The 55,976-nt window shown below is 62.0% G+C and carries 54 protein-coding genes (2 of these 54 cut by a window edge); 29 read left to right on the forward strand and 25 right to left on the reverse strand.

Annotated elements, in window-relative coordinates:
* From AB5Y93_RS03855 to hdfR, 5 genes are all read left to right on the forward strand, one after another.
* Positions 1-916, forward strand: partial view of a DUF1566 domain-containing protein gene (locus AB5Y93_RS03855; RefSeq protein ID WP_368228838.1) — the 3' portion only. It extends 452 nt beyond the left edge of the window; the window shows 916 of its 1,368 coding nt (coding positions 453-1,368); its start codon lies off the left edge, out of view; it ends in the stop codon at positions 914-916.
* A complete protein-coding gene (locus tag AB5Y93_RS03860; protein ID WP_010674241.1) occupies positions 913-1,470 on the forward strand; it encodes a DUF1566 domain-containing protein in 558 nt (185 codons plus the stop codon). Before AB5Y93_RS03855 ends, AB5Y93_RS03860 begins: the two co-directional genes overlap by 4 nt.
* Before the next feature lie 194 nt (positions 1,471-1,664).
* Complete coding sequence (gene eco, locus AB5Y93_RS03865; RefSeq protein WP_010674240.1) at positions 1,665-2,147, forward strand: serine protease inhibitor ecotin; 483 nt, start codon at positions 1,665-1,667, stop codon at positions 2,145-2,147.
* A gap of 291 nt (positions 2,148-2,438) precedes the next feature.
* Entirely contained in the window at positions 2,439-2,795 is a 357-nt protein-coding gene (locus AB5Y93_RS03870) for a DUF413 domain-containing protein (protein WP_319891742.1), read from the forward strand.
* Entirely contained in the window at positions 2,795-3,670 is an 876-nt protein-coding gene (gene hdfR, locus AB5Y93_RS03875; protein WP_039038620.1) for an HTH-type transcriptional regulator HdfR, read from the forward strand. The genes AB5Y93_RS03870 and hdfR overlap by 1 nt, the downstream gene beginning before the upstream one ends.
* A 114-nt stretch (positions 3,671-3,784) precedes the next feature.
* Here hdfR and tyrA read toward each other — a convergent pair whose 3' ends face one another.
* From tyrA to glpT, 6 genes are all read right to left on the reverse strand, one after another.
* Complete coding sequence (tyrA, locus tag AB5Y93_RS03880; RefSeq protein WP_368228839.1) at positions 3,785-4,924, reverse strand: bifunctional chorismate mutase/prephenate dehydrogenase; 1,140 nt, start codon at positions 4,922-4,924, stop codon at positions 3,785-3,787.
* Positions 4,925-5,042: 118 nt separating this feature from the next.
* The gene (locus AB5Y93_RS03885) at positions 5,043-6,116 is read right to left on the reverse strand and encodes a 3-deoxy-7-phosphoheptulonate synthase (RefSeq protein ID WP_010674236.1); all 1,074 of its coding nucleotides are present in this window, start codon (positions 6,114-6,116) and stop codon (positions 5,043-5,045) included.
* 373 nt (positions 6,117-6,489) lie between these two features.
* Complete coding sequence (gene glpQ / locus AB5Y93_RS03890; RefSeq protein WP_103243388.1) at positions 6,490-7,569, reverse strand: glycerophosphodiester phosphodiesterase; 1,080 nt, start codon at positions 7,567-7,569, stop codon at positions 6,490-6,492.
* Between the two features lie 102 nt (positions 7,570-7,671).
* Complete coding sequence (gene glpD, locus AB5Y93_RS03895; protein WP_319884399.1) at positions 7,672-9,159, reverse strand: glycerol-3-phosphate dehydrogenase; 1,488 nt, start codon at positions 9,157-9,159, stop codon at positions 7,672-7,674.
* A 423-nt stretch (positions 9,160-9,582) separates the two neighbouring features.
* Positions 9,583-10,341, reverse strand: coding sequence for a DeoR/GlpR family transcriptional regulator (locus AB5Y93_RS03900; protein WP_010674233.1), 759 nt, complete (start codon positions 10,339-10,341; stop codon positions 9,583-9,585).
* 101 nt (positions 10,342-10,442) lie between these two features.
* Positions 10,443-11,798: a glycerol-3-phosphate transporter gene (gene glpT / locus AB5Y93_RS03905; protein ID WP_010674232.1), complete on the reverse strand. Its 1,356-nt coding sequence runs from the start codon at positions 11,796-11,798 to the stop codon at positions 10,443-10,445.
* Positions 11,799-12,288: 490 nt separating this feature from the next.
* Here glpT and AB5Y93_RS03910 point away from each other — a divergent pair, with 490 nt between their 5' ends.
* Positions 12,289-13,137: an MIP/aquaporin family protein gene (locus tag AB5Y93_RS03910; protein WP_042880435.1), complete on the forward strand. Its 849-nt coding sequence runs from the start codon at positions 12,289-12,291 to the stop codon at positions 13,135-13,137.
* Between the two features lie 54 nt (positions 13,138-13,191).
* Positions 13,192-14,694, forward strand: coding sequence for a glycerol kinase GlpK (gene glpK / locus AB5Y93_RS03915; RefSeq protein WP_010674229.1), 1,503 nt, complete (start codon positions 13,192-13,194; stop codon positions 14,692-14,694).
* A 181-nt stretch (positions 14,695-14,875) separates the two neighbouring features.
* Here glpK and AB5Y93_RS03920 read toward each other — a convergent pair whose 3' ends face one another.
* Positions 14,876-15,778, reverse strand: coding sequence for a LysR family transcriptional regulator (locus AB5Y93_RS03920; RefSeq protein ID WP_041212776.1), 903 nt, complete (start codon positions 15,776-15,778; stop codon positions 14,876-14,878).
* Between the two features lie 168 nt (positions 15,779-15,946).
* On the opposite strand from AB5Y93_RS03920, the gene AB5Y93_RS03925 reads away from it, so the two are divergent.
* The 7 genes from AB5Y93_RS03925 (at position 15,947) to AB5Y93_RS03955 (ending at position 21,734) form a co-directional block, all read left to right on the forward strand.
* Positions 15,947-16,333, forward strand: coding sequence for a DUF6404 family protein (locus AB5Y93_RS03925; RefSeq protein ID WP_214004587.1), 387 nt, complete (start codon positions 15,947-15,949; stop codon positions 16,331-16,333).
* A 19-nt stretch (positions 16,334-16,352) separates the two neighbouring features.
* The gene (locus AB5Y93_RS03930) at positions 16,353-16,718 is read left to right on the forward strand and encodes a VOC family protein (protein WP_368182806.1); all 366 of its coding nucleotides are present in this window, start codon (positions 16,353-16,355) and stop codon (positions 16,716-16,718) included.
* Positions 16,719-17,158: 440 nt separating this feature from the next.
* A complete protein-coding gene (locus tag AB5Y93_RS03935; protein WP_368228840.1) occupies positions 17,159-17,719 on the forward strand; it encodes a DUF4365 domain-containing protein in 561 nt (186 codons plus the stop codon).
* Positions 17,716-18,825: a hypothetical protein gene (locus AB5Y93_RS03940; RefSeq protein WP_368228841.1), complete on the forward strand. Its 1,110-nt coding sequence runs from the start codon at positions 17,716-17,718 to the stop codon at positions 18,823-18,825. The genes AB5Y93_RS03935 and AB5Y93_RS03940 overlap by 4 nt, the downstream gene beginning before the upstream one ends.
* Positions 18,826-18,980: 155 nt before the next feature.
* Positions 18,981-19,277 (forward strand): putative quinol monooxygenase, encoded by a 297-nt coding sequence (locus AB5Y93_RS03945; RefSeq protein WP_368228842.1) that lies wholly within the window; start codon positions 18,981-18,983, stop codon positions 19,275-19,277.
* Between the two features lie 47 nt (positions 19,278-19,324).
* On the forward strand, positions 19,325-20,128 hold the full coding sequence (gene dkgB, locus AB5Y93_RS03950; RefSeq protein ID WP_368228843.1) for a 2,5-didehydrogluconate reductase DkgB: 804 nt from the start codon (positions 19,325-19,327) through the stop codon (positions 20,126-20,128).
* Between the two features lie 436 nt (positions 20,129-20,564).
* On the forward strand, positions 20,565-21,734 hold the full coding sequence (locus tag AB5Y93_RS03955; protein ID WP_368228844.1) for an MFS transporter: 1,170 nt from the start codon (positions 20,565-20,567) through the stop codon (positions 21,732-21,734).
* 62 nt (positions 21,735-21,796) lie between these two features.
* Here the strand turns inward: AB5Y93_RS03955 and AB5Y93_RS03960 are convergent, their stop codons facing one another.
* Genes AB5Y93_RS03960 through AB5Y93_RS03970 form a run of 3 tightly spaced genes read right to left on the reverse strand, consistent with a single transcriptional unit; the run spans position 21,797 to position 24,637 of the window.
* A complete protein-coding gene (locus AB5Y93_RS03960) occupies positions 21,797-21,910 on the reverse strand; it encodes a CydX/CbdX family cytochrome bd oxidase small subunit (protein ID WP_102948233.1) in 114 nt (37 codons plus the stop codon).
* A 28-nt stretch (positions 21,911-21,938) separates the two neighbouring features.
* Positions 21,939-23,066 (reverse strand): cytochrome d ubiquinol oxidase subunit II, encoded by a 1,128-nt coding sequence (gene cydB / locus AB5Y93_RS03965; protein WP_368228845.1) that lies wholly within the window; start codon positions 23,064-23,066, stop codon positions 21,939-21,941.
* Complete coding sequence (locus tag AB5Y93_RS03970) at positions 23,066-24,637, reverse strand: cytochrome ubiquinol oxidase subunit I (RefSeq protein WP_368228846.1); 1,572 nt, start codon at positions 24,635-24,637, stop codon at positions 23,066-23,068. The genes cydB and AB5Y93_RS03970 overlap by 1 nt, the downstream gene beginning before the upstream one ends.
* 120 nt (positions 24,638-24,757) lie before the next feature.
* On the opposite strand from AB5Y93_RS03970, the gene AB5Y93_RS03975 reads away from it, so the two are divergent.
* Positions 24,758-26,206 (forward strand): PLP-dependent aminotransferase family protein, encoded by a 1,449-nt coding sequence (locus AB5Y93_RS03975; RefSeq protein ID WP_053288572.1) that lies wholly within the window; start codon positions 24,758-24,760, stop codon positions 26,204-26,206.
* A 26-nt stretch (positions 26,207-26,232) separates the two neighbouring features.
* On the opposite strand, the gene AB5Y93_RS03980 is transcribed toward AB5Y93_RS03975, so the two are convergent.
* Both AB5Y93_RS03980 and AB5Y93_RS03985 read right to left on the reverse strand, forming a co-directional pair.
* Entirely contained in the window at positions 26,233-26,691 is a 459-nt protein-coding gene (locus tag AB5Y93_RS03980; RefSeq protein WP_368228847.1) for an N-acetyltransferase family protein, read from the reverse strand.
* Positions 26,692-26,851: 160 nt separating this feature from the next.
* A complete protein-coding gene (locus AB5Y93_RS03985) occupies positions 26,852-27,502 on the reverse strand; it encodes a tellurite resistance TerB family protein (protein ID WP_042015902.1) in 651 nt (216 codons plus the stop codon).
* 173 nt (positions 27,503-27,675) lie between these two features.
* On the opposite strand from AB5Y93_RS03985, the gene AB5Y93_RS03990 reads away from it, so the two are divergent.
* The 3 genes from AB5Y93_RS03990 to AB5Y93_RS04000 all read left to right on the forward strand — a co-directional run bounded on the left by AB5Y93_RS03990 (position 27,676) and on the right by AB5Y93_RS04000 (position 28,871).
* The gene (locus tag AB5Y93_RS03990) at positions 27,676-28,143 is read left to right on the forward strand and encodes an acyl-CoA thioesterase (protein WP_010674201.1); all 468 of its coding nucleotides are present in this window, start codon (positions 27,676-27,678) and stop codon (positions 28,141-28,143) included.
* 84 nt (positions 28,144-28,227) lie between these two features.
* Positions 28,228-28,383, forward strand: coding sequence for a pleiotropic regulatory protein RsmS (gene rsmS, locus AB5Y93_RS03995; RefSeq protein WP_010674200.1), 156 nt, complete (start codon positions 28,228-28,230; stop codon positions 28,381-28,383).
* 20 nt (positions 28,384-28,403) lie between these two features.
* Positions 28,404-28,871 carry a GyrI-like domain-containing protein gene (locus tag AB5Y93_RS04000; RefSeq protein WP_052815113.1) on the forward strand — a complete coding sequence of 156 codons (468 nt, stop codon included), beginning with the start codon at positions 28,404-28,406 and terminating at the stop codon, positions 28,869-28,871.
* Between the two features lie 16 nt (positions 28,872-28,887).
* Here the strand turns inward: AB5Y93_RS04000 and AB5Y93_RS04005 are convergent, their stop codons facing one another.
* On the reverse strand, positions 28,888-29,730 hold the full coding sequence (locus AB5Y93_RS04005; RefSeq protein WP_368228859.1) for a LysR family transcriptional regulator: 843 nt from the start codon (positions 29,728-29,730) through the stop codon (positions 28,888-28,890).
* A 122-nt stretch (positions 29,731-29,852) separates the two neighbouring features.
* Here AB5Y93_RS04005 and AB5Y93_RS04010 point away from each other — a divergent pair, with 122 nt between their 5' ends.
* Both AB5Y93_RS04010 and AB5Y93_RS04015 read left to right on the forward strand, forming a co-directional pair.
* Positions 29,853-30,356 (forward strand): nucleoside deaminase, encoded by a 504-nt coding sequence (locus tag AB5Y93_RS04010; RefSeq protein WP_368228848.1) that lies wholly within the window; start codon positions 29,853-29,855, stop codon positions 30,354-30,356.
* Positions 30,349-31,581 (forward strand): MFS transporter, encoded by a 1,233-nt coding sequence (locus AB5Y93_RS04015; protein ID WP_368228849.1) that lies wholly within the window; start codon positions 30,349-30,351, stop codon positions 31,579-31,581. Before AB5Y93_RS04010 ends, AB5Y93_RS04015 begins: the two co-directional genes overlap by 8 nt.
* 86 nt (positions 31,582-31,667) lie before the next feature.
* On the opposite strand, the gene rluF is transcribed toward AB5Y93_RS04015, so the two are convergent.
* Complete coding sequence (gene rluF, locus AB5Y93_RS04020; protein ID WP_102948228.1) at positions 31,668-32,681, reverse strand: 23S rRNA pseudouridine(2604) synthase RluF; 1,014 nt, start codon at positions 32,679-32,681, stop codon at positions 31,668-31,670.
* A gap of 568 nt (positions 32,682-33,249) precedes the next feature.
* Between rluF and gdhA the strand changes: the two genes are divergently transcribed.
* Positions 33,250-34,593, forward strand: coding sequence for an NADP-specific glutamate dehydrogenase (gdhA, locus tag AB5Y93_RS04025; RefSeq protein WP_368228850.1), 1,344 nt, complete (start codon positions 33,250-33,252; stop codon positions 34,591-34,593).
* Between the two features lie 184 nt (positions 34,594-34,777).
* Positions 34,778-34,981, forward strand: a complete 204-nt coding sequence (locus AB5Y93_RS04030; RefSeq protein ID WP_319887548.1) for a DUF3955 domain-containing protein — start codon at positions 34,778-34,780, stop codon at positions 34,979-34,981.
* A 24-nt stretch (positions 34,982-35,005) separates the two neighbouring features.
* Here AB5Y93_RS04030 and AB5Y93_RS04035 read toward each other — a convergent pair whose 3' ends face one another.
* Both AB5Y93_RS04035 and AB5Y93_RS04040 read right to left on the reverse strand, forming a co-directional pair.
* Positions 35,006-35,374, reverse strand: a complete 369-nt coding sequence (locus AB5Y93_RS04035; protein WP_042017439.1) for a VOC family protein — start codon at positions 35,372-35,374, stop codon at positions 35,006-35,008.
* A gap of 110 nt (positions 35,375-35,484) precedes the next feature.
* Entirely contained in the window at positions 35,485-35,952 is a 468-nt protein-coding gene (locus tag AB5Y93_RS04040; RefSeq protein WP_268451949.1) for a hypothetical protein, read from the reverse strand.
* Between the two features lie 153 nt (positions 35,953-36,105).
* Here AB5Y93_RS04040 and AB5Y93_RS04045 point away from each other — a divergent pair, with 153 nt between their 5' ends.
* A complete protein-coding gene (locus tag AB5Y93_RS04045) occupies positions 36,106-39,249 on the forward strand; it encodes a DUF3427 domain-containing protein (RefSeq protein WP_368228851.1) in 3,144 nt (1,047 codons plus the stop codon).
* 48 nt (positions 39,250-39,297) lie between these two features.
* On the opposite strand, the gene AB5Y93_RS04050 is transcribed toward AB5Y93_RS04045, so the two are convergent.
* The gene (locus AB5Y93_RS04050; RefSeq protein WP_128345136.1) at positions 39,298-39,885 is read right to left on the reverse strand and encodes a histidine phosphatase family protein; all 588 of its coding nucleotides are present in this window, start codon (positions 39,883-39,885) and stop codon (positions 39,298-39,300) included.
* Positions 39,886-40,332: 447 nt separating this feature from the next.
* Here AB5Y93_RS04050 and AB5Y93_RS04055 point away from each other — a divergent pair, with 447 nt between their 5' ends.
* Complete coding sequence (locus AB5Y93_RS04055; RefSeq protein WP_368228852.1) at positions 40,333-42,441, forward strand: putative bifunctional diguanylate cyclase/phosphodiesterase; 2,109 nt, start codon at positions 40,333-40,335, stop codon at positions 42,439-42,441.
* 163 nt (positions 42,442-42,604) lie between these two features.
* Positions 42,605-42,892: a hypothetical protein gene (locus AB5Y93_RS04060; protein WP_266141471.1), complete on the forward strand. Its 288-nt coding sequence runs from the start codon at positions 42,605-42,607 to the stop codon at positions 42,890-42,892.
* 45 nt (positions 42,893-42,937) lie between these two features.
* Here AB5Y93_RS04060 and AB5Y93_RS04065 read toward each other — a convergent pair whose 3' ends face one another.
* Together AB5Y93_RS04065 and speA are read right to left on the reverse strand one after the other, a co-directional pair.
* Positions 42,938-43,126, reverse strand: a complete 189-nt coding sequence (locus AB5Y93_RS04065; protein WP_010674183.1) for a hypothetical protein — start codon at positions 43,124-43,126, stop codon at positions 42,938-42,940.
* 256 nt (positions 43,127-43,382) lie between these two features.
* Positions 43,383-45,284 (reverse strand): biosynthetic arginine decarboxylase, encoded by a 1,902-nt coding sequence (speA, locus tag AB5Y93_RS04070; RefSeq protein ID WP_042882536.1) that lies wholly within the window; start codon positions 45,282-45,284, stop codon positions 43,383-43,385.
* 1,025 nt (positions 45,285-46,309) lie between these two features.
* Between speA and pepT the strand changes: the two genes are divergently transcribed.
* Both pepT and AB5Y93_RS04080 read left to right on the forward strand, forming a co-directional pair.
* Positions 46,310-47,536, forward strand: a complete 1,227-nt coding sequence (pepT, locus tag AB5Y93_RS04075; protein WP_253584630.1) for a peptidase T — start codon at positions 46,310-46,312, stop codon at positions 47,534-47,536.
* A 105-nt stretch (positions 47,537-47,641) separates the two neighbouring features.
* Positions 47,642-49,366: a lysophospholipid acyltransferase family protein gene (locus tag AB5Y93_RS04080; protein WP_368228853.1), complete on the forward strand. Its 1,725-nt coding sequence runs from the start codon at positions 47,642-47,644 to the stop codon at positions 49,364-49,366.
* 63 nt (positions 49,367-49,429) lie between these two features.
* On the opposite strand, the gene AB5Y93_RS04085 is transcribed toward AB5Y93_RS04080, so the two are convergent.
* The 4 genes from AB5Y93_RS04085 to AB5Y93_RS04100 all read right to left on the reverse strand — a co-directional run bounded on the left by AB5Y93_RS04085 (position 49,430) and on the right by AB5Y93_RS04100 (position 52,339).
* The gene (locus AB5Y93_RS04085) at positions 49,430-49,741 is read right to left on the reverse strand and encodes a SelT/SelW/SelH family protein (protein ID WP_010674179.1); all 312 of its coding nucleotides are present in this window, start codon (positions 49,739-49,741) and stop codon (positions 49,430-49,432) included.
* On the reverse strand, positions 49,738-50,859 hold the full coding sequence (locus AB5Y93_RS04090) for an adenosylhomocysteinase (RefSeq protein WP_103259839.1): 1,122 nt from the start codon (positions 50,857-50,859) through the stop codon (positions 49,738-49,740). The genes AB5Y93_RS04085 and AB5Y93_RS04090 overlap by 4 nt, the downstream gene beginning before the upstream one ends.
* A gap of 185 nt (positions 50,860-51,044) precedes the next feature.
* Entirely contained in the window at positions 51,045-51,779 is a 735-nt protein-coding gene (locus tag AB5Y93_RS04095) for a hypothetical protein (RefSeq protein ID WP_322146376.1), read from the reverse strand.
* A complete protein-coding gene (locus AB5Y93_RS04100) occupies positions 51,779-52,339 on the reverse strand; it encodes a YceI family protein (protein ID WP_053288582.1) in 561 nt (186 codons plus the stop codon). Before AB5Y93_RS04100 ends, AB5Y93_RS04095 begins: the two co-directional genes overlap by 1 nt.
* 109 nt (positions 52,340-52,448) lie before the next feature.
* Between AB5Y93_RS04100 and AB5Y93_RS04105 the strand changes: the two genes are divergently transcribed.
* On the forward strand, positions 52,449-53,351 hold the full coding sequence (locus AB5Y93_RS04105; protein ID WP_039038856.1) for a LysR family transcriptional regulator: 903 nt from the start codon (positions 52,449-52,451) through the stop codon (positions 53,349-53,351).
* 8 nt (positions 53,352-53,359) lie between these two features.
* Here AB5Y93_RS04105 and AB5Y93_RS04110 read toward each other — a convergent pair whose 3' ends face one another.
* The gene (locus AB5Y93_RS04110) at positions 53,360-53,761 is read right to left on the reverse strand and encodes a hypothetical protein (RefSeq protein ID WP_368228854.1); all 402 of its coding nucleotides are present in this window, start codon (positions 53,759-53,761) and stop codon (positions 53,360-53,362) included.
* A gap of 66 nt (positions 53,762-53,827) precedes the next feature.
* Here AB5Y93_RS04110 and AB5Y93_RS04115 point away from each other — a divergent pair, with 66 nt between their 5' ends.
* Positions 53,828-55,561, forward strand: coding sequence for a formate--tetrahydrofolate ligase (locus AB5Y93_RS04115; protein WP_368228855.1), 1,734 nt, complete (start codon positions 53,828-53,830; stop codon positions 55,559-55,561).
* An 81-nt stretch (positions 55,562-55,642) separates the two neighbouring features.
* Here the strand turns inward: AB5Y93_RS04115 and AB5Y93_RS04120 are convergent, their stop codons facing one another.
* Positions 55,643-55,976, reverse strand: the 3' portion of a protein-coding gene (locus AB5Y93_RS04120) for a methyl-accepting chemotaxis protein (protein WP_368228856.1). The gene runs 1,316 nt beyond the window's last position; the window shows 334 of its 1,650 coding nt (coding positions 1,317-1,650); the start codon falls outside the window, past its right edge; its stop codon occupies positions 55,643-55,645.

A 55,976-nucleotide genomic window follows, 5' to 3' on the forward strand; every position in this document is an offset into this window, starting at 1 on the left:
GCTGAGCGACTTCAACCGCGCCCTCGCCGAGCTGACCCTCACCGCCTTCGATGACGAGGCCACCCTGCCCACCTTTGCCGCCAGCGAGCGCCGCCAGCAGATCTGGCAAGGCCTTGTCACCCTGCTGCCCGAGCTCGCCCGGCACTTTGCCGCCAGCCCCGAGCTCCTGAGCCAGCAGGCCAGACTCGCCGCCGTGCTGCAGCAGCAGCAACCCCGGGCGTTGGTGACCGCCAGCGGCGTCACCACCTACACGGACGGGGTGGATTACCTGCTGACCCAGGAGCCTGCGGATCACCCGGGCCAGGAGGCGAGCCTGGGCCAGGCGCCCCTGCGCTATCGCAAGCTGGACGGCAAGGGGCAACCCCTGGCGGACAATGCCGACGAGTGGGAGTGCGTGGAGGATCTCAACACCGGCCTCGTCTGGGAGAAGAAGCTCGATGATCCGGACAGTCCGCGGGATCTGCACAAAGTCTTCGCCTGGGAGTTTGGCAACTATCACCCCAGTCAGGCGGAGCTGGATTATGCCTGCCCCGAGGGGGAAGCTATCTGCTCCACCGAGCAGTATCGCCAATGGCTCAATGGACAACGACTCTGCGGCATAGGGCACTGGCGCCTGCCCACGGCCCAGGAGCTAGGCAGCCTGCAACACTACGGCTCCCTCGCCCGCCAGGATGGCCAGCTCGTCACCCTGGATGTGCGCTACTTCCCCGACGTCGGTCCCTCGAGCGGCGACTTCGATGGCAGCTACTGGACCCAGACCCTGACCCCATCCCGGCGCCTCGAGAGCGTCCCCATCGCCGTCATCAGCCCTCAGTTCCTGGGGGAGGATGCGGGCACCGATTACCCCTATGGCGTCCAGAACGAAAATGAAATCAATGCCATACAACTGCGCCTGGTGGCCGAGGTAACCCGATGAACAAGTATCTTCTGACCCTGCTGCTCACCCTGTGCAGCCCCCTGGCACTGGCCATCGCCATCTGCGACGACGCCCTGCCCCGTACCAGCCCCACCGCCCGTTTCCAGGATCACGGCAACGGCACCGTCACCGACAGGGGCACCGGTCTGACCTGGATGCGCTGCCAGCTCGGCCAGACCTGGCGCAACCAGAGCTGCGAGGGGGAACCCACCCGCCTCTACTGGCAACAGGCACTGCAGACGGCGGAACGGATCCGCACCGAACCGAGCCATGCCCTGTATGGCTTTGGTGGTCATCACGACTGGCGCCTGCCCACCATCAAGGAGCTCGCCAGCATTCTGGAGTCCGCCTGTTACAAACCGGCATTGAACGAAACCATCTTCCCCCGCGCCATGGCCGGGGATGGCAAGGAGGTGAACGACGGCTATGTCTATCTCTGGTCTTCTACCCCGGTGCCGGCCCTTCAGGGCGTCGCCTACCTGGACATCACCAGCGGCTCCGTCGCCCAACGCGCCCCCCGCTCTTGGGCGAAACAGGTTCTGCTGGTGAGGTGACAGCCTGGCCATGGGGGCCACCCGGCCCCCTGTTTGACACGAGGCAAGAAGCGCCAGGGTGACCCTGGCCGTCAAAAAAGCATCAAATTGCGTCATGTGATGCCTGTTCAGGGCGGTTTTGCACGCCGCAGCGCTGGCATGAAACCGGCAGAGCGGTTAGTCTAGCGGCGTTGAACCAATCCCAAGAGGTACAGATGAAAACCGTGTTGCGTTTTAGCCTGCTGGGCGCCTTGTTATTGGGTGGCCATGCCTTCGCCGCCGAACCGAAAAAATTTGATATCAGCATGTTCCCCGCCGCCGAAGTGAACCAGGAACGTGTCGTGATCCGTCTGCCGGAAGTCGAGAACGAAGCCGACATGATGGTCGAGCTGCAAGTCGGCAAGAAGATGCTGGTCGACTGCAACCTGCCCCGCTTCGCGGGCAATCTGGAACAGCACAGCGTCAAAGGCTGGGGTTACAACTACCTGACCCTGGGCCAGGTCACCGGCCCCGTCAGCACCCTGATGGCCTGCCCGGACGGCCAGAAGAAGGAGAGTTTCGTCCAGATCTACGGTCAGGGCTTCTTCGTGAACTACAACTCCAAGCTGCCCTTCGTCATCTATGTGCCCCAGGAGTACGAGGTGCGCTATCGTCTGTGGCGTGCCGACAACCTGGCACAGCCAGCCATGATTGAGTGAGTGCCGCGCACTCGGGTTCAGCTCAGTCACGATGACAAAAAGGCGCCATACGGCGCCTTATTTTTAGCTTCCGAGCCCGTTTTTGAGCGGTTTTTCCTGTACAAAATCTGACATAACTCCACTATTTTTCAGGCTTTTTTGTGCAGCGCACCGCAAAATGCCCCCTTGGGATGCGACAAAGCCTGTTCGATAAAAGATATTTATTAACATAGTAAGAAAATTGATTTTGCACTCTGCGACGGCCTGATGATACTTGCCCGCAAAGGTCAAACTAACCAGAACAAGAGCACTATGAGCTTCGAATCAGACAAGCGTTTCAACGACTTCAAACATTTTCCCCGTGGCCTGCGTCGCAGTGGCGAATTCACCGTGGCCGAAGCGGACAGTCTGGAAAAATATGGCACCGTGATGCTGGCGCTCTATCAGGGCAACCTGGCCCCGCGCGATGACGTAGAAAGTGCCTTTATCGAACAGGTCAAATCCGGCGCAGCCGGCAACAACCCCCACGCCAAGGTGTGGTTCAAATACCTGAAGGTGATTGGTCCCAAGCGCGTGCACCGTCTGTGCACCGTCGCAGGCGGCGCCAATGAAGATACTGGTGGCAGCTTTGAAGGCGGCGGTGGCGGCAGCGACGAGTCCCTCGATTAATGGATACCGAGCTGCTTCGGACCTTCATCGAGGTCAGCAAGACCCGGCACTTTGGCCGGGCGGCTGAAAATCTCTACCTGACCCAGTCGGCGGTGAGCTTCCGGATCCGCCAGCTCGAGCAGCAACTCGGGGTCAGCCTGTTTGCCCGTCATCGCAACAACATCCGCCTGACTGCCTCCGGTGAGCGTCTGCTGCCCTACGCAGACGCCATTCTGCATACTTTGGGGCGCGCCAAGCAGGACGTGGCCCTCTCCCCCGGTTTCAGCCAGCAGCTTGCCATCGGCGCCCCCGCCGTCTTCTGGGAGCTCGACTTCAACGACTGGCTGAACCATGTCTATGCCCTGGCCCCCGGCCTCGCGGTGCGCCTCGAAACCGCCTCCCGCGAGCACCTCTGTCGCCAGTTGCTGGAGCGCTCCCTCGATCTGGCCCTGCTCTCCGAGCCGACCAAGATCGACGAGATTGCCCTGCACCCCATCGGCGAGCTGGTGTTCGAACTGGTGAGCCGGGAGCCGGCCGCAAACGCCGACAGCCTGATGCAGATGCCCCACATTCATCTCGACTGGGGCACCAGCTTCGAACCGCCATCGAGCCGGTTGCAGAGCCTGCAGAAGACCCCAGTTCTGCATTCAAGCTCCGCCAGCATGGCCCTGCAATTCGTGCTGGCCAACGGCGGCGCCGCCTACCTGCCAAGGCGCATGGTGAGCCCCTTCCTGGAGCAGGGGCAGCTTCATCTGGTGGAAGGGGGCCAATCCCTTAGCCGCCCGCTCTACCTCGCCTATCTGGAGAAATCCGACCGCCGGGAGCTGATCGATCAGCTGCTGACCCTACCGCTGGGCTGGCATGACGCCGACTTGCGTCAACCGCCTGCCGAATGAAGCAGGGCGATTTCACGCCCAGACCTGTGTTTTCATCTACCGTGGTTATCGGTGCAGCACAAACAACATGAAAAAGGGGCCATCAGCCCCCTTTTGTATGGATATCTTTGTGCATCAGCCGTGATGACGACGGTCGTTGGCCTGGGCCAGCAGGGTGCGACTCTCGCGCAGGAACTCCTCCGCCCGCTCGCCGAAAAAGCCGGAGACCTGGCTGAAGGCCTCGATGAAGCCCTCCCTGTCGCCCCGCTCCAGCAGGCCCAGCGCCTCGCCGAAGTTCTGGTAGTAGCGGCGGATCATCGCGAGGTTCTGGGGCGACGACAATATGATGTCGGCGTAGAGATGGGGATCCTGGGCGAACAGCCGTCCCACCATGGCCAGCTCCAGCCGGTAGATGGGAGAGCTTAAGGCAAGCAGGCGGTCGAGGTTGGCCTGCTCCCGGGAGAGATGCCAGCCGTAGGCAAAGGTGGCAAAGTGGCGCAGCGCCTGAATGAAGGTCATCGCCTCGTCGTGGGCCCTGGCCTCCACCTGCTGCAAACGCGCCCCCCAGATGGTCATCTGCTCCAGCAGCCACTGGCTGGCGGCGGGTTCGCGTCCCTGACAGCAGACGATCACCTGCTTGGCGAGGCTCGCCACGTCCGGTCCGAACATGGGGTGCAGCCCCAGCACAGGCCCCTGATGTACTGCCAGCATATGGGCAAGCGGTTCACTCTTGACGCTGGTCACGTCCACCAGCAGGCAGTTCTCAGGCAGGTTGCCGAGCCGGTCGATCACCTGGCAGGTGACGTCGATGGGCACCGCCACCATCACCAGCCCGGCGCCATGCAGGATCTCGTCGGCGCATGGCCAATCGGCCTGACCCAGGGTTTCGACCCGGTAGCCCGAGAGGCTGAACAGGTTGCCGAACAGGCGGCCAAGCTGTCCCTGGCCACCGATGATCACCACTTTGCCGAGCTCAGGCTTCATGCACTTGAAGTGGTGCTCCTTGTCGCTGGCGGACTCCAGAATATAAGACTCGCGCATCACCCGGCGCAGCACATCCTCGATAAGGTCCCCCGGCACCCCCAGTGCCTCGGCCTCGGCGCGGCGGCGGGCCAGCATGCTCGCCTCCCGATCCGGTGCATAGATGGGCAGGCCATGCCGGCTCTTCACTTCCCCCACTTCCCCCACCAGGGCGAGACGGGCAGCCAGCAGATCAATCAGCTGCTTGTCCACCGCATCTATCTTGTCCCTGAGGGCATTCAACTCTTCCGCCATGTCCAGTCCCTGCTGGCGCCGCCCGCAGCGACGCCCTGTCATTCAAGAGGCAACAAGGTATCACTGCGTGGGCAGTGATACCTCGATGGTTCAATCAGTTGCAACAAGATACCACGGCTTATGCCGATGTTCTGGCCAAAAGTGGTGCCGCCAGCTGGCTGTGGCAGCGGGCCAGCAGCGCATCCGTGGTCTCCCAGTCGATGCAGGCATCGGTGATGGAGACGCCGTAGCGCATCTCGCACTTGGGCTGCTCGCTGGACTGATTGCCTTCGAACAGGTTGGATTCGAGCATCACCCCGATGATGGAGCGGTTGCCCTCCTGGATCTGGTGAATGACGTTGTCGGCCACCTTGGGCTGCAGCCGGTGATCCTTGCTGGAGTTGCCGTGGCTGCAATCCACCACCAGACCGGGCAGTAGGCCCGCCTTCTCCAGCGCCTCTTCCGCCAGCGATACATTGACCGAGTCGTAGTTCGGGTGCTTGCCGCCGCGCAGGATCACGTGACCATCCGGGTTACCCTGGGTCTGCAGCAGCGCGACCTGACCCTGCTGGTTGATCCCCATGAAGGCATGAGGACTGGAAGCGGCCTGCAACGCATTGATGGCGGTGCCGAGGTTGCCGTCGGTGCCGTTCTTGAAGCCGACCGGCATGGAGAGGCCGGACGCCATCTCCCTGTGGGTCTGGGATTCGGTGGTGCGGGCACCGATGGCCGACCAGGAGAAGAGCTCCGCCAGGTATTGCGGGCTGATGGGGTCGAGCGCCTCGGTCGCCAGCGGCAACTCCAGCTCGGCCAACCAGCAGAGCAGCTCGCGGGCGCGGTGCAGCCCCAGCTCCACATCAAAGGTGCCGTCCAGGTTCGGATCGTTGATAAAGCCCTTCCAGCCGACCGTGGTGCGCGGCTTCTCAAAGTAGACCCGCATGACAATGTAGAGAGAATCCTGATAGGCGTCATGCAGCGCTTTGAGTCTGGTTGCGTACTCTTTGGCAGCGTCCATGTCGTGGATGGAGCAGGGACCACAGATCACCAGCAAGCGGTGATCGCGACGGTGGATGATGTCGGCGATGGTATTGCGGGCCCCTTGCACGAATGCCAGCGCGCGATCGGAGATGGGCAGTTTCTCCTTGAGCTGGGCAGGCGTGATCATCACTTGTTCGGACTGGATATGGATGTTGTTCAGGGGATCTCTTTGCATCTTCTCATTCTCTCTACTGTTTCAAGCCAAGGGCACTGAGCGTTCATTTTTATTTACACGAGTCAGCACTTTGTTACGCAACCGCCCCCCACCTTACCAAGGAAAAACAAACAATCAAGTGAAACTAGCGTCTTTGCACGCTGACAGATGGATAAATGACCAAGAAAGCAGAGTGAAACAACTCAAAAGTAGCGACTCGCGAGGCCAGATCAGTCTCAAATTGTAAACATTTTATTACACCCATCCATTTCAATATCATCTCTCCGCCCCCTCTCATGACCCCTTATCCTGCCCCTCATCCCGGCGATGACGCCGGGCACAAAAAAAGCGGGGCACCTGGCCCCGCTTGCATTCCCGTGTTGCTCTTCTTTTATTATTTGCCGTGGGCCTTGATAGCCTCGACCGCCTTGTCGGGGAAGTCGCTGAATACCCCATCCACATCGGCCTGGTAGAGGAAGATGTTGAGCAGGTCGGTGAAGTCTTTCGCATAGGCCGGGATCTGCCCCTCATCCTGACGGAAGGTATAAGGATGCACCTTGAGACCGGCCGCGTGGGCCTCTTTCACCATGCCGGTGAAGACCGGCTTGCCGGGAGTGCCCGGCTCGGTCACCACCATGGGTTTCCAGGGACCTATCCCCTCGGCATAGGTGGCGATGGTCTTCATGGCCCCCGGCTTGAACATCCAGTCGTAGTCATAGGGGGTTGCCTTGCCCTTGGCATCGTAGACCATGGTCTCGTTCCAGTCGGTCTCGGCCATCAGCTGCACCAACTTCAAGTCCATACCCATGGCGGGCATCAGTTCGCTGTTGATGCGCTTGAGCTCGTTGGCATCGAAACACTGCAGATAGACCTTGTCGCTCTTGCTGGTGTAGCCGTACTCCTTCAGTACCTTGAGCACCGCCCTGGAGATGTCCTTGCCCTCGTGGCGGAACAGCCAGGGAGCCTTGATCTCCGGGTAGATGCCGATGTGCTTGCCGGTGCTCTTGTTGAGCCCCTGGATCATCTCGATCTCTTCCTGGAAGGTGTGGATCCTGAAGCTCGACTTCCACAGCGGGAAGCGCGCCGGATAGACCGGCACCTGCTTGCCGTCCACCAGCTGGAACGGCTCGGTCATGCGCAGGGAGCGCACCTCGTCCAGGGTGAAATCCACCACATAGTAGCGACCGTCCGGGCGGGCCCGGCCGGGAAAGCGCTCGGCCACGTCCGTGATGCCATCGAGGAAGTGATCGTGCATCACCACCAGCTGGTCATCCTTGGTCATCACCAGGTCCTGCTCCAGATAGTCGGCGCCCATGCCATAGGCCAGGGCCTTGGATTCCAGGGTGTGTTCCGGCAGGTAACCGGAGGCACCACGGTGGGCGATCACGATTTTGCCTTCGTCGGCCGCCAGTGCGGGCAGCGCCAGGGCAGCCCCGAGGCCAAGGGCTATCAGGGTACGGTGAGGTTGCTTCATCAAGAGATCTCGTTGTTATGGTGTGTAGGATGCAGGTAATTGTTATAGCAGGGGTTTATTGCAGTTTGACGGCGGACGGCAAAGGCCGCCCGCCGTGGGTCATCAGCTGGCCTTGGGCAGGGCGTGGTGGTGTTCGAGCAGCCAGGCACCGAGCTGCTGCTGTTCGGATTCCGACAGGCGCAGCCCCAGCTTGCTGCGGCGCCACAGGATGTCCTCCAGGGAGTGGGCCCATTCGCGCGCGATGAGATAGCGCACTTCGGATTCATACAGTCCGGCGCCAAAGTGCTGGCCGCGCTCCTCCTTCAGCCAGAGGCGGGCATGAGCGCCATAGGATTCGGCGATGCGCAGGGCGCTGCGATCGTCGAGCCAGTCGAATTCCAGCGCAAAGGCTCGCGCCAGTTCACGCACCGAGCAGTCGAACTCGCCACCGGGCAGCCGGCTGTTGGCGGTCCAGTCCTCTCCCATCTGGCTGAACCAGGGCTTGAGCTTGTTGCAGGCGGCCTGGGCCAGCTTGCGGTAGGTGGTGAGCTTGCCGCCAAACACCGACAACAGCGGCGCGCCGTCGGATTCACCACTGAGCTCGAGCGTGTAGTCCCGGGTCACCGCCTGGGGTGAATCGGACTCGTCGTCACACAGGGGGCGCACCCCGGCATAGGTCCACACCACGTCTGCCGGGCTTATCTGCCTGGTGAAGTGGGCATTGACCACCTTGCACAGATAGTTGATCTCGGCATCGCTGATCTTGGCCTCCCGCGGGCTGCCCTTGTGCTCCACGTCCGTGGTGCCGATGAGGGAATAGTCCTGCTGGTAGGGGATGACGAAGACGATGCGGTTGTCCTCGTTTTGCAGGATGTAGGCCTCTTCGCGCTCATGGATGCGCGGCACTATCATGTGGCTCCCCTTGATGAGGCGAATGCCGCGGGGGGATTTCTCGCTCAGGCTCTCGTCATAGAAGGTCTTGACCCAGGGGCCCGCCGCATTGACCAGACCACGGCAGCTGACGGTGAACTGCTCGCCCCCTTCCCGCTCCAGCGTCAGGGTCCAGTGCTTGGATCCGCGCACCGCCTTGACGCAGCGGGTACGGGTCTGCACATCGGCGCCCTTGTCCCGCGCCAGCATGGCATTGAGCACCACCAGTCGGGCGTCGTCGACCCAGGCGTCCGAGTATTCAAAGCCCTTGCTGATGCCGCTCTTGAGACCGTCCTGCGGCAGGAAGCGCAGGCCGCAGCTCCCCTTGAGCTTGTCCCGCTTGGCCAGGTTGTCATAAAGGAAGAGACCGGCTCGGATCATCCAGGCCGGACGCAGGTGCGGGCGATGAGGCAGACGAAAACGCATGGGACGGGCGATGTGGGGAGCCATACCGAGCAGGACCTCCCGCTCCGCCAGCGCCTCTTTCACCAGCCGGAATTCGTAATGTTCGAGGTAGCGCAGGCCGCCGTGGATCAGCTTGCTGGAGTTGGACGAGGTGGCAGAGGCGAGATCGCTCGCCTCGAACAGCGCCACCTTCAGCCCCCGCCCCGCCGCATCTGCCGCGATGCCGACCCCGTTGATGCCGCCGCCGACGACGACCAGATCATAATGTTCGCTCATGTTCACCTACTTTCTTATTTTGTGTTTGCCATGACAGCAATGTTTGATTTCGCTCATATTAGAACATGAAAAACCAATAAACGAACATTTCGTGAGAGAAATGTGATCGCGATTGTTTTCACAATGCTAAAAATGCTGCCAGTCGGTGACGGCCTGGCAAGGCTACGGCATGTCGGAAACAGCCATTTCGGGCAGGGAGGAGAACAAAGAGTGCCGGATGGGGTGCCCATGGGGCAAGGTGATGAGCGCGATGGCGTGAATCCCTCGCAGGCGCCCGAGTGCGGGGGCAACATCAGGGGTCAAAGAAGGTGTGTCAGCGCCAGGAACTGGCCTCTTAAGCGCCGCAAGGGAGACGCCGCAGGCCGGGAGGGGGCAGGAAAAAAGCGGCCGCCCCGAGGCGGCCTGATGCCTGTGCGGGGAAGCTCAGCAGATATGGCAGGCGATCTGATGCTGGGACATCAGTCGCATCAGCTTCTCCGGCGGCTCCTGATCCGTGAACAGGGCGTGGATCTGGTTGAGGTTGCCGAGGTTGACCATGGCGTTGCGGCCAAACTTGGTGTGGTCGGCGGCCAGGAACACCTGGCGGGAGTGGGCGATGATGGCCTGGGCGATCTTCACCTCGTGATAGTCGAAATCGAGCAGGGAGCCGTCGCTGTCGATGCCCGAGATGCCGATGACGCCGTAGTCCATGCGAAACTGGCCGATGAAGTCGCGGGTCGCCTCCCCGACAATGCCGCCATCCCGGTTGCGAATTTCACCGCCGGCGATGATGACGGTGAAGTCATCCTTGGCGGTCAGGATGCTGGCGACGTTCAGGTTGTTGGTGACCACGCGCAGCTCCCGGTGGTCGAGCAGGGCACGGGCGATGGCCTCGGTGGTGGTGCCGATGTCGATAAAGAGCGACGAGCCGTCGGGGATGTTGGCGGCCACTTCCCGGGCGATGCGCTCCTTCTCCTTGAGCTGCATCACCTTGCGGGCACTGTAGGCGGTGTTGACGGTGCTCGAATGCAGTGAGGCCCCGCCGTGATGGCGCCGGATCTTGTTCTGTTCGGCGAGATCGTTGAGATCCCGGCGAATGGTCTGGGGGCTGACGTCAAAATGGGTCACCAGATCGTCGGTCGAGACGAAACCCTGCCGGGTCAGGACGTCCAGGATCTCCAGATGTCGTTGGGTTTGCTTCACGCTTGCACTCCGCAGATGAGACGAAAAAAGGCCCCGGCAGGTGCGGGGCCTTTGGCAGTGTACCTGATCCCTTTTCCAATCGATAAGGGCAGGATCACGTTTTATGCCTTATGGGCAGCCGCCTTGGCGGCAATCGACTCGTTCTCGTGCTTGAGGGTCATGGCCAGCAGGATGATGGAGAGCACGCAGGAGACGGTGAGCACCATGAAGCCGCCGTCCCAGCCGAAGTGGTCAACGGTGTAGCCCAGCATGGCGTTGGCCGCGACCGCGCCACCCAGATAACCGAACAGGCCGGTGAAGCCCGCCGCGGTACCGGCCGCCTTCTTGGGCGCCAGCTCCAGGGCGTAGAGGCCGATCAGCATGACGGGGCCATAGATGAGGAAGCCGATGGCAACCAGGGCCATCATGTCGATGGTCGGGTTGCCCGCCGGGTTGAACCAGTAGACCAGCACGGAGAGGGTCACCAGCACCATGAACAGGATGCCTGCCGGGGCACGGCGGCCGTTGAACATCTTGTCGGAGATCCAGCCGCACAGCAGGGTGCCCGGGATCCCCGCCCACTCATAGAGGAAATAGGCCCAGGAGGAGTGATCCACGCTGAAGTCCTTGGCCTCTTTCAGATAGGTGGGCGCCCAGTCCAGCACGCCGTAACGGATGAGGTAGACGAAGGCGTTGGCGATGGCGATGTACCAGAGCAGCTTGTTGTGCAGCACGTACTTCATGAATATCTCCTTGGCGGAGAACTCCTGCTCGTGGCTTTCGTTGTAATCCTTCGGGTAGTCGTTCTTGTACTCCTCGATGGGGGGCAGACCGACCGATTGCGGGGTATCGCGCATCACGAAAAAGGCGATCACCGCGATGGCCGCCGCCGCCGCCGCAGGCACATAGAAGGCGCTGCGCCAGTCGTTGAACCAGCCCATGCCGAGGATGAACAGGGGGCCTATCATGCCGCCGCCCACGTTGTGGGCCACGTTCCAGACCGAGACGATCTCACCCCGCTCCTTCTGCGACCACCAGTGCACCATGGTACGGCCGCAGGGGGGCCAGCCCATGCCCTGTGCCCAGCCGTTAAGGAACAGGAGCACGAACATGATGCCAATGCTGGAGGTAGCCCAGTGCATGGTCCCCATCATGAACATGATGCCTGCCGAGAGCAGCAGACCGGCGGAGAGGAAGTAGCGCGCGTTGGATCTGTCCGACACGTTCCCCATCAGGAATTTGGAGAGACCGTAGGCGATGGAGACGCCGGAGAGGGCCAGACCCAGATCCCCGCGGGAGAAGCCCTGCTCGATGAGGTAGGGCATCGCCAGACTGAAGTTTTTCCGTACCAGGTAGTAACCCGCATACCCGAAGAAGATCCCGAAGAACACCTGCCAACGCATGCGTTTGTAGAAGGGATCCACCTTGTCGGCCGGCAGCCGGTCGATATGGGGTGCAGGCCTGAAGAGACTAAGCATGTTCTGCTTCCTTTTATTGTTGTTCTGGGCGGTTGAGGACGCCCCGCTCATGCCGGCGATCAGACGCGTCTTGATTCGCAAGCGAGCCTATTGTGCTCATTTGTGAACATTTAATCTGTGATGAGCGCTAAATTATTGCAGTTTTATTACAAAAATTGTGACGCAGTGAGTGAACGCGCATCCAGGGTCAGCCCACGCATGGCGTGGCTTTTGGCTACTCACTAAGGAGTAATATGGCCGACAACTGTTGCTTTTCGTCACATTTTCTTAGCAATGAATGGGATCTTGCCCACATTTCCGGTGGCGGGGGTATGGTGAATTGACGCAGAAGGTTTATTTTCTCTCTCGTCCAAGAACGAGCGCAAACGAGCATAACGTTTGCGCAAGCTCAAAAAACAAGAAGAAACGTTTTCGGGCGCAATGAATGGGAATGAAAGATAACAAAACGGAACATCAAACCTACTGTGGGTGGATATAAGGAATAACAACTATGAGCATACAAAGACCCAATACCCTGCTTGGCGAGTGCCTCGCCGAGTTTATCGGCACCGGCCTGCTGATCTTCTTCGGCGTCGGCTGTGTGGCCGCCCTGGTGCTGGCTGGCGCCAACTTCGGGCAATGGGAAATCTCCATTACCTGGGGCCTGGGTGTAGCCATCGCCATCTATGTCACCGGTGGCATCTCCGGTGCCCACCTCAACCCTGCCGTGACCCTGGCGCTGATGACCTTCTGCGGCTTTGACAAGCGCAAGGTGGTGCCCTTCATCATCGCCCAGATAGCCGGGGCATTCGCCTCCGCCGCCCTGGTCTACGCCCTCTACAGCAACCTGTTCACCCAGTGGGAGCTGACCCACAACGTGGTGCGCGGCAGCGTCGAGAGCCTCGGCACTGCGGGCATCTTCTCAACCTACCCCAATGCCCTGCTCTCCAACATGCAGGCTTTCGCGGTCGAGATGGTGATCACCGCCGTCCTGATGCTGGGCATCATGGCACTGGGTGACAACAACAACGGCGCCCCCAAAGGCTTCGCCGCCGCCCTGCTCATCGGTATCCTGATCGCGGTGATCGGCGCCTCACTCGGCCCCTTGACCGGCTTTGCCATGAACCCGGCCCGTGATTTCGGCCCCAAACTGTTCGCCTTCGTGGCTGGCTGGGGTGACGTGGCCCTGACCGGTGGTCGTGACAACCCCTACTTCTGGGTCCCCATCCTTGGTCCCATCGTCGGCGCCCAGATCGGTACCGCCCTGTATGTGAAAGTGCTGGCTCCCTGCGTCCCGGGCAACCGCGTCGCCACCGAAGAAGCCTCCAAGCTGTCTAACAAAGAAGAGGCCGCCGCCTGAGAGCGGCCCTCCCCAACGTGTAACAACGTGGAAAATAAAAACGTGGAGAACATCATGTCTGCTGAAAAGAAATTTGTCGTTGCGCTGGACCAGGGCACCACCTCCTCCCGTGCCATTGTCTTCGATCAGGACGCCAACATCGTCGCGACCTCCCAGCGCGAATTCACCCAGCACTACCCGAAAGCGGGCTGGGTCGAGCACGACCCCATGGAGATCTGGGCGACCCAGTCCTCCGTCTTCACCGAAGTGCTGGCCAAGAGCGGCCTGCACAGCGAGCAGATCGCCGCCATCGGCATCACCAACCAGCGTGAAACCACCGTCGTCTGGGAAAAGGCCACCGGCAAGCCCATCTACAACGCCATCGTCTGGCAGTGTCGCCGTACCGCCGCCATCTGTGAAGAACTGAAAGCGCGCGGCCTGGAAGAGTACGTGCGTGAAAACACCGGTCTGGTGCTGGACGCCTACTTCTCCGGCACCAAGGTGAAGTGGATCCTGGATAACGTGGAAGGGGCCCGGGAAAAGGCGATGAACGGCGAGCTGCTGTTCGGCACCATCGACACCTGGCTGGTGTGGAAGATGACCAACGGCGAGGTGCACGTCACCGACCCGACCAACGCCTCGCGCACCATGCTCTACAACATCCGCGACCTGAAGTGGGATGAGCGCATGCTGGACGAGCTGGGCATCCCCGCCTCCATGCTGCCGCAAGTCAAACCCTCCTCCGAGGTCTATGGCTACACCACCCGTGGCGGCGGCGCCCGCATCCCCATCGCCGGTATCGCCGGTGACCAGCAGTCCGCCCTGTTCGGCCAGCTCTGCTTCGAAAAAGGGATGGCCAAGAACACCTACGGTACCGGCTGCTTCATGCTGATGAACACCGGCACCGAGCCGGTTCGTTCCAGCAACGGCCTGCTGACCACGGTCGCCATCGGCCCGAAAGGGGAAGTGAACTACGCACTGGAAGGGGCGGTCTTCATGGGTGGCGCCACCATCCAGTGGCTGCGCGATGAGCTCAAGATCATCCACGATGCCCGCGATACCGACTACTTCGCGAGCAAGGTAGGCGACACCAACGGCGTCTACCTGGTACCGGCCTTCGTGGGCCTGGGCGCCCCCTACTGGGATCCGTATGCTCGCGGCACCATGGTCGGCCTGACCCGTGGCGCCAACCGCAACCACATCATCCGTGCCGCGCTCGAATCCATCGCCTACCAGAGCCGCGACGTGCTGGATGCCATGCAGCAGGACTCCGGCATCAAGCTGGCAGCCCTGAAGGTGGACGGCGGCGCCGTGGCCAACGACTTCCTGATGCAGTTCCAGGCTGACATGATGCACACCCCTGTGGTGCGTCCGACCCGCATCGAGACCACCGCGATGGGCGCCGCCTTCCTGGCCGGCCTCGCCGTGGGCTTCTGGAAGAGCTCCGAAGAGCTGGAAGACAAGTTCAGCGTGGACCGCGAGTTCATCCCGCAGATGGACCGCGACGATCGCGCCAAGCGCTACAGCGGCTGGAAGAAGGCGGTGGAACGTTCACGCCGCTGGGCCGAAGAGGAGTGATGGGGTAACCGACGCGTCCTTGAGATGAAAAAAGCAAAGAGGCCGACAGCGATGTCGGCCTCTTTTTATTGGCGAGCACGACTGTTCTGACCGCCCCCGACCCCAGCCCTCCCCTTGCCAAGGGGTGGGAGAAAATGACCCCTCCCCCTCGTGGAGGGGGTTGGAACTGTCGACATGCCCTCTACAACGCCTCAGCGCCGAGCTGCTCTTTCAGGAAATCGAGCCAGACCCGCAGCCGGATGTCGCGCTGGGCATCGGAGTAGAAGACCGCATGGATGGGGCGCGAGGCACCGCTGTTGCTGCGGGCCAGCACCTCCACCAGCGCCCCGCTCGCCCTGTCATCCCCCGTCATGAAGTCCGACAGGCAGACGATCCCCTGCCCCGCCAGCGCCAGCTGACGCAAGGTTTCCCCGCTGCTGGCCCGCAGGGTCGGGGTGATGGCGAATCGGTCCCCCTGCTCCTCGCTCAATAGGGGCCAATGATTGAGGTGATCGGGGTGCAAAAAACCGAGCAGCTCGTGGCCAGCCAGCAAGTCAGCCGGCTGGCGCGGGGTACCGCGTGCCTTCAGATAGTCGGGGGAGGCCAGCAGCCGCAGCCTGGAGCGGCCCAACGGCAGGGCCCGCAGGGAGGAGTCCGTCAGCTCGCCGATGCGAATGGCCATGTCCACCCGCCGCTCCATCAGGTTGATGAAGCCCTCGGAGCTGTGCAGTTGCAGCTCGATGGCGGGGTAGCGGCGGCGAAACTCACCGATGATGGGCACCAATCTATGCAGGATGAAGGGGGTGGCGGCGTCCACCCGCAATATGCCCTCCGGCTGCTCCCGGCGCATCAGCAGCAACCCTTCCGCCTCGCTCATCTCGGTCAGGATCTTCACCGCCCGCTGATAGAACCAGCTCCCCTCCTCGGTCAGGCTGACCCGCCTCGTGGTGCGGTTGAGGAGCACGGTGGCGAGCTTCTCTTCGAGGCGCTTGATGCCGCGGCTCACCACGGAATTGTCCATGCCGAGATTCTCCGCCGCCTGGCGAAAGCTGCCCGCCTCCACCACCGCCACAAACAGGGTCAATTCATCGGAATGGGTCTTCATTGTTGTCATCCTGGCAAGAGTAATGGGTCTTTATAGGTGCAATGGCCGGGAGTTGGCAAGACAGGCGTCGCTTCGTATCGTGACGCACCACCTGTTTTATCTGCGCCCTTGCCAGTACAATGCCGCCAACCGGCACCGTATGGCGCCACACTATGACAGGGACGATCCATGACATTCGACAACAGGCTGGCCGCCGCCCATCGGGAGCTGGCCGAGAAGGGCGTGCAAACGCTCAACTACAACCCGCCGATCATCTGGCTGCTGCGAAAGGCGGGGTTCACCATCAGGCCGCCCCACTACGAACGCTTTATGATCAACGTTCTTGCCCTGGGACTCCCCATCGGCGCTATCTGGGGGGTGTTGATGTGGTGCCTCGGCTGGCAGGATGAGGTGAGCCCGGGGTTTGCCCTGCGCCAGAGCCTGCTGTTTGGCATCGGGCTCGGTCTGCTGATGGGGGCCTGGTTCTGGTTTCGGCGCAAGCAGCTCAAGCTGACCCCCTGGGACGCCTTGCCCCACTCCATAAGCCCCACGCAAAAGCGCTGGCAACCGAAATAATCACCGACAAGGAGAGCCCATGACCAGGGCCCATGAAAAACTGAACTATGTGGAATTTGCGGCCAGGGATCTTGCCGCCACCAAAGCCTTCTTCACCGCCGCCTTTGGCTGGCAGTTTGCCGACTACGGCCCCGATTATTGCGCCTTCGAAGGGGAAGGGCTGGATGGCGGCTTCTACCGCACCGAACTGTGCAGCCAGAGTGCTCAGGGCGGGGCGCTCCTGGTGTTCTACAGCGCCGATATCGAGGCGACCCAGGGCAAGGTGAGCCAGCATGGCGGCACCATAGTGCGCCCCCTGTTCGACTTTCCAGGTGGCCGCCGCTTTCACTTTGTCGAGCCCAGCGGCAATGAATTTGCGGTCTGGTCCGAACCGGCCAATGCCTGATGGCAAGGGGTTGATAACAACCATCATCTCAGCCCCACTCATTCTCAAAGCTAGCAGTTGCCTATTCACGTCGTTTCAAAAACTACTGAAAAATCATCTATTTTGTGATCTTGCTGTTGCCAAAATGAGGGCCAAATGGATTATCATGGCGTTCGGTGCCAGATATCGTTACTAAGTGCACCATCTATCACCGAACTGAGCAGCACACTGGAAGCGTCATTCAGGGGCGGTAGCGTTCTATTGCTAGACTTAATTAAATGTTAATTACACCGTTCATTAAGAATGAACAACCAAAGTTCAAATGCGGTTTACCTCTAATTTTAACAACATCTTTTCCCATCACTATGATAACAACTTTATCTATATTTTTGCGATGTAAAACCAAGACCAACTAAAGCTTTATAAAACAATATAAACAAAATTATAAATCGGATTTAAATTTGGCTATCAACATTAAACGAGGGGCTGGTGGTACCGCCCTATCTCACTCAAAAGAGAGCTTGAGCCTTGCCTATGTTCAGGCTCTGCTTGCGGCTACAGGTCTAAACCATAATGAGCCAAAAATTGACAATGATGGTATAGATATCACAATTAGAGGTAAGGGATTTGATGGTTTATATCGTGAACCTAAAATTGAAGCACAATTGAAATGCACTGCTCAATCAAGTTGTATCGACTCCAAAAAAAATGAGCTTGTTTTTCAACTAGAAAAGAAAAACTACAATTACTTAGTTGGTCCCTCGCCACTACCTTTAATTTTAGTTGTACATTACGCCCCAAAAACCCATGATGAGTGGCTTGAGGAAAACAATAATGGCATGCTCATAAAGCATGCATCATATTGGTATAGCCTTTATGGTAGAGAACCAATTGAAAGTGATTCAAAAACAATTAGAATACCATTAAAACAGCGCTTTGATAGTACATCCATATTATGGATGATGGAGCTTGCAAGCGACGGCCTAATGATATACAACCTTGAGATGGAGGAGGAAGCATGACTTATAATGAAGCTATTTTATCCTCAATCGTAAGTTATCTTCAACTAAGTGGCGCTCAAGAAAAAACAACAATCAAAAATAGATTTAGCATTTGGCATGACAGTAATTACGACTTTGAAGTTATGCTACCAAATAAAAACTTAGTTAACCATGAACAGTCATTAAGTTTACTCACCGATGCGATTAATCAGATTGCAAGCGCTCTCTGCATCCGACCAGAACGACTCACACATAAATTAATTAACAGTAATTATGACTTTTTACAGGTAAGGACATCAGGCCAAAAAATAGAACATGGAAAAATAAATTTTGATGAGGGACTTACCGCACTAACTGGCTTATATGAAATAATTAAGCTCTCTGCTAATAAAAATATAAAAACCAAAGGAAAAAGAGAGGTTGTAAAAAAATACCTTTCAGGTGTTAATATGTTAGCCCCTCAGGCAGGCTCATTCATATACTCAGTCGAATTTGAATTAGTAAACACTCAAGAAAATGAAGTTAATATCGATCCTGAATCAGCAGTATCTCTCGGGAGATACATGAACTCAAACCTAGCAATCATGCTGGACAAGATCTCTAGAAAAATAATTTCCACTGAATATATATCACCAGCAACACTGTTAAGTCTCGGTGTAAACACATCTTTTTGCAATAACTTCTTAGGTCTATTTTCAAAGGACTCAGAAAAGCTAGAGTTCTATTTCGACTGGTCATTTAAAGAGAGAAAACTTGAAAGTGTCCCTGATGTCATCTCCTTCAATTTACGTCACAAAGAAAAAATAATTGAATTAAAGAGCCTCCTAGAGAACAGCAACATACATAAGTATGTCGATCTACCTGCATACATTGAAAAATATAGCTGGCCCATAGATCATGAAAAAGGCCGTGTTTATTTAAGACTTGACATTGATGGGAAAGATTATTCTTGCTTTATTGAAACCGACTCAGCCTTATATGAGCGACTAAAAGCTGAACACGCTAAGAAACAGATATTGATAACTCTAGACCTCCTTATTACATCTGGCAATAAAACCAGCATTGATGTTATTAAAGTTCACAATATAAAAGTTGACCCAACAATTGAAATAGACATGACGCATTAAATAAATCACAAAATCACCAAATAGACTTCTTTATATTGATATATTTCTTATAACTCTATTGCTGCTCTTATCTCAATAGTGTTTTGCGACAGCGGCCCTGTTTCGGACAAGTCGTGGTGGGCATACTGACCCTTCGTTTTTGCAAGGAGGTTCCGATGTCATCACCCGTGATTGTGATTGCCCAGCTTGACGCCAAACCCGAATTCGCCACCCAGTTTCGCGCCGCCCTGGATCCCTTGATCGCCGCCACCTTGCAGGAGGCTGGCTGCCTGCGCTACCAGCTGCATCAGGATTTGGATAATCCTCATAGCTGGATGCTCTACGAGGTGTGGGAGAGCGAGGCCGCCCTCCGCGCCCATCAGGGCCAGCCCCACTTTACCGAATTTGTCGCCAGGGCCGAGCCCTGGTTCGCCGGCAGCACCATTCGCCGCTATCAGCCGCTGGAGGCCTGATTTGCCGCGCCGCTGAGCGCCCTTTTGCCACCTATTTGAGGAACAACATGATGAAGATGCCCAACCTGGGTCTTGGAACCTTCCGCCTGAAAGATCAGCCCCTTCGCGACTCCCTGCTCCAGGGGCTGGAACTTGGCTACCGCCATATCGATACCGCCCAGATCTATGACAACGAGGCCGAAGTCGGCCAGTTGATGAGCGAGAGTGGCGTGCCCCGCCAGGATATCTACCTGACCACCAAGGTGTGGACCAGCGAGTTCGGTCCGGGCAAGGTGATCCCGAGCCTGGAAGTGAGCCTGGAAAAACTCGGCACCGACTATCTGGATCTGGCGCTCATTCACTGGCCCTCCCCCCTGGATGAGGTGCCGATGGCGGTCTATCTGGAGCAGCTCGCCGAGGCCAAAGCCCGGGGCCTGACCCGGGAGATCGGGGTCTCCAACTTCACCGTGGCCCAGCTTAAACAGGCGGTCGAGATCCTGGGGCCGGGCGCCATCGCCCACCAGCAGGTGGAGATCCACCCCCTGCTGCAAAACCGCAAGGTGGTCGAATTCTGCCAGGCCCACGGCATCGCCATCACCGCCTACATGCCGCTCGCCTATGGCAAGGTGCTCACCGAGCCGCTGCTGATGGAGATCGGCAAGCGCCACGGCGTCTCGGCGGCCCAGGTGTCGCTGGCCTGGCTGCTGGCCCAGGGCATGACGGTGATCCCAAGCTCCACCAGGCGGGAGAATCTTGCCGCCAACCTGGCCGCGCTGAAGGTGCAACTCAGTCGCGATGAGATGGCCGCCATCGCCACCCTGGATCGCGGTGAGCGCTGCGCCAACCCGGACTTTGCGCCGGATTGGGATTGATCCCCCTCATCCCCAGCCCTTCTCCCGCAAGGGGAGAAGGGAGCAAAGAAAACCCGACACCGTCGACGAGAACACCAGCGGGAGGCCCAGTGCCTCCCGCTTTTTTGTCCCCAATACCGCGCGTCACCACCGCCCGAGTCCTCCTCCAACACCTTCCCTCAATCCTTTACCTCTTACCTCATTTCTCTTTCCTCTTTTCTCTCTGTCCCGGCTCGCTCTGCACGGGTTGCCGCCGTGCGCGTTGTCTCTGCACCCACCTCGCGCGCTACGGCCGCTCTTGCCACAGTTGCCTCGACCACTCCCAACACCCCATTTCACGGCCCCATTGCTGCTGATTTGGCAAAAGTAATTTGACGTTGTCGTCATTTTTACCAACAAACACCCTCGGCATACTGGCGCCATTCTCCCGTCGGGAGTCCCAATCCAAGGAGTTGTTATGCCACTGGCGTTATTTGCCCTCACCTTAAGTGCCTTTGCCATAGGCACCACCGAATTCGTGATCGTGGGGCTCATCCCTACCATCGCCGAGCAGCTCAATGTCTCGCTCCCCTCGGCGGGCCTGCTGGTCAGCCTCTATGCCCTCGGCGTCGCCATCGGCGCCCCCGTGCTCACGGCGCTCACCGGCAAGCTGCCGCGCAAGTGGCTGCTGGTGGGGCTGATGGCCCTCTTCACCGTCGGCAACCTGCTGGCCTGGCAGGCCCCCGGGTACGAGAGCCTGATTGTGGCCCGCATCCTCACCGGGCTGGCCCATGGGGTCTTCTTCTCGGTAGGCAGCACCATCGCCACGGGTCTCGTGGCCAAAGAGAAGGCGGCCAGCGCCATCGCCATCATGTTCAGCGGCCTCACGGTCGCCCTGGTAACCGGCGTCCCGCTTGGCACCTGGATTGGTCAGGTCTTCGGCTGGCGCGAAACCTTCCTGGTGGTGAGCCTGCTCGGTCTCGTCGCCATGGTGGGCAGCCTGCTGCTGGTACCGGGGAACCTGCCGAAGGGGGCCTCCTCCAGTGTTCGCGAGCAGCTCTCGGTGCTCACCAAGAAGCCCTTGCTGCTGGTCTACGCCAAGACGGCGCTCGGTTATGGCGGTGCCTTCACGGCGTTTACCTTCCTCGCCCCCATCCTGCAACAGGTGAACGGCTTTAGCGCCGGCGCGGTGAGCCTCATTCTGCTGGTGTACGGGGTCTCGGTCGCCGTCGGCAATATCTGGGGCGGCAAGCTGGCCGACCGGATGGGCCCATTGCCCGCCCTCAAGCTGCTGTTTGCCGGGCTCGCCCTGGTGCTGCTGGTGCTCACCTTCACCGCGCCGCACCCGGTGCTGGCGGTACTGACCGTGCTGGTGTGGGGCGCCTTCGCCTTTGGCAACGTGCCGGGTCTTCAGGTACTGGTGGTGAAACAGGCCGAGCGCCACACCCCCAATGCCGTGGATGTGGCCTCAGGTCTCAACATCGCCGCCTTCAACGTCGGCATTGCGCTGGGCTCCGTGGTCGGCGGTTTCGTGGTGGAGCACCTCGGCCTGATGCACACCCCCTGGATTGGTGCCCTCATCGTGCTGCTGGCCTACGGCCTCACCCATGTCAGCGAAGCGGGCGAGCGGCGCGCCGCCCTTGCCTGACCCCGGGCAAGCAAAAGGCCGACACCCTGTGTCGGCCTTTTTTCATGGGCAAGATGCGAGGCTCAGGGCTCCTTGAGCTCCTCATCGGCAGCCCAGCGCGCCTCCAGCCAGAGCAGGTTGACCAGCCCGCAGAGCAGGGCGAACCCCAGCCCCAGCAACCAGGTGAAATACCACATATCGCGTTGATCCTTGTGTTGAAGCGGATTAGTAGAGGCTGTGGCCGTGCTGGCGCACCTGTTCGGCGCTGACCCTGCCGCGCACCACCCGGTATACCCAGAGGGTGTAGCCGATGTTGACCGGCATCAGTACCCCGACAATCCCCAGCATGATAAGCAGGGTGCGCTCGCTGGAGGTGCTGTCCCACAGGGTCAGGCTGCTGGCCGGATCCAGGGACGAGGGCAGCACGAAGGGGAAGAGCGCGATGGCCACGGTCAGCATCATGGCGGCGCAGGCACCGCCGCTGGCAACGAGCGCCAGCCCGGGCTTGCCGAGGCGGCTTGCCAGCGCGCACACCAGGGGCAGCAGGAGCCCGAGCACAGGCACGGCCCAGAGCACCGGATGGGCGACAAAGTTGCCAAGCCAGCCCGCCGGCACCGCCACCACCTCTTTCATCAGCGGAGTGAGGGCGCCGTTGAGATCGCCGATGGCCGTGATGCGATACCCCGCCATCTCCCCAAGCCAGACGCCGCCAAGGGCAAAGAGGGCGCTCGCCAGGGGGCCGAGCCAGAGGGCGAGGCGGGCGCTGCGCGCTGCTATGGCCCCCTGGGTCTTGCACTGCAGGAAGCTGGCACCGTGCAGCAAGAGCAGCGCCAGCGCCGTCCCCATGGCGGTCAACAGCAGCGGCCAGTGGAACGCAAAGGCGCCATAGTGGATGCGAAGGGCCGCATCGAAGCGAAACGGCAGCCCTTGCAGCACCAGGCCAAGGGTGGCACCAAACACCAGGGTCGGCAGCAGACCACCCACCACCAGGGCGCGGTCCCACCAGCGGCGCCAGACCGGGTCCGGCAGCTTGCTGCGATAGTCAAAGCCCACCGGGCGCAAAAAGAGGCCGAACAGCAGGAACATGAAGGGCACGTAAAGCGCCGAGAAGGCGGCGGCATAGACCAGGGGCCAGGCGGCAAACAGGGTGCCGGCACCGGCGATGAGCCACACCTGGTTGCCCTCCCACACCGGCCCTACGCTGTTGAGCAGCACCCGCCGCTCGTCATCCGTCTTGCCGACTACGGGCAGCAGCATGCCGACCCCGAGATCGAAGCCATCCATCACCACGAAGCCGACCAGCAGGAAGATCACCAGCCCCCACCAGATCACTTTCAGGGTTTCGTAATCCATCAGGCAGGACTCCCGTTTTGCAACACTTCACCTTGATAACGACCCGTCTGCAGGCTGGCAGGCCCTTTGCGGATCAGATGACGCAACAAGAACAACTCCACCACCAGCAGGCTGCTGTAGATGAGGAAGATGGCGATGAGGCTGAACCAGAGCTGCCCCGGTTGCAGCAGGGAGACGGAGGCCGACACCGGCAGCACGTCGCTGATGGTCCAGGGCTGGCGACCGAACTCCGCCACGAACCAGCCCGCCTCGATGGCAATCCAGGGTAGCGGAATAGACCAGAGCAGGGCCCTGAGCAGCCGCGGGGATTGCACCAGCCTGCCCCGGCACAGTTGCAGGAAGGCGGTGGCAAAGAGCGCCAGCAACGCCACGCCGATGCCCACCATCAGGCGAAAGCTCCAGAACAGCGGCGCCACTTGGGGGATGGAGTCCTCCACCGCCTTGGCGATGGCCCCCTCGTCCGCCTTGCCAATCTCCTTGGCATAGGGGGTGAGCAAGAGGCCGTAGCCCAGATCGCTGCGGTGGCGCTCGAAGGTGGCGCGGGCCGCCTGGTTGCTGCCATCTGCCCGCATCGCTTCGAGCGCCTCGTGGGCCAGCATGCCGCTGCGAATGCGCGCCTCGTGCTGCGCTTTCAGATCTTTGAGGCCCGTCACCTGCTCATCCAGGGAGCGGGTGGCGATGATGCCCATCAGATAGGGTATCTTGATGGCCGCGTGGGTGGTCTCGGCACGCTGATCCGGCAGGCCGAACAGGGTGAAAGAAGCCGGGGCGGGCTCCGTCTCCCACTCCGCCTCGATGGCGGCGAGCTTGACCTTCTGCACCTCCCCCGAGCGATAGCCCGACTCGTCCCCGAGCACGATGACAGAGAGGATGGCCGCGAGGCCAAAGCCCGAGGCGATGGCAAAGGATCGCAGGGCGAAGCGCACCTCCATGCCGCGCAGCAGATACCAGCTGCTCACCCCCATCACGAACAGGGAGGCCGCCACATAGCCTGCCGCCACCGTGTGGACGAACTTGACCTGGGCCACCGGGTTGAAGATGACCGCGGCCACGTCCACCAGCTCCATGCGCATGGTCATGGGGTTGAACTCGGCGCCGACCGGGTTTTGCATCCAGCCGTTGGCGATGAGGATCCAGAGGGCGGAGAGGTTGGAGCCGAGCGCCACCAGCATGGTCACCAGCAGGTGCTGACCGCGGGAGAGCTTGTCCCAGCCGAAGAAGAAAAGGCCCACCAATGTAGACTCGAGGAAGAAGGCCATCAGCCCCTCCACCGCCAGCGGCGTGCCGAAGATATCGCCGACGTAGTGGGAGTAATAGGCCCAGTTGGTCCCGAACTGGAACTCCAGGGTGATCCCGGTAGTCACCCCCATCACGAAGTTGATGCCAAACAGCTTGCCCCAGAAACGGGTGATGTCCTTGTAGATCACCTTGCCGGTCATCACGTAGGCCGACTCGGCGATCACCAGGATCCAGGACAGCCCCAGGGTGAGGGGCACAAACAGAAAGTGGAACATCGCCGTCGCCCCGAACTGTATTCGGGAGAGGCTGACCACATCATCCAGGCTTATCATGCATGACTCTCTATGTTGCATTTAACGGACAGGTTTTCGCCCGCCAAGTACACCATGGTCCATGACACCTATAACAGATGCAGTTATAGTGAAAAACACCTATAACAGTTTGGGCCCACCATGTCCCGCTACGGCCAGTTGGCAGACCAGCTGCAACAGCAGATCACGAGCGGGCTCTGGCAGCCGGGGGAGCGCATCCCCTCCATTCGTCAGAGCTGCAAGACCCATGGCCTCAGCCCCATGACGGTGCTCCAGGCCTATCAGTTGCTCGAAAGCCGGGGCCTCATCCTGGCGCGGCCCCAGTCCGGCTACTACGTCAAGGCCGCGAGCACGGCCCGGCGGGAGAGCCAGCCCCAGCAGGCCCGCTACAGCGGCTCGGTGGACATCAACGATCTGGTGTTCGAGGTGCTGCAGGCGAGCAAGTCACGGGAGCTGGTGCCCCTTGGCATGGCGGTGGCGGACCCGACCCTCTTCCCCCACCCCCAACTCGGTCGGGCCCTCGGCAGTTGCATGCGCCGCCTAGACCCCTTCAGCACGGTGGCAGATCTGCCCCCCGGCAACGAGGCGCTGCGCCGCGCCATCGCCCGGCGCTACGCCGGCGAGGGGATGGCGGTGGATCCCCAGCAGATCATCATCACCACGGGGGCCATGGAGGCGCTTTCCCTCAGTCTTCAGGTGCTGACCGAGCCCGGCGACTGGGTGGTGGTGGAGTCCCCCACCTTCTACGGCGCCCTGCAGGCCATCGAGCGGCTCAAGCTCAAGGTGGTGGAGATCCCGGTGATCCCCGGGGTGGGCATCGATCTCGCCCTGCTGGAGGAGGCCCTCGCCCAGCGCCCCGTCAAGGCGTGCTGGCTGATGGGCAATGTGCAGCACCCCCTCGGCCACACCATGCCGGATGAGCACAAGCAGGCGCTGATGGGGCTGCTCAACCGCCATCAGGTCCCCCTGGTGGAGGATGACGTCTACGCGGAGCTCTATGTCGGGCGCGAGCGGCCAAGGCCCATCACCCATTGGGATGCGCGGGGAGAGAGCCTGCTGTGCGGCTCCTGGACCAAGTGTCTGGCGCCGGGCTTTCGGGTCGGCTGGGTGGTGGCGAAGCGCCACGCCGAGCGCATCCAGCGGCTGCAACTGATGTCGACGCTCTCGACCAATGTGCCCAGTCAGCTGGCGCTGGCCGACATGCTGCGCCAGGGCGGGGTGGACGCCCACTTTCGCCGCCTGCGCCACACCCTGGCCCAGCGCCAGCAGCAGATGCGGGCAGCCCTGATGCGCCTCTTCCCCGAGGCGCGCATCTCCTCCCCGGACGGGGGCTACTTTCTCTGGCTCGAATTTGACGCCCGCCTCGATGGCCGGGCGCTCTATGCCAGCGCCATCGAACAGGGGGTCTCCATCGCCCCCGGGGCCCTCTTCTCCAGCCAGGGCCAGCACAACCACTGCCTGCGCCTCAACAGCTCCCATCCCTGGAGCCCGCAGCTGGACGCGGCGCTCAACCGGCTTGCGGGTCTCATCGCCCGGCAACGGGAAACCTGGCAGAGCCCCCCTGACGCCTCACACGACAAGGGCCCGTAACGGGCCCTTTTGCAAGCGAATGCGCCTTACCTGGCCATGGTCTGTGACTGGGCCTTGAAGCCCAGTTGCTCGTAGAGGGCCCTGGCCCGCTCGTTGAAAGCCATCACCTCCAGGCGCAACTGGCTTGCGCCCCGTGCCTTGCCCCACTGGTCCCCGTGGGCGATCAGCGCCCGGCCGATGCCCCGGGAGCGCTGCCCCTCATCCACCACCACGGTCGTGATGCGGCAGACGGGCAGCTTGCTGAGAAAGGGGACGCTCTCGTTGAGGTCGATGCGGGCGGTGAGAAAGCCCGCCACCTCTCCCGCCACCACCGCCACGCAGAAAAGACGCGCCTCGTCGGCAATGGCGCCGAGCAAGAAGGCCCTGTCCTCCAGGGACGGGGGGCAGAACACCTCGGGCACCTGCTCGAAGTGGAGCTGACCTATCTGCCGGTTCAGGGCCAAAATAGCGTCGATATCCTGTTCAGTTGCCTTGCGAATGTCCACCTGATGCTCCTTGCAGTGAGGGTCGCCAGCGAGGAAAGAGGCTCGGCGGTCACCCTTTGGAACCCGCATCTTATCGGCTCGTCACGGCAATCAACAGCCCCCCGGCAACGACAAGGCCTCATGACGGGGCCTTGTGGACAATCCTGATGGCAATGCGGGATCAACCCGGCGCCCCCAGCTGGGCCACCTGGCGCTCTATGCTCCCCTTGAGGTTGTCATCCAGCTTCAAGGCCCGCGCCAGCTCGTCCAGATAGCCGCGCTCCATGAAGTGATCCACCTCGATGGTGAGCAGGGAGGCGAGGTAGACCTCGGTCGCCAGCTCCATGTCGGTCACTTCTCGCGCCAGGACATGGGGGTCGAGGGGGCGGGAGAGCTCGGCGTCAATCCAGCGGGCCGCATCCCGTTCCCCCTGTTCGGTCAGGTACTCCTGGATCTTCTGGCGCTCGGCGGCATCGATGTGGCCGTCGGCCCGGGCCGCCGCCACCATGGCGCGCACCAGCAGGTTGGCGCGGGCATCCAGGGCCTTGCCCTCCAGGGTGTCCAGGGGCTGGGTCGGCTGGGCCGGGGTGGACTGCTGGGTCTGCCAGTCCTGATAGAGCTTGTAGGCCAGCCCCCCGAGGGCTGCCGCCCCCCCCACCGCCGCCACCTTGGTGCCATATTTGCGCATCTTCTTGTTGCCAAGCAGCAGCGCCATGGCCCCGGCGGCCAATCCCCCCTGCGCCATGCCCTTCATCTGGGCCTTGCGCGTGTCACCACCGTCGTTGAGCCAGCCCTTGCCAGCTCCCATCAATTGCTCCAGCATCTGTTTCATGGGGCCTCCTCCCTCGCGTGATGAGTCATGCTGGGCCGCCTGCGCTGAACTCAAGGTGAATGACGGCGCAGACAAGAAGAGGCGCTGGTTGGATCAGTGTCGGCCCCGACCGCTGCTATTGTCCCCGGGGGACAGCCAAGGAGTCCCCCCTTGTCTCGACATAAGGAAGTACCATGAGCGCCCGTGAACTGACCCTGCAATTTCTCGCCGAACCCGCCGATGTCAACTTTGGCGGCAAAGTCCATGGCGGCATGGTGATGAAGTGGATTGACCAGGCCGGCTACGCCTGCGCCGCCGGCTGGTGTGGCGGCTATGCCGTCACCGTCTATGTGGGGGGCATCCGCTTCTTGCGCCCCATCCAGATAGGCCAGCTGGTGGAGGTACACGCCAAGGTGATCCACACCGGCACCACCAGCATGCACCTGGCGGTGGATGTCTACAGCCGCCACCCCACCGACCCGGAGCGGCGCAAGACCACCCACTGCATCATCATCTTCGTGGCCATGGACGAGCATGGCAAACCCACTCCGGTGCCCCAGTGGCAGCCGGTGAGCGAGAGCGATCTGCAGTTGCAGCAGTACGCCAAAAAGCTGATGGCCCTGCGCGAGGAGCTGGACAAGGAGATGCGCCAGCACATGTGACCCGTCCCGCCCCGGGCAGCCGGGGCGTGTCTTCGCGCCGCCGGGCGCTATAATGGCGACCACCCTTGCCCTTGAGAACCCAAGATGTCCTTGGAAAATGCCCCCCCCGAGGTCCAGCTCGCGGTGGATCTAATTGAACTGCTGGAAACCAACCACATCGCCCCCGCGCTGGCCCTGGCGGCACTCGCCATCGTTCGCCGGGATTATGAGCGCAAGCTCGAGGAAGGTCGGGAGGCCTGAGCACCCCCGCAGGAGGCACCATGTCAGCCCCCATTCGCATCGAACAAGGCCGCGCCATGCTCCTCGGGGGGCTGCGCCGTCACCACCCCTTCGAGCAGGGGGACTTCGCCGGCCAGTGGCGCGACCTCAGCGCCCTGCTTCCCCTGCCGGGGCAGCTCGGGGAGCACGCCTATGGCGTCATCTGCGCCGCCACCGACACCCACTGCGAATACCTCTGCGGGGTGGAGGTCGCCGCCCTGGAGGTGCTGCCTCCCGGGCTTGGCCGCATGCGCATCGCCCCCCAGACCTACGCCATCTTCTTGCATCAGGGGCATGTCACGACCCTGCCGCACACCTGGCGCCAGGCCCTGGCGTGGCTCGCGCAATCGGACTATCAATCTGCCCAGCAGCCGGATTTCGAGCGCTACGGCGCCCGCTTTGACGCCGCCACCGGCAGCGGCGAAGTGGAAATCTGGCTCGCCGTGGTGCCGAAACAGGCCCTGGCCTGACCCCTGACCGCCCGGGCTACCTCGGCCCCATCACCTCGTCACAGAGCGCGATCAGCGCCTCCCCCAGCCGGGCGAGGGGCTCGCTCGTGCCCGGCCCCTGGTGCAGAGCCAGCTCCACCGAGCGCACCGCTGGCCAGTGAGCCAGCACCACCTGATCCGGTTGCAACAGGCGCGCCGGCAGCAGGCTGACCCCGATCCCCGCGCTCACCGCCCCTTGCAGGCTGGCGAGACTGCCGCTCACGTAGGCGATGCGCCAGGGGATCCCCTCGGCATCCAGGACGTCGGTCATCTGGCGCCGGTAGAGCCCCTCGCTTGGAAACACCACCAGAGGCAGAGGATCGCGCCCGGCGGCGGGCCACTCCCGGCTGTCAACCCAGGCCAGGGGCTCGCGCCAGCGGGCGATGGGCTCCCCCTGGCCGCGTCCCTGCTTGATGAGGGCCAGATCCAGCTCTCCCCCTTCGAATGCCTGCCACAGGGCATGGCTGAGATCGCTTTGCACCTCCAGCCGCACCTGCGGGTGCGCGCGGGCGAAGGCGGCCAGCACCGGGGTCATGGCCCCTGCGGCAAAATCCTCCGGCACCCCGAGGCGCAGGGGGTGGCTCGCCTCGCTCACCCGCTCCCCCGCCCGGGCCAGCAACCCCAGGATGCGGCACGCCAGCCCGAGCAGGGTCTCCCCCTGGGCCGTGGTCACCACCTGGCGGCCGGATCGGTCGAGCAGGGTGCAACCCAGCTGCTGCTCCAGGCGGCGCATCTGCTGGCTCAGGGTGGACTGGGTGAGGTGGATACGCTCGGCGGCGCGGGTAAAGCTGCCGGTTTCGACGATGGCGACGAAGCTCTGCAGCAATTGGGGGTCCAGCAGGGGGCGCTCCATGGGCAATCTCCATTTATAAAACCACTGGAAGTCATTTTATCATTTAATTTCCAAATGATGCGGCGACCCTCTAGGCTGCTGTCCTCCCCCTTCTTTGCCAGGATATGACCATGCCACCCCCTTCCCAGTCCGGTGCCAGCCTCCTCAACTCCCTCGCCGCCGCCTCGGCCCCCAGCCATCAGGAGTGGCTGGAGCAGGCCCTGCACCTGGCCCTGACCCATCGCCAGCAAGGGGGGCGCCCCTTCGCCGCCCTGCTGGTGAGGGAGAACCGGCTGGTGGCGAGCGCCGTCAACCGCATGCTGGAGGCGGGGGACCCCACCCGTCACGCGGAGCTGGAAGCGCTGCGGGAAGGGAGTCGCCAGGGGCCGCTGGCCGGGGCCATCGTCTATGCCAGCGGGCACCCCTGCCCCATGTGCCTGTCAGCCCTGGTGATGAACGGCATCCAGGCGGTCTACTACGCCTTTGACAACGACGATGCCGCCCCCTTCGGCTATGACAGCCGCGCCGCCTACGCAGCGCTGCGACTGCCGCTGAGTCCGCCGCCCCTGCCCCTCATCAAGCTGGCGAGCCCCATCGCGGCCGACACCCTCTACGGTCCCCTGCCCCATGCATAAACGCCGCCTCCCCCCGGGCAGCGGCGCCTTGCTGGTGCTGGTGATCCTCATCGCCCTCAACCTGCGCCCCTTCCTCACCGCCATCGGCCCCCTGGCCCCTCGCATCGACGCGAGGCTGGCCCTCGGGGTGGATACCCTGGCCTGGGTCACCCTGCTGCCCCTCTGGCTTATCGGGGTCGGCGTGCTGCTCACCCCGGCGCTCCTGGGTCGCACGGGCCCGCGCCCCCTGCTCGGGACGGCCCTGCTGCTGCTCGCCCTTGGCAGCGCCCTGCGCGTCGACCTGGCGAGCGGCGCCCTGCTCATCGCCAGCGCCGCCCTGTGCGGGCTGGGCTCGGCCCTGGTGCAAGGGGTGCTGCCCGGCCTCATCAAGGAGGGGTTCGCCCAAAAGGTGCCCCTGGTGATGGGGATCTTCTCCGCCTGCATGATGGGGGGCGGGGCGCTCGGGGCCGTGCTCACCCCGCGCCTTGCCGAGTATCTGGACTGGTCTCGGGCGCTGGCGCTCTGGGGCCTGCCGGTGCTGCTGGCCCTCGGCTGGCTGGCCTGGCGGGTGCCCCTGCCTGCCCCGGCCAGCACGCCCGTCCCCACCGGGGAGCAGCGGCTGCTCCCCCTGCCCCGCACCTGGCTGCTCATCGCCTGCTTTGGCATCATCAACAGCGGCTACGGCATCGTCGTGGCCTGGCTGGCCCCGGCCTACATGGCGGCAGGCTGGAGCGCCCAGCAAGGGGGCGAGCTGATGGCCTGGCTCGCCCTGGCCCAGACCGCGAGCGGCCTTGGCCTGCCCCTGCTGGCAGCCGGTCGGCTGGACCGCCGCCCCTGGATGGCGCTGGCCATCGCCATGCAGCTGGCGGGCTTTGGCGGCCTCTGGCTCGCTCCCCAGACAGCCCCCCTGCTCTGGTGCTTGCTGTGCGGCGCCGGGCTTGGGGGAAGCTTCTCCCTCATCATGGTGATTGCGCTGGATCACCTGCCCGACCCGCGCCGGGCGGGCGCCCTCTGTGCCCTGATGCAGGGGGTCGGCTTTATGGTGGCGGCTACCGGCCCCTGGGTGGCGGCCCGCCTGCACCATGCAAGCGGTGACTTCGCCGCCGCCTGGCAGTGGCAGCTCGGCGCCCTGGTCCTGATGAGCCTGCTGGTGGTGCGTCTCAACCCGCGCCACTACCCAAGGGCCATGGGCCTGCCCCCGGAGCACGCCATGGCTGTGCAGACGGCAGGCCACAAGCCTGCCTGATCCGGCGAGCACCGGCCTTGGGGGCCAGAAAGCACAACACCGGCCTTGGCCGGTGTTGTTCATCAGGGTGTGGGAAGGCCTGGCGCTCAGCGCCCCTTCTTCTGGCGCCCGCCCTGCCCTGGCCGCGGTTTGCCCGGGGCGGGTTTGCCCCCCTTGCCGGGCGCGCTTTTACCTGCCCCCCCTTTGCTGGCAGCCCCTTTACCCGCCCCGCCCTTGCCTGCGGGACTCTTCTTCTCGAACGCCTCGGGGCCCGGCACATTGGGCCGCCCGCCAATCTCGTGATCGTCGCTGCGCCGCGGCTTCTTGCCCTGGGCCGGGGTGCCGGCCGCAGCCGCCTTGGGCTTGGCAACCTGAGCCCCCTTGGCCGGTTTGGCCTCGGAGGAGGAGTCCTCAATGAGCTTGAACAGCTCGATCAGCTCGTCGTCGGTGAGGTCGCGCCACTCCCCCACCGGCAGCCCCTTGAGGCTGACGTTCATGATGCGGATGCGCTCGAGCTTGGTCACCTCGAAGCCGAAGTGCTCGCACATGCGGCGGATCTGGCGGTTGAGCCCCTGCACCAGGGTGATGCGAAACACGAAGGGGGCCTCTCGCTTCACCTTGCACTTCTTGGTGACGGTGCCGAGGATGGGCACCCCGGCCGCCATGCCCCGGACGAACTCGTCGGTCACCGGCTTGTCCACGGTCACCAGGTACTCTTTCTCGTGATCGTTGCCCGCCCGCAGGATCTTGTTCACCAGATCCCCGTGGTTGGTAAGGAAGATGAGCCCCTGGGAGTCCTTGTCGAGGCGCCCTATGGGGAAGATACGGGTGCTGTGGTTGACGAAGTCGACGATGTTGTCCTTCTCCCCCGCCTCCGTGGTGCTGACGATGCCCACCGGCTTGTTGAGGGCGATGAAGACCAGGCTGTCGGCTTCGCGCGGCTCGATCACCTGGCCGTTGACCTTGACCAGATCCCCGGCAAACACCTGATCTCCCACCCCGGCCCGCTTGCCGTTGATGAAGACGTTGCCCTGCTCGATGAAACGATCGGCCTCACGACGGGAGCAGATGCCGCTCTCGCTGATGTATTTGTTCAGGCGCATGGATTCATCAGCCAGCATGGGTCACCTCCCCGGTCGGATGGGCCTTGAGAATGGCTGGCTGGATCAGCCGCGCTGTGGTCGGGTTCGTCTGCATACAACTCCATGAAATAAGGGCCTGCACCCTGCATGTTCGGCAAAAAACGCCGCTACAGTAGCACATTGCACGCGCCCGCGCCCGGCCCCGTCGCACCCTGGCCGCTGGCTCACAGGGGGTCCTGCCCCTGATGCAGCAGCAGGCCCCCTATCCAGCGTGCGGTGACGCCGCGGCCCTGATTGGGCTGCACCGCGCACTCCCCGCCTCTTTTCACTTCATGGTGCTCACTTCATGGGCCGGGCCCCCGCCGCCGAAGATAGGGTGCGGCCTTTGGCAGATAGCCAGATGATCTAACGCTTGATATTTATCCAGCAAAAATGCATAAAAAGATTTTGGTCATCGCGAATTATCTGCTCTGACCCGCCGACGACGGGAAATGACACCCCCATCGGGGCGCAACAACGGGCCCCTTGAGCCCCGCGAACCCTGAGGACGGGCATGATCCCCTCTCTGGCAGGACGCCACTTTCATCATTCACGACAGGAGTTAAAGATGAGTCATTCCCTCTCCCAGGAGGCCTTCCTGGCCCAGGTCGCCAGCCGCAACCCTCACCAGCCCGAGTTCATCCAGGCCGTGAGCGAGGTGATCGCCTCCATCTGGCCCTATGTGGAGCGCCACCCCCGCTACCTGCAACACGGCCTGCTGGAGCGACTGGTGGAACCCGAGCGCCTGGTGCAGTTTCGGGTAAGCTGGGTGGATGACCAGGGTCGGGTGCAGGTGAACCGCGGCTACCGGGTGCAGCACAGCTCCGCCATCGGTCCCTTCAAGGGCGGCATGCGCTTCCACCCCTCGGTGGATCTCTCGGTGCTGAAATTCCTCGCCTTCGAGCAGACCTTCAAGAACGCCCTCACCACCCTGCCCATGGGCGGTGGCAAGGGGGGCAGCGATTTCGATCCCAAGGGCAAGAGCGAAGGAGAAGTGATGCGCTTCTGCCAGGCCCTCATGCTGGAGCTCTATCGCCACCTGGGGGCCAACACCGACGTGCCGGCGGGCGACATCGGGGTGGGCGGGCGCGAGGTGAGCTACATGGCGGGCATGATGAAGAAGCTCACCAACAGCGCCGAGTGCGTCTTCACCGGCAAGGGACTCTCCTTTGGCGGCAGCCTCATTCGTCCGGAAGCCACCGGCTACGGCCTGCTCTACTTTGTCGAAGCCATGCTGGCCCATCGCGGCCAGTCCCTCGATGGCCTGCGGGTCTCGGTGTCGGGCTCGGGCAACGTGGCCCAATACGCCATCGAGAAGGCGATGGCCCTCGGCGCCCGCGTTATCACCGCCTCCGACTCCGGCGGCACCGTTTACGATCCCGAGGGCTTCACCCCCGAGAAGCTGGCCCGCCTGATGGAACTCAAGAACGAGCAGCGCAAGCGGGTGGCGGATTATGCCCATGAGCTCGGGCTCGAGTTTTTCAGCGGCCGCACCCCCTGGCACCTGGCGACAGATGTCGCCCTCCCCTGCGCCACCCAGAATGAGCTGGATGCCGAAGATGCGGTGCAGCTTATTGCCAACGGCGTGCAGCTGGTGGCGGAGGGAGCCAATATGCCCTCCAGCGCCGCCGCCATCCGTCTCTTCCACGAAGCAAAGGTGCTGTTCGCCCCGGGCAAGGCGGCCAACGCCGGCGGGGTTGCCACCTCGGGCCTCGAGATGAGCCAGAATGCCCAGCGCCTCTCCTGGACCCGGGAGGAGGTGGACGCCCGCCTCAAGGGGATCATGACCAGCATCCACGCCACCTGTGTCCGTTACGGTCAGGATGATGACCATGTGAACTACGAAAGCGGCGCCAATATTGCCGGCTTCGTCAAGGTGGCCGACGCCATGTTGGCGCAAGGGGTCTGCTAGTCACGCCATTTCCCGTGACATCCCCCAAAGCAACAGGGCAGCCCATGGCTGCCCTGTTGTGTTATCTGCATAGCTGTTGCTTTAACCTGGGCGACGCAGGTTGCATGCCCGATACCACTTCACGCTCGCTTCACCCAGCCATGACACCCTCCCCCCTCTTCCATACGCGAACGAGGAGAACGAGATGACAACGACCATAGGCGCCCTGCTGATCCTGGCCGGGCTCGGCTGCTTTGTGGCATTCAACCTGCTGGGCTCCACCCTCGATGCCCAGGGCTTCCTGCACGAGCCCTTCGCCCTGCTGCCCCTGGGCTATCTGCTGCTCTTCACCGGCATGGTGCTCACCGTGATCCCTCTGCTGCGCAAGGGGCGCACCAGGGAGCAGTGACACAAACCGCAAGGTGCCAGGAGCTCAGCAATAACGGCTGATCTCGATGAGGTTCCGATCCGGGTCCAGGCAATAGACCGATTCGATGGGGCCACAGGCACCGCTTTTCATCACAGGCCCCTCCACTATCTCGACCCCCTGGCTCGCCAGCTGGGCCATCACCTGATCCAGGGGCCAGCGGGTGATGAGGCAGAGATCCCCCGACCCCACCTGCGCCCGGTTGCGCGCCTCCTCCCCCAGCAACTGCAAATTGATCTTCTGGTTGCCAAAGCGCAGCGCCCGGCGGCCTGCCCCGAAGGTGATGGGCTCCATCTTGAAGGCGCCGCTGTAAAACGCCACCGCCCGCTCAATGTCGCTGACCGTCAATACCAGATGGTCGATATGGCTGATCATGGTCTCTCCCTGTGGTGGTGATTGCCGCACCATCATACCCACCCGCCTCAATAGAAACTGTGGCATGGTGCACAGGAGGGCTAACCACTTATTTTGACTAGGGAAATACCTTAACGCACGGCAGCACACGCCTTGTCACGCTGGGCCAGCAGGGTTTCGTCATCACTGCCCATGGCCGCCAGAATGGCCTGATTACAGGCCCGCTCCGCGAGCTTCCCCGGGCTCTGCTGGGCGTCGGCGATCTCCGCAATCATGGGGCGATAACCGACAGCCGCTGAGCAGTACATGGTGCGGTACTTGGGAAGCTGCCAACTGCTGTCGTCTTGTCGTGTCAGGTCATCGCACAGTTTGCCAAACAGTGCCTGCGCCTTGACCGTGCACTGACTGAAGCGCCGCACATCTTGCTCGTAGGGACGGCAGACACTTTGCTGTTTTATCTGCCAGAGCTGGAAAGAGAAGGGAACCTGCTCTCCCTCATAGGGCACTACCAGCGTTTTTAGCTCGGTGCCATAGATATCCGTCACCTGTTGCTGCACCAGATTGAGATAAGCCGAAAAAAGATAAGATATTGGATCCATCACCACCTCCCTGTGGTTCGCCTTCTCTATCTTCGCCGCCCATGGCTAGATAGATCTTCAAATGGGCAAAATTAGATAACACCTTACTGATTTAGCTAAAAAAAATGATACCCTGCCTACTCCCCCTATGCACAAGATTCAAGGTCAGTCACCATGCAGCAATGTGGTATTTATGAACAACTCATCACACAACTGTTGGCATCAAGACTAGATCGATCGCATTTCTACATCGGGGAACGACAACTGGAGTCTGCGGAGGCCGCAGTCTGGTTATCACGATTCCTAACTCGTGTGTTGGAATATGCTGTAGGCTCGGTCACTGGCGATGACCCATTACAACGGCAGATTGAGCTGGCTAACCAGTTATTGCTTTGGCTAAAAGATCGCATACAAGACCCAGACTTTATTGGCGAGAACCTTATCGACAGTCAGGGAAAAATTCTGACCGCGCTCTACCAGTTGGATAACCCCATCTCTGCCAATTTAAAACAATATGTTGACGATATTTCCCCTCTGACCGGTCTAACGCAAAGTGAGCTGTTCTGCGGCAGCAATGCGGGTTTGTCGATGGAGTCAGAGATTAAACGGGAGATATTATCGGCAGATAGCATCTGCTGGCTGGTCTCATTTATCAAGTGGGCAGGTATCCGTATTTTCCGTCATGAGCTGGAAGAGTTCACTCGCAGCGGCCGCCAATTAAAAGTAATTACTACCTCATATATGGGGGCGACCGACGCCAAGGCAGTTGAATTTTTAGCCAGCCTCCCAAATACCGAAATCAAACTCAGCTATAACACCCAGCGCGAGCGGTTGCATGCCAAGAGCTATCTCTTTTGCCGAAATACCGGTTTTCATACCGGCTATATAGGTTCCTCCAATCTCTCTCACTCTGCCCTCACCAGCGGCTTGGAGTGGAACCTAAAAATCACCTCGCAAGAGATCCCTCATATTATCGAGAAATCCCTGAGTACCTTTGAAACCTATTGGGAATCCGATGATTTTGAGCTGTTTGATGGCAAGCTCGAAAGCCGTACAAAATTGCAGCATGCACTGCAAGAGGCCCGTGGGGATGGGGACAGAAATAACCCTGCCTATTTCTTTGATATCACGCCGTTTCCCCATCAACTGGAGATCCTTGAACAATTGGCGATGGAGCGCGCTTTACACCAGCGCTTTCGTAACTTGGTGGTAGCGGCTACCGGTACAGGGAAAACTCTGATCTCCGCCTTTGATTTTGCGCGTTTTTTGAAAACCAAACCCGATGCCAAGTTTCTGTTTGTCGCCCACAAAGAGGAGATCTTGCGCCAAGCATTAGCCTCGTACCGCGGAGTGCTCAAGCAATCAAATTTTGGCGAACTCTTGGTCGGCGGCGCCGTGCCAACCCACTACCGTCAGCTGTTTGCCTCGGTGCAATCCTTGAATAACCAGCTGGCTAATTTACGTCTTAGTCAAGACTATTTCGATTACATCGTCATTGATGAGGTTCACCATATTGCGGCGGCCAGTTATCGCGGTCTGCTCGCCGCCTTTGAACCTCACATTCTGTTGGGATTAACCGCAACGCCAGAGCGCCATGATGGCGGTGATATTCTTGCCGACTTTTGTGGTGTCATCGCAGCAGAAATCCGCTTGCCCGAGGCCATCAATCGTCGCCATCTCTGTCCATTCCAATATTTTGGTATCGATGATGATACTGACTTGCACCAAGTGACTTGGAAAAATGGCCGTTATGACATCACTGAGCTCACCAATATCTATACCCACAATCAGCAGCGGGTACAGAAGATAGTCCAGAGCCTCAATGAGATCGTCACCGATATTACCAAGATCAAAGCACTGGCATTTTGTGTGAGCCGTGAACATGCCGACTTTATGTGCAAGGCATTTTTATTGAAGGGTATCAAGGCTGACATCCTCACTAGCGATAACCGAGACGAGCGACATAGTAAGCAACAAGATTTGCGTACCGGCGTTATCAATATTCTCTGCGTGGTGGACATCTTCAACGAAGGGGTTGATATCCCGGAAGTCGATACCTTGCTGTTTTTACGACCAACGGAAAGCCTCACCATCTTCTTGCAGCAATTGGGACGTGGCCTGCGGCTGGCGAGCGATAAAGAGTGCTGCACCGTATTGGACTTTGTTGGGAATGCCCGTGCGGAGTATGACTTTGCCCAGAAATTCCGGGCACTGGTGGGTAAAACCAATAAGGCGATCAGCCACGAGATCAAACAGGGCTTCCCTCACGCCCCCTTGGGCTGCCGCATCGAGCTCTCAAAACAGACCCAAGAGTTAATTCTGAGCAATATCAAAAAGGCGACTCTCAATACCTCGCGCCTCATGGGCCTGATCCGCCGTTTCTCACAGGATTGCGATTTACCGCTGACACTGGCGAATTTTCTGAAGTTCTACCCTCATATCAGCCTTGAGGAGATCTACAAGCGCGGCAATTGGATCGCCTTGGTCAAACAGGCCCACAACCATACCGTTTCTGAAATGAGCGATGAGAAGCTGTCGACCCTCTACACCCGGGCCATCAAAACCCGGCTATTGGGCTGCGATGCGCTCCATTACTTGAACTTCTTACAAACCTTGGTGGAAAGCGCCTTTACCTTAACGGCTGAACACGATGAGCGGATGGCCTTAATGTGCCATTACGACTTCTGGCAACAAAGCGGCCCCAACGCAGGCTTTAGAACGTTGGCGCACAGCCTGAAACAACTCAATCAACCTGAGTTGAGGGCCGAGCTGGCAGATCTGTTGCCCATGCTGATCAACCGGGTGCAGCACGAACAAAGAGCCATGCCAGATCTTCCCGGCAATCCACTACAACTGCATGCTCGCTATGCCAGAGAGCAGGTGCTGGTTGGCTTTGGGGCAACCACCTTCACGCAACAGCCCTCGGCTCGCGAAGGGGTATATGTCATCGCAGAGCACAATATCGAGTTGCTGTTCGTGACCTTGAACAAAACGGAGCAGCACTTCTCCCCCACCACCCGTTATCACGACTACGCCATCAACGAGTCGCTGTTCCATTGGCAGAGCCAAAACAGCGCTCGCCCAGAGCGAGGTAAGGGGCTGAGTTACATAAACCACAGAGCAGAAGGTAAGCGTTTGTTTCTGTTCGTTCGTGAGCAGAGCAAAGATGAATTTGGCCGCACCCTTGGCTTTGTGAACTTCGGTGAGGTGGAGTACATCTCCCACAGCGGTAGCCAACCGATGAACATTAAATGGCGTCTCACTACTCCGATGCCGCCTTTTATGTGGAAAGAAGCGGCCAAATTGGCAGTTGGCTGAGCGACCCATCACAACAAGGCCCACCCACGGCGGGCCGCCTTCGTGTGGTCAGCAGGCAATCCGCTCTATGCGACCGCCACTGAGTTTGAAGAAGGCATCCTGCGGCAGCTCCTGAAGCCAGGTGGTGGTGTAGTCCAGATCCACATAGGCGCCGCGCAGCATGGCGCCAAAGAGACCGTGAGAAACCACGATGGCCTGCTCGGCAATCTGCTCGTCCTCAAGCCATTGCCGGGCCCGGCGCTGAATGCTCTCAAAACTCTCGCCATGGGGGGCCCGCAGATACCAGTCCGGTTCCTCCAGATCCAGCTCGGGGTGGGCCGCCAGCAGCTCGGGCACCCGGCGACTCTCCCACTCCCCCATCCCTAGCTCCACCAGCCGCTCATCCCAGATGATGCGCTCCTGGTCCAAGCCAAGCTGCTGACACACCCGCTCCGCCGTCTGCCGTGCCCGGCCGAGGGGGCTGGCGTAGATCGTCCAGTCGGTGGGCTCGGTCAGGAGCTTGGCCAGACGGGCCCCCATGGCGAGGGCCTGGGCTTCTCCCCTGGGGGTCAGCTCGGAGTTGCACCGCCCCTGCAACCGCAATTCGGCGTTGTAACGGGTCTGGCCATGGCGCAGCAAATAGAGGGTTCGAGACATGGTTTCTCCAGCAGAGTCAACGAGATAAGAAAACAGGGGGAAGATGATAACAGATGTACCGGGTCAACCAAGACCCGGAGGATGCAGGCTTGTGCTGACTCCTTGAGCGCATGGTCTGCGGCGATCGTGAAAGGGCGACAGGGGCTGCGCACCTTTATCGCACAGGCGCCTTGTGCGCATACCACACGCCTTCCCCACGGGCCCGGCGCGCCGTGGCAAGCGCCCCATGCTCCCCTATCTTGTTGTTCAGACGGGATAAAATGGGGATGTGCCGGTTTATCGGTCACAGGATGGCGGCCAATGCCAGAAAAGACAGAGTTTTTGCTCTGATCCGGGGGCCATTTTGGTACGTATCTCTGGCTCACGACAGGGACGCCTGGTGTACAATCTGCCACCCGATTTCCCCTGACCCGGCCCAGGCTCAGGCCCTGATGTACCCCAGAGTAAATGAACGTGACCCCAACCCACCCCATGCTCGACAGTTATTACAGCCAGGATCTGGTGTTCTTCTCCATCCTGGTGGCGGTGCTCGCCTCCTACACGGCGCTGACCATGACCAGCCGGGTGAGCCAGAGCCGGGGACGGGCCGCCGTGCTCTGGCTCGCGGGGGGAGCCTTCGCCATGGGGCTCGGCATCTGGTCTATGCATTTTATCGGCATGCTCGCCTTCAACCTGCCCATCGCGCTGGGATACGATCTGACCCTCACCGGTCTCTCCCTGGTGGCGGCCATCGGCTCCTCGGCCTTTGCGCTCTGGCTGGTGAGTCGTCCCCAGCTCCCCTGGCACCAGATCCTGTTCGGGGCCGTGCTGATGGGGGCCGGCATTGCCACCATGCACTACATCGGCATGGCGGCCATGAAAATAGAACCCGGCATCCACTACCTGCCTGGGCTTTTCATCCTCTCCATCCTTATCGCGGTATTCGCCTCGGGTGCCGCACTCTGGATAGCGTTTCGCCTGCGCAACAGCTCGCCCCGCGCCTTCTTCAGCAAGGCCCTCGCCTCCCTGGTGATGGGGGCGGCCATCATCGGCATGCACTACACCGGCATGGCGGCGGCCCAGTTCCCCGCAGAGAGCCTGTGCGGGGCCCTCTACACCGGTCTCAATACCCAGTGGCTGGCAACCGTGGTCATCATCGTGACCCTGGCGGTGTTCGCCATCGCCTTCGTGCTCTCCATGCTGGATGCCCACGCCGCCAGGCTCTCCACCTCCCTGCACCAGGCCCACGACGAGCTGCTCAAGCTGGCGCTCCATGACAGCCTGACCCGGCTGCCGAACCGGCTGCTGTTTGCCGATCGGCTGGAGCAGCGCATCCAGGAGTGTCAGCACAGCCAGCGCAGCTTCTCCCTGCTGTTTCTCGATCTCGACGGCTTCAAGATCATCAACGATGCCCACGGCCACCACACCGGGGATCTGCTGCTGGCCGAGGTGGCCCAGCGCATCACCGGCCTGCTCGGAGCCAGCGACACCGCCTCGCGCTTTGGCGGGGACGAGTTCGTGCTGGCACTGGCGCCGGGGGATGTGAGCCAGACCACAGCCTTCGCCGAGCGGCTGCTGGCCACCCTGGCCCAGCCCTATGAGTGGGAGCACCACAGCCTGCACATCACCGCCAGCATCGGCATTGCCGTCTATCCCCAGGATGGCACCAGCCTGCACGAGCTGACCCTCAACGCCGATGCCGCCATGTATTACGCCAAGGAGCAGGGGCGCAACGACTACTACTACTTCGACAGCGCCATGAACGCCAACGCCCACCAGCAGTTCCTGCTGCACAAGGAGTTGCAACACGCCCTGGAGCGGGGGGAGCTGGCCCTGCACTACCAGCCCAAATACTGTGCCCGCAGCGGCCAGGTGGTCGGCGCCGAGGCCCTGCTGCGCTGGCAGCACCCGGAGCATGGTGCCGTCTCGCCGGCCAGCTTCCTGCCGCTGGCGGAGAAGAGCCGGCTCATCATCCCCATCGGCAACTGGGTCATCGACGAGGCGTGCCGCCAGATGAGCGCCTGGCGGGCGGCGGGTCATCACGACTGGAGTGTGGCGGTCAATCTCTCCACCATCCAGCTCGCCAGCCCTGGGCTGCTGGAGGAGGTACAGGGCGCCCTCGCCCGCCATCGGCTCGAGGCCCGTCACCTGACGCTGGAGATCACCGAATCCACCGCCATGCAGAAGGCCGAGGAGAGCCTCGCCATCCTCAACCGTCTGGCCGAGCTCGGCCTTGGCATCTCCATCGACGACTTCGGCACCGGCTACTCCAGCCTGCTCTACCTCAAGCGCTTCCCCGCCAACGAGCTCAAGATTGACCGGGGCTTTGTCACTACCCTGGAGCGGGGAGGCGACGATGCCACCATCATCGCCGCCATCATCGCCCTGGGTCAGGCCCTGGAGATGCGCATCGTGGCAGAGGGGGTGGAAACCCCGGAGCAGCGCGACCTGCTGACCGAGCTGGGCTGCGACACCTTGCAGGGCTACCTGCTCGGACGCCCCATGACCGGGGAGCAACTGCTTGTCCACTGCGCTCCCGAGACTCCCCAGCGGGTGCTGGAAGGTGTGCTTGCCTGACAAGCAGGTGAGGCGCTGCGCCCATGTCGCCAGAGTGATCACCAGCCCGATTGCGTCCCTTCACGACTCAAGGTAGTCTGCTGCAAGACTCGAATGCTCCTTTATCTTGCCGGGCGCATCGAGCGCCCCCATGGCAGATCACCCGTTCAGAGGAGCCACATCCATGGCCAGATACCAGTTCTTCAGCGTCCCCGCCTCCCGCCGTCAGCAATATACCTATGTCGACATGGCCTCCCCCACCTTCCTCACGGAGAAGGAGGCGCTGCTGACGCAAGGGTTCGAGGTGGAAGAAAATTTCATCGACGCGGCCACTCCCCGCGAGGCGGTGGAGAAGTACAGATCCGGCTTTCTCTACGTGGCGGACGAGATAGGCAAGTCAGACGAGGCCTATGCGGCGGCAACGGCCTTGCTGGAGATGGGCAAGAAGATCCTGGGCCGCAAGGCGGGCTGAACAAGGCGGGCCGCCGGGACGATACCCCCGATGGCCCGCAGGCAGTCAGCGTTGAGGGTGCTGGCGGAGCATCTCCACCAGCTCCTCTTCGCTGCCGGGTTCATGGGCAAGCTGCAGGCTGGGGGCGGCGCCACCCATCAGCATATAAACGTGAGTGCTGCAGTGATCGTAGTGATACCACTTACCGTCGATACAGACGTCGGTATAGCATCTCGGGTCCCTCTTGAGTTCCATACGCACATCCTTATGTGTCATTCACCAACATCACCCTTGACCGTAAAATAAGCGGCCCGAGTCCCCCTTGACCTGGATCAAGGGAGGTGACAGGTAGAAGCGGGCAGTGGCCGGATCTGGCCGGGGCCGGATGCCCCCAGCCAGGGTGACCGAGCCCCCCAACCGGCCCCAGCCAGGCAACAGCACAACAAAAACGGCGCCCGAAGGCGCCGTTTTTCATGTCCGTCATTTGACCGACGGAGAACAAGCCGCTGGCTTATTCGTCTTCCAGGTAGGCGTAGCCTTGCAGACCCAGCTCCAGCTCGTCGAGCAGGGCCTTGCGGGTCTCGTCGTCCAGCGCCGGGTGGGAGACGATGCGCTGGTAGTTCTCGCGGATCACGGACGGGTCGATGTTGACGTAACGCAGCAGCTGGTCGACGGTGTCGCCACGCACCACGTTGCGGATGTCCATCTTGCCTTCTTCATCCAGCCACACTTCCGCGCAGTGGGTGTCACCGAACAGGTTGTGCAGATCCCCCAGGATCTCCTGATAGGCACCCACCAGGAAGAAGCCGACATGGCACTCTTCGTGCTCACCGTAGACCGGCATCGGCAGGGTGCTTTCCACCCCCAGACCGTCGACGTAGTGCTCCACCTGACCATCGGAGTCACAGGTGATGTCCATCAGGATGCCGCGGCGGGTGAGCGGACGCTCGAGGCCGGCCAGCGGCATCACCGGGAACACCTGACCGATACCCCAGGCATCCGGCAGGGACTGGAACAGGGAGAAGTTGGCAAAGCACTTGTCCGCCAGTTTCTCGGAGAGCTCGTCGGCCAGAGCGCGGTGGTTGCGGTTGACTGGGTTCAGCAGCTCCTTGAGCGCCAGACAGGTGTTCTGGTGCAGCATCTCGGCCCAGGCACGTTGCTCCAGGTTCAAGAGGCCCATGGTGTACTGGGCGTTGACGTCACCGAGATCCGCCACGGAGTCGTGGAAGATCTCCAGCAGGGAGGGATCTTCCCCGCGCAGGTCCAGCCAGCCTTTCCACATGTTCTGCAAAATGGTGGGCGCGTCCTCGTCCGGGGCGCTGATGTCGTTCACCTCCACCCCTTCGGCACCAATGATGTTGGTGACCAGCACGGCGTGGTGTGCAGTCAGGGCACGGCCGGACTCGCTGATGATGGTCGGGTGCGGCAGGTCGAACTCGCGGCAGACATCGCCGATGCCCCAGACCACGTTGTTGGCGTACTCGGAGAGGCTGTAGTTCGCGGAGCAGTGGCTCTGGGAACGGGTGCCCTCGTAGTCCACACCCAGGCCGCCGCCCACGTCCACCACCTCGACCTTTGCGCCAAGACGGCACAGCTCGGCGTAGAAGCGGCCGCACTCGCGGATGCCGCCCTGGATGTCGCGGATGTTGGCGATCTGGGAGCCCAGGTGGAAGTGCAGCAGTTGCAGGCAGTCCAGCTTGCCGAGGCTGCGCAGACGCTCCACCAGCGCCAGGATCTGGGAGGCAGAGAGACCGAACTTGGACATGGAACCGCCGCTCGATTCCCACATGCCGGAGCCGGTGGACGCCAGACGGGCGCGCACCCCGATGTTGGGCTTGATGTTGAGACGAGCAGACTCGTCGAGCACCATTTCCAGCTCGGAGGGCTTCTCCACCACGATGTAGACCTTGTGGCCCATCAGGTTGCCCAGGAGGGCGTGGCGGATGTATTCGCGGTCCTTGTAACCGTTGCAGACGATCACGGACCCTTGCTCATGATGATGGGACAGCACGGCCAGCAACTCGGGCTTGGAGCCCGCTTCCAGCCCAAGCCTCGGCTTGTCGCTGTAGGACTGACTGATGGTCTCGATGACGCGGCGCTGCTGGTTTACCTTGATCGGGTAAACGCACAGGTAATCCCCTTCATAGCCTGACTTTTCGATGGCCTGACCGAAGGCGTTGAACAGCGCATCGACCCGGCTCTTGAGGATGTCGGGGAAACGCAGCAACACCGGCGTGGTCAGCCCGGACTGGCGCAGTTGCTCGATGGCCTCGGACAGCACGATCTGAGCCTCGGGGCGAGACTTGTCGGGAGAGACGGTCACATGACCGGCGTCATTGATATTGAAAAAACCCGCACCCCAGTAGGGAACGTTGTAGACCTTCAAGGAGTCCTTGCTGGACCAGTTAGTCATGGGCTATGCCTCGCAAATGAGCGGCCGTGGGCCGCCTTCGTTACCCTCAATCACATCCAGACCATTGATTGCAAAATGCGGCAAGCCAGAGCGGCCTGCTGACGTTGGACCCGCAACGGAGCATGCTCCGCCACATCCTGTTCATTGCACATCGCGGCAAGCCAAGGCTGCCTGGTGGATCTTGGGAAGTAACGAGTCTTGATGTGGGGCTGGTGGCTTTACATCAAGCTCAACGGTATGCGGTAACACCTTGCCGGCGTACCGCGGTACTTTGATGACAATCGGCATCAGCCACGCCGTTTGTTCATCATTCGGCAGCCATCCCGACGGACAGGAGAGGGTTTCAAGGAAGAGAAGGGAAGACGTCAGCACGCATCGTGTTGATGGACGACAACCACTACGACCCGCTCAACGCCAGTGACCGCCCATGACAAGGGAGATGATGAGCCCGGAGCCCACTCGGTCAGCTGAAAGATGAGAGTCCGTTGTTCTCCCTGATACCGGAGCCTAACCGGTATTAAAGAAACCATTCCCCAGCAGTGTCTGTCGTTTCTGCGTGCCTCGCCCTATAGGCGTCATGATCCTGCGGGTCTGGCGGACGCGGCCTGCGCAGGGTTGCCCTTGGATCGGCGCGGAGTGTACACACTTACCGCAGCCAGTGACAATAAAAAATCGTGTTAAAAAACGGGTTTTCATCGGGGGGCAAAATCTCGCTGCCAGCAAGGCGGGCTCTGGGATGGCGGGGGGTGGGAGTGCGTGGGCGAGGCGATGAAAATAACCAACAAGTCACGCATTTCGGGTCACCCCTTGCCAGCGCTGGGCCGAGGGGAAATTCAGCTTTTTCGCAATTGCTTAACCAGTTTTTATTTTGGAATTTTTATGCAAACTGCCGAGCAATGATCCCCGCCCCTCCCCTTCGATGGCCCTCCTCTCTCCCACAAAATCATCAAAAACTGCGCTGACGCAATAAGCGGCGCCGCCGTCTTGGCCACAATGACTCCTCTTTCGTGACCCGAGGCTTGCCCATGAACACCCTGCTTTCGCGCTTTCTCCACTACCTCACCTTTCATACCCGCTCCGATGCGACCAATCCTGCCTGCCCCAGCAGCGAGGGACAGCGCCTCTTCGCCCGGGCCCTGCGCGATGAAATGACGCAGATGGGGCTGAGCCAGGTCACCCTGGACGAGCATGGCTACCTCACCGCCTGCCTGCCGGGCAACCAGCCGGATGCCCCCGCCATCGGGCTCATCGCCCACATGGACACCGCCGATTACGAGGCCGAGTGCGTCGTTCCCCAGATAGTCGAGAACTATCAGGGGGGCGATATCTGCCTTGGCAAAGGGGACGAGGTGCTGGCCATCCGCCAGTACCGCTTCCTGAAAAACTACCTGGGGCAGGATCTCATCACCACCGACGGCACCACCCTGCTGGGGGCCGACGACAAGGCGGGCATCGCCGAGATCCTCACCGCCGTGGAATACCTGCAGGCTCACCCCGAGATCCCCCGTGGCGATGTCTGGGTCGGCTTTACCCCGGACGAGGAGATAGGGCGCGGTGCCGACCGCTTCCCGCTGGACCGCTTCCCGGCCAAGTGGGCCTACACGGTGGATGGCGGCGAGCTCGGCGAGCTCGAATGCGAGAACTTCAACGCCGCCAGCGCCACGGTGCGCATCACAGGCAACAACGTCCACCCCGGCACCGCCAAGGGCAGCATGATCAACAGCCAGACCCTGGCCGCCCGCTTCCATGCCGCCATGCCCGCCGAACAGACCCCGGAGTGCACCCAGGGGTATGAGGGCTTCTTCCACCTGGCCCGGATGGAGGGCACGGTGGAGGAGACCACCCTGCACTACCTCATCCGCGACTTCGACGATGACTGCTTCGCCGCCCGCAAGGCCCAGCTCAAGGAGCGGGTCGCCTCCCTTCAGCTGGACGCCCCCAGGGCGCGCATCACCCTGGAGATAGCGGACAACTACCGCAACATGCGCAGCCAGATAGCACCCCATCCCCACATCGTCGAGCTGGCCAAAGCCGCCATGGAGGCCGCCGACGTGGTGCCCAAGATCAAACCCATTCGCGGCGGCACCGACGGCGCCCGGCTCTCCTTCATGGGGCTGCCCTGCCCGAACCTGTTCACCGGCGGCCACAACTTCCACGGCAAGCACGAGTTCATCCCCCTGCAATCCATGGAAAAAGCGGTCGCCACCCTGGTGGCGCTGGTGCGCCTCACCTCTGCCTGGCGGGCAGAGTAAGGGAGCAAGGACGGGGCTCGCCCCGTCATCAAACCGTCACCCAACCGACACACGAAAGGCACGCAGGGGCGTCAAGCTGGGGCAAAGTTCAGCGGAGCCTTGCCCATGTTCGACGTCGATACCCTGTTGGGGCAGCACCTGCCCCGCCTCGCCAGCCAGCCCCTCCTCCGTCCCCTGATGAGGCAGGGGCTGAGCTGGTTGCTGCACGAGGAGGCTTTCACCCGCTTTGCCGCGCGCCATCCCCACCTGCGCGGTCTGGACTTCGTCGAGCAGGCCCTCACCGAGCTCCACTTCGACTACCGGGTGAGCGAGGCCGAGCTCGAGCACATTCCCGCCAGCGGCCGGGTCATTTTTGTCGCCAACCACCCCATCGGCTCCCTGGACGGGCTGGCCCTGCTGCGCCTCATCGGGCGCATCCGCCCCGACGTCAAGATAGTGGCCAACCAGGTGCTGGCCCAGCTCGCGCCGCTGCGCCCTTTGCTGCTGCCGGTGGACAACCTGGGGGGCAAGACCGACAGGCAGGCCATCCTCGCCATGAATGAACACCTCGCCGCCGACGGGGCCCTGGTTATCTTCCCCGCAGGCGAGGTCTCCCGCCTCGGCCCCAAAGGGGTGAAGGATGGCCCCTGGCAGGCCGGCTTCATCAAGCTGGCCCAGCGCAGCCGAACGCCCCTGGTGCCCATTCACCTGGGAGGGCGCAACAGCCTCTGGTTCTATCTCGCCTCCTGGCTCAACAAGCCCGCCTCCGCCCTGCTGCTGGTACGCCAGCTGTTTCGCCAGCAGGGGCAGACGCTGCCGGTGACCATAGGGGCGCGCATTCCCCTCGCCAGTTTTCAGGAGCTGCCGGCCAAGACGGCGGCCCGGCTGGTGCGCGGCCACCTCTACCGAATCGCTCGGGGCAAGGCGGGACGGTTGCAGACCGAGGCCCCCATCGCCCTGCCGGAGGATCGCCGCCTGCTGAAACAGGCCATCGACGGGTGCGAGCTGCTCGGCCAGACCCCGGACGGCCAGCGTATCCTGCTCTATCGCAGCCACGAGCAGAGCCACTCGGTGATCCTGCGTGAACTGGGGCGCCTGCGGGAGATCGCCTTTCGGGCGGTGGGGGAAGGCTCGGGCAAGCGGCGAGATCTCGATGCCTTCGACGATGACTATCACCACCTCATCCTCTGGGATCCCGCCCGCCTCGACATCATCGGCGCTTACCGTTTCGCCCCGGTGGCCGAACGGCTGGCCAGCAAGGGGCTGGATGGCCTCTACAGCCACACCCTGTTCGGCTTCGAAGAGAAGCTGCTGCCCCGGCTGGAACAGGCCATCGAGCTTGGCCGCAGCTTCATCCAGCCCGCCTACTGGGGCAAGCGGGGGCTCGATTACCTCTGGTTCGGCATCGGGGCCTATCTGGCCCGCTATCCCCAATACCGCTACCTGTTCGGGCCCGTCACCCTCTCCGGCAGCCTGCCGCCAGCGGCCAAGGATCTGCTGGTGAGCTTCTATCGCCAGCACTTCGCCCCCGCCCTTGCCCTCGCCCCTTCCCGCCGCCCCTATCCCGCCACGCCGACGCTGTTCGAGGGGCGCGATTACGGGGACGACCTCAAGGTGCTCAAGGCCGGGCTCGACAACCTGGGCTGCGCCATTCCCACCCTCTACAAGCAGTACGCCGAGCTGTGCGAGCCGGGGGGCGTGCAGTTCATGGACTTTGGCATCGACCCGGACTTCAACCACTGCATCGACGGCCTGGTGTGGGTGGACGTGAGCCGCATCAAGCCCCACAAGCGGGCCCGCTATATCGGCCTCCCCGCCGGGGAAGCGCTGGCCACATCTGGCGACCGTTGACCGGGCGCTGCAACGAAAGAGGGAGGCCTGTGCCTCCCTCTTTCACTTCATGGGTGATGCCGCCTACTCGGCTGCGGGTTTGCGATCCGCATGGCCGAGATCCCGCTCCGGGGCGATGACATCCCGCACCCGCTGCTTGATCTCCTTGGCCTCGGGGAAGCCCTCGTCGGCCACCCTGTCCCACACCAGCACCCCGTCCACCAGGATGCGAAACTCCCCCTTGCTGGCGGGCACCAGGGCCACCTCTCCCAGTTCGCCGTCGAAGGTGGAGAGCAGCTCCTGGGCGAGCCAGGCGGCCCGCAGCATCCAGCGGCAGAGGGTGCAGTAACGGATTTCGATGCGCGGTTTCGCGAGGGGCAAATGGGTGTCTGTCATGGGGTGACTCCGTGAAAATCGGTCAACCAGTGGCGAGCGATGCGCTGCATGGTGGCCTGGGGCAGTTCGTGAAGGCCCGGGGTGGATGCCTGATGGGCCAGTTGGTGCACCCCTTCGATGATCTCCGCCAGCACGAGGTAGACATATTCGCCGATAACGGCGCCGTGAACGAAGTTGACCGCCTCCCCCCGGTTGAGCAAAAAGATGGTGCTGCCGTCCGGCCGGGTCAGGGCCAGCACATGGGGACACACCTCCTCGCTCGGCCAGGGCAGCTGGGCGAGGCTGAAGGCGAATTCGTCGTCGGCGGAGGTGACCGAGGCCAGCATGGCGCCGGGGCGCAGGGCCTGCAGATCGGTGATGTCGAGGGAGCCGTTGCCGGTGGAGCAGATCACCAGCTCGGCGCGGCCCAGGGCCTCGGCCTTGTTCACCAGCTTGAAGCCGTGGGAGAGCGCCTCCACCTGGCGCAGGGCATCCGTCTCCACCAGCTCCAGATGCAGGTTGCGACAGCGCAGTTCCCGGGCGATGCTGCGCCCCACCTTGCCATAGCCGAACAGGGCGGCCTGGCAGACATTGAAGGTACGCCTCAGGGTACGCGCGAGGGACTCCGCGGAGTAGACAACGCTCAGGCCGATCTGGATATCTTCCGCCTGCTTGAGGGGGCTGCGGGCCACCGAGATGACGGGGGCCGCCAGGGACTCCTGTTCGTAGCGCTGATGGCCGTTCTCGGTCATCTCCACCACCCCGATGAAGCGGGCGCCAAAGTGCTCGGCCAGTACCGCCTGGCTCTTGGCGAAGTAGCCGCCGATGTCGAGGATGATGAGCCGCTCGTGGGACATCACCAGGGGGGCAATCTGGGCGATCACCTCACCGGGATCCGAGGTCCAGTGGCGATTGAGGGGCAGCACGGGGTAGTGCTGCTGGGCCCAGGCCAGCGTCGGCCCGTGCACGGACTTGGGTTTGGGCAGGATGGCACCGACCCGGCCCACCCGATCGAGCACCTGGATGAAGTCGGGTCTGTCGGGAAGCAGGTGGGTCACCAGCAGGATGCAGAGATCCCCAAGACATCCCTGTTCGGTGAAATGGCGAAAAAACAGATGCTCAGATCCCTGACTGTGCAACTGTGGCCTCCTTAGCGTGCCGCGGGAAAGCAGGCAAACAGAACCCGGCATAGCCGGGTTCTGTGTGTATCCAGATAATTGAAAATCCTTTTTATCCGAAAGCACCATGGGTCTCAATCTTTATCTGTCCAGACTTTGACAAGCCCATCAATTTCTAAGGTAATAGCCTGTTTTTCATGCAGAAATCAGTAAAGTGACGCCTCTGGCCATACCCACCACAGACTCACTCCGGCACCAACGGCCGCCACCAGGATCAAGCCCCCCCAGCGAGAGAGTCCCGGGCGCCCGTGCAGGGCACGTTCCAGCAGCGGCAACAGCCAGACCGGCAGCAGCACCAGCAGGGGCACTTCCACGTACTGCCAGGCGAGCATCTGCACGAAGGCGAGTGAAAGCCCCAGGGCAGCCGGGGTCACCTTGACCCCTGCAAAGGCGCCGAGCAGGGCACGGAATCCGGCAAACGCGGCCAGGGCCCCCGTCAGCTGGGCGATGAGCAGGCTGCCATCGATGCCGATGACCAGCGCCAGCCAGATGAAGGCCAGGGCGAAGCCGAGCCCCTCCTCGCTGTCACCGCGCCAGCTCGTCCAGCCAGACCAGAGGATGGCGGGCAGCAGGGCCAGCCAGATCCCGGGCTCGCTCGCCAGCACGGAGGCCAGCCCCTGCCACCACACCAGGGCGCCCAGCACCCCGAACAGCGCCAGGGCGACCCCCTTGCTGGTACCCTGGGTCAGGGCGGGTACCAGCAGAGTCAGCGGCAGCCACTGCCACGCCTTGACCGGCAGGCCATAAGCACCGCCCAGCAGGCAACCCACCAGCCAGATCCCCAGGGCGCCCCACAGATAGCCCAGCCGCGGCCAGCGCCACGACAGCAAAGCGGCCCCTAAAGGAGCCGCCAGGGTTTGAAGCAGGAGTGCTGCGCCCATTACTTGCGCACGCCTTCAACGAACAGGTTGATGGTCATCTCGTCAGGGATGTTCGGCACCATGTAGTTCACGCCGAACTCGCTGCGCTTGATGGTGGTAGTGGCGTTGAAGCCGCTGCGGTAGCCGCCCCAGGGATCCTTGCCTTCGCCGATGTGGACCAGGTCGAAGGCCACGTCCTTGGACACGCCGTGCAGGGTCAGGGTGCCCTTGAGTACGCCTTTGTCCTTGGTGCCTTCATAGCCGGTGCTGACGAAGGTCATCTTGGGGTACTGCTTCACATCCAGGAAGTCGGGGCTGCGCAGGTGCTTGTCGCGGGCCTCGTGGTTGGAATCCACGCTGGCGGCATCGATTTCGAAGTTCGCCTTGGCCGCCGCCGGGTTGGCGTCGTCCATGCTGAAGGTGCCACTGAAGGTGTTGAACCGGCCGACCAGTTCGGAGAAGCCGAGGTGGCCCACCTTGAACTGGACTGTGGTGTGCGCTGCATCGACATCGTAATCGGCAGCCATCAGGGGAGCCGCCATAAACAGGCAGGAGGCCAGCAGGGCCTTGGTCATTTTCATTCCGATCGTTCCTTCATTGGGGGTTCACAACGGTGAACAAAATGCTAACCTCCTATCGAGAATAGATAATCATCGATTTATTAAAATAATTATCAACCGAGAGTGGAATATGGATCAGATAGCCGCCATGCGCACCTTCATCAAGGTGGTGGAGTGCCAGAGCTTCACCAAGGCCGCCCATCAGCTCGGGATCTCGGTCGCCATGACCTCCAAGCTGATGCAGCAGCTCGAGGAGTCCCTCTCCACCCGGCTGCTGTCGCGCACCACCCGCCAGGTCAACCCCACCGAGGCGGGCCAGTTCTACTACCAGCGCTCCCTGGCCCTGCTGGCGGAGCTGGAAGAGACCCACAGCCAGCTCACCCACAACAACCAGCAGCCCCAGGGCACCCTCAAGCTCTCGGTGCCCATGGATTTCGGCTACCTGCACCTCTCCCCCGCCCTGCCCCTGTTTCGCGAGCGCTACCCGGACTTGAAGCTCGAGATTGAGTACAGCGACCGGCGGGTGGCCCTGGTGGAGGAGGGGTTCGATCTGGCCCTGCGCATCGGCAACCTGCCGGACTCCTCTCTGGTGGCCAAGCCGCTCGCCATGATGAAGATGGTGGTGTGCGCCAGCCCTGACTACCTGGCCCGCCGGGGCAGGCCGAAGACCCCGGAGGATCTCAAGCAGCACGACTGCCTCATCTACACCCTGACCCAGCCGGACTGGGTCTTCAAACGGGATGGGGAGGAGCACAGCATCCGCCCCCAGGGGCCCCTTCGCGCCAACAACGGGGTGGCCCTGACCCGGGCCGCCTGCGACCACCAGGGCATCATCTTGCAGCCCACCTTCATCGTGGGGGATGCGCTGCGCTCGGGGGCGCTGGTCCCCTTGTTGCTGGAGTGGGAGAAGGGGCAGGTGGGGCTCTATGCCCTCTATCCGCACCGCCGTTTCGTGTCGGCCAAGGTGCGCTGCTTCATCGAATTCGTGCAGGAGCGCTATCTGGCGCCCCACTACTGGGACAGGGAGACCTGAGCCCGGGCTCAGGGGGTGGGCATCAGCTCGGCCACCAGCAGGTGATCCTGCTGGCTCATCTGCCAGCGTGGCAGGCGCTGGCGCAAGGCGGCGAGTTCGGCCTCCCCCAGCGCATAGGGCAGGGTGACGTGCAGGCAGTGGCAATCCAGCATGGCCGCCAACTGCATCATCAGGGCGAGGTTCGCCTCGTCGCTCTTGTGCTTGTTGATGCGCTTGCCGAGCTCGTGGCGAAAGTGGGTCTCGGGATCCTGGGTCATCGCCTGCCAGCCGTAACCAAAGAGCGGGATGAAGGCGCTGACGATGCCAAGGGCGGTGAGGGGCCGTTTGGGCGGATGATAGAGGGCGTTGAGATCCAGCAGGATGGGGCTTTGATGGGGCTCACGACTGCCGGATAAAATAGTATTTCTCATTGGATTACCCTGTTGATTCCTCTAGACTTCGCCGCATATTTGACCTGACATGCCAACGAGGTGCTGATGCTAAGCGATATCGAGATCTCCCGCCAGTCCCCCCGCCTGCCCATCGCCGAGGTGGCAGCACAGCTCGGCATAGCGGCCGCCCATCTCCACCCCCACGGCCATTACAAGGGCAAACTCGACCTCGCGCTGCTCCATCACGCCCCCGCCCGCGAGCCCGGCAAGCTGGTGCTGGTGAGCGCCATCACGCCCACCCCCCTTGGGGAGGGCAAGACGGTCACCACGATCGGCCTCTCCATGGGGCTCAACCACATCGGCCAGCCCAGCATCGCCACCATTCGCCAACCGAGCCTCGGCCCCGTCTTCGGGGTCAAGGGGGGCGCCGCCGGGGGCGGCATGGCCCAGGTGGTGCCGATGGAGGAGATGAACCTGCACCTCACCGGGGATTTTCACGCCCTCACCGCCGCCCACAACCTGGCCTCTGCCGCCCTCGATGCCCGCCTGTTCCATGAACGCAAACTCGGTGACCAGTTCAGCGCCAGAACCGGCCTGGCGCGGCTCGATATCGACCCGGCCAACATCCTCTGGCCCCGCACCCTGGACATGAACGACCGGGCGCTTCGCCACCTCACCCTCGGCCAGGGCGGCGCTGCCGATGGAGTCGAGCGCCCCGATCGCTTCGTCATCACCGCCGCCTCCGAGCTGATGGCCATTCTGGCGCTGGCCAGGGATCTCAAGGACTTGCGCGCGCGTATCGGCCGCATCCAGCTCGCCCTCGACCTGCGCGGCAAGCCCATCACCGCCGAGCAGCTGGAAGTGGCGGGGGCCATGACGGTGCTGCTCAAAGACGCCCTCAAGCCCACCCTGATGCAGACCACGGAGCAGACCCCTGTGCTGGTCCACGCCGGCCCCTTTGCCAACATCGCCCACGGCAACTCCTCCGTCATCGCCGATCGCATGGCGCTGGGTCTTGCCGACTACGTGGTGACCGAGGCGGGTTTTGGCTCCGACATGGGGCTGGAGAAGTTCTTCAACATCAAGTATCGCCAGTCCGGCCTCGCCCCCGCCTGCGTGGTGCTGGTGGCCACGGTGCGCGGCCTCAAGGCCAACAGCGGCCTGCTCGACATCCGGCCGGGCCAGCCGCTGCCGGCCAGCCTGCAAGGGGAAGATCTGCCCACCCTGACAGCGGGGTGCGCCAACCTCGCCTGGCATATTCACAACGCCCGCCGTTACGGGGTGCCCGTGGTGGTCGCCATCAACCGCTTCCCCACCGACAGCGACGCCGAGCTGGCCCTGCTGGAGGAGGCGGCACGCCAGGCCGGTGCCTGTGGGGTCGCCCTCTCCCGGGCCTTCACTGACGGTGGCGCGGGTGCGGCGGATCTGGCTCACGCCGTGGTGGCGGCCTGCAAGCAGCCCAGTGAGGTCAGGCTGCTCTACCCCGATGAGATGAGCCTTGCCGCCAAGCTCGCCACCCTGGTGGAGTGCGGCTATGGTGGCCGGGGCGTCACCCTCTCGGACAAGGCGCGCCAGCAACTGGCCAGACTCTCGGCAGAGGGCCAGGATCACCTGCCCGTCTGCATGGCCAAGACGCCGCTCTCCATCAGCCATGACCCTGCCAGGAAGGGCGTGCCGACGGACTTCGAGGTGCCCATCGAGGAGGTGAAACTCTGCGCGGGGGCAGGCTTCGTCTATGCCCTGGCGGGCCCCATCATGACCATGCCGGGCCTGGGCAGCCTGCCGGCCTATCGCCATATCGACATCAACGATGACGGCGACATTGTCGGCCTGAGCTGACGGGCGCCCAGGTCCAGCCAGAAACGACAAGGCCCCGCCGATTGGCGGGGCCTTCTGCGCTGTGCCGGGTGACAGCAAGACTCAGAGGGTGAAGCGCTGGGTCATATGGTGCAGCGAGGTGGCCAGCCTGCTCAGCTCGACGCAGGCCTGGGCGGTCTGCTGCGCCCCCTGGGCATTCTCGTCGGCGGCGGTGTGGATCTTGACGATGCTGCGATTGAGCTCCTCGGTGACCGCGTTCTGCTGCTCGGTGGCGGTGGCGATCAGGGTGTTCATGTCGGTGATCTGGGTGACGGCACCGTTGATGCTGTCGATGCTGCTCCCCGCCTCCCGCGCCAGCTCCACGCTCTCCTGCATCTGCTGACGGCTCAGTTGCATGGCGCTGCCCGCCTCGGCGGTGCGCTCCTGAAGCACCTCG

It is taken from the genome of Aeromonas sp. R10-1 (genome assembly GCF_040908465.1).
GTDB lineage: Bacteria > Pseudomonadota > Gammaproteobacteria > Enterobacterales > Aeromonadaceae > Aeromonas > Aeromonas caviae.

Coding starts and splice junctions, on each gene's coding strand:
- AB5Y93_RS03920 (WP_041212776.1), bottom strand. CDS start 15,778: ATGAAGACCCATTCCGATGAATTGACCCTGTTTGTGGCGGTGGTGGAG.
- AB5Y93_RS03945 (WP_368228842.1), top strand. CDS start 18,981: ATGTCATCACCCGTGATTGTGATTGCCCAGCTTGACGCCAAACCCGAA.
- glpK (WP_010674229.1), top strand. CDS start 13,192: ATGTCTGCTGAAAAGAAATTTGTCGTTGCGCTGGACCAGGGCACCACC.
- AB5Y93_RS03990 (WP_010674201.1), top strand. CDS start 27,676: ATGAGCGCCCGTGAACTGACCCTGCAATTTCTCGCCGAACCCGCCGAT.
- glpD (WP_319884399.1), bottom strand. CDS start 9,159: ATGAGCGAACATTATGATCTGGTCGTCGTCGGCGGCGGCATCAACGGG.
- speA (WP_042882536.1), bottom strand. CDS start 45,284: ATGACTAACTGGTCCAGCAAGGACTCCTTGAAGGTCTACAACGTTCCC.
- AB5Y93_RS04065 (WP_010674183.1), bottom strand. CDS start 43,126: ATGGAACTCAAGAGGGACCCGAGATGCTATACCGACGTCTGTATCGAC.
- AB5Y93_RS03870 (WP_319891742.1), top strand. CDS start 2,439: ATGAGCTTCGAATCAGACAAGCGTTTCAACGACTTCAAACATTTTCCC.
- AB5Y93_RS04010 (WP_368228848.1), top strand. CDS start 29,853: ATGCCACCCCCTTCCCAGTCCGGTGCCAGCCTCCTCAACTCCCTCGCC.
- AB5Y93_RS04105 (WP_039038856.1), top strand. CDS start 52,449: ATGGATCAGATAGCCGCCATGCGCACCTTCATCAAGGTGGTGGAGTGC.
- AB5Y93_RS04030 (WP_319887548.1), top strand. CDS start 34,778: ATGACAACGACCATAGGCGCCCTGCTGATCCTGGCCGGGCTCGGCTGC.
- AB5Y93_RS03955 (WP_368228844.1), top strand. CDS start 20,565: ATGCCACTGGCGTTATTTGCCCTCACCTTAAGTGCCTTTGCCATAGGC.
- AB5Y93_RS03975 (WP_053288572.1), top strand. CDS start 24,758: ATGTCCCGCTACGGCCAGTTGGCAGACCAGCTGCAACAGCAGATCACG.
- AB5Y93_RS04110 (WP_368228854.1), bottom strand. CDS start 53,761: ATGAGAAATACTATTTTATCCGGCAGTCGTGAGCCCCATCAAAGCCCC.
- glpT (WP_010674232.1), bottom strand. CDS start 11,798: ATGCTTAGTCTCTTCAGGCCTGCACCCCATATCGACCGGCTGCCGGCC.
- AB5Y93_RS04045 (WP_368228851.1), top strand. CDS start 36,106: ATGCAGCAATGTGGTATTTATGAACAACTCATCACACAACTGTTGGCA.
- AB5Y93_RS03960 (WP_102948233.1), bottom strand. CDS start 21,910: ATGTGGTATTTCACCTGGTTGCTGGGGCTGGGGTTCGCCCTGCTCTGC.
- rluF (WP_102948228.1), bottom strand. CDS start 32,681: ATGCTGGCTGATGAATCCATGCGCCTGAACAAATACATCAGCGAGAGC.
- AB5Y93_RS03910 (WP_042880435.1), top strand. CDS start 12,289: ATGAGCATACAAAGACCCAATACCCTGCTTGGCGAGTGCCTCGCCGAG.
- eco (WP_010674240.1), top strand. CDS start 1,665: ATGAAAACCGTGTTGCGTTTTAGCCTGCTGGGCGCCTTGTTATTGGGT.
- AB5Y93_RS04100 (WP_053288582.1), bottom strand. CDS start 52,339: ATGAAAATGACCAAGGCCCTGCTGGCCTCCTGCCTGTTTATGGCGGCT.
- AB5Y93_RS04095 (WP_322146376.1), bottom strand. CDS start 51,779: ATGGGCGCAGCACTCCTGCTTCAAACCCTGGCGGCTCCTTTAGGGGCC.
- rsmS (WP_010674200.1), top strand. CDS start 28,228: ATGTCCTTGGAAAATGCCCCCCCCGAGGTCCAGCTCGCGGTGGATCTA.
- dkgB (WP_368228843.1), top strand. CDS start 19,325: ATGATGAAGATGCCCAACCTGGGTCTTGGAACCTTCCGCCTGAAAGAT.
- glpQ (WP_103243388.1), bottom strand. CDS start 7,569: ATGAAGCAACCTCACCGTACCCTGATAGCCCTTGGCCTCGGGGCTGCC.
- AB5Y93_RS03860 (WP_010674241.1), top strand. CDS start 913: ATGAACAAGTATCTTCTGACCCTGCTGCTCACCCTGTGCAGCCCCCTG.
- AB5Y93_RS04000 (WP_052815113.1), top strand. CDS start 28,404: ATGTCAGCCCCCATTCGCATCGAACAAGGCCGCGCCATGCTCCTCGGG.
- AB5Y93_RS04035 (WP_042017439.1), bottom strand. CDS start 35,374: ATGATCAGCCATATCGACCATCTGGTATTGACGGTCAGCGACATTGAG.
- hdfR (WP_039038620.1), top strand. CDS start 2,795: ATGGATACCGAGCTGCTTCGGACCTTCATCGAGGTCAGCAAGACCCGG.
- AB5Y93_RS03940 (WP_368228841.1), top strand. CDS start 17,716: ATGACTTATAATGAAGCTATTTTATCCTCAATCGTAAGTTATCTTCAA.
- AB5Y93_RS04050 (WP_128345136.1), bottom strand. CDS start 39,885: ATGTCTCGAACCCTCTATTTGCTGCGCCATGGCCAGACCCGTTACAAC.
- cydB (WP_368228845.1), bottom strand. CDS start 23,066: ATGGATTACGAAACCCTGAAAGTGATCTGGTGGGGGCTGGTGATCTTC.
- AB5Y93_RS03985 (WP_042015902.1), bottom strand. CDS start 27,502: ATGAAACAGATGCTGGAGCAATTGATGGGAGCTGGCAAGGGCTGGCTC.
- AB5Y93_RS03930 (WP_368182806.1), top strand. CDS start 16,353: ATGACCAGGGCCCATGAAAAACTGAACTATGTGGAATTTGCGGCCAGG.
- AB5Y93_RS04080 (WP_368228853.1), top strand. CDS start 47,642: ATGTTCGACGTCGATACCCTGTTGGGGCAGCACCTGCCCCGCCTCGCC.
- AB5Y93_RS04115 (WP_368228855.1), top strand. CDS start 53,828: ATGCTAAGCGATATCGAGATCTCCCGCCAGTCCCCCCGCCTGCCCATC.
- AB5Y93_RS04085 (WP_010674179.1), bottom strand. CDS start 49,741: ATGACAGACACCCATTTGCCCCTCGCGAAACCGCGCATCGAAATCCGT.
- AB5Y93_RS04055 (WP_368228852.1), top strand. CDS start 40,333: ATGAACGTGACCCCAACCCACCCCATGCTCGACAGTTATTACAGCCAG.
- pepT (WP_253584630.1), top strand. CDS start 46,310: ATGAACACCCTGCTTTCGCGCTTTCTCCACTACCTCACCTTTCATACC.
- AB5Y93_RS04015 (WP_368228849.1), top strand. CDS start 30,349: ATGCATAAACGCCGCCTCCCCCCGGGCAGCGGCGCCTTGCTGGTGCTG.
- AB5Y93_RS03925 (WP_214004587.1), top strand. CDS start 15,947: ATGACATTCGACAACAGGCTGGCCGCCGCCCATCGGGAGCTGGCCGAG.
- AB5Y93_RS04040 (WP_268451949.1), bottom strand. CDS start 35,952: ATGGATCCAATATCTTATCTTTTTTCGGCTTATCTCAATCTGGTGCAG.
- AB5Y93_RS03970 (WP_368228846.1), bottom strand. CDS start 24,637: ATGATAAGCCTGGATGATGTGGTCAGCCTCTCCCGAATACAGTTCGGG.
- gdhA (WP_368228850.1), top strand. CDS start 33,250: ATGAGTCATTCCCTCTCCCAGGAGGCCTTCCTGGCCCAGGTCGCCAGC.
- AB5Y93_RS03885 (WP_010674236.1), bottom strand. CDS start 6,116: ATGCAAAGAGATCCCCTGAACAACATCCATATCCAGTCCGAACAAGTG.
- AB5Y93_RS04060 (WP_266141471.1), top strand. CDS start 42,605: ATGGCCAGATACCAGTTCTTCAGCGTCCCCGCCTCCCGCCGTCAGCAA.
- tyrA (WP_368228839.1), bottom strand. CDS start 4,924: ATGGCGGAAGAGTTGAATGCCCTCAGGGACAAGATAGATGCGGTGGAC.